This is a genomic window from Kitasatospora sp. NPDC056181 (assembly GCF_042266225.1).
In the GTDB taxonomy this organism is placed as follows: Bacteria; Actinomycetota; Actinomycetes; order Streptomycetales; family Streptomycetaceae; genus Kitasatospora.
Genome location: NZ_JBHJUK010000032.1, coordinates 1 through 54832, shown reverse-complemented (window position 1 = coordinate 54832; position 54832 = coordinate 1). Strand labels below are relative to the sequence as shown.

57 protein-coding genes, 1 tRNA gene and 1 pseudogene (1 of these 59 cut by a window edge) are annotated in these 54832 nt (G+C 72.9%); 33 read left to right on the top strand and 26 right to left on the bottom strand.

Annotated features, from left to right (window positions below):
- Both ACFC1F_RS15350 and ACFC1F_RS15345 read left to right on the top strand, forming a co-directional pair.
- Positions 1–961: the 3' portion of an MFS transporter gene (locus ACFC1F_RS15350; protein WP_376158574.1), read on the top strand. The gene continues 395 nt to the left of window position 1, outside the view; only the last 961 of its 1356 coding nucleotides appear in the window; its start codon lies off the left edge, out of view; its stop codon occupies positions 959–961.
- Positions 962–1132: 171 nt separating this feature from the next.
- Positions 1133–2011, top strand: a complete 879-nt coding sequence (locus ACFC1F_RS15345; protein ID WP_376158572.1) for a hypothetical protein — start codon at positions 1133–1135, stop codon at positions 2009–2011.
- Positions 2012–2257: 246 nt separating this feature from the next.
- Here the strand turns inward: ACFC1F_RS15345 and ACFC1F_RS15340 are convergent, their stop codons facing one another.
- From ACFC1F_RS15340 to ACFC1F_RS15330, 3 genes are all read right to left on the bottom strand, one after another.
- A complete protein-coding gene (locus ACFC1F_RS15340) occupies positions 2258–3193 on the bottom strand; it encodes an AraC family transcriptional regulator (RefSeq protein WP_209416382.1) in 936 nt (311 codons plus the stop codon).
- A 167-nt stretch (positions 3194–3360) separates the two neighbouring features.
- Positions 3361–4287, bottom strand: a complete 927-nt coding sequence (locus tag ACFC1F_RS15335; RefSeq protein ID WP_209416384.1) for an NADP-dependent oxidoreductase — start codon at positions 4285–4287, stop codon at positions 3361–3363.
- Between the two features lie 144 nt (positions 4288–4431).
- Positions 4432–5061, bottom strand: coding sequence for a TetR/AcrR family transcriptional regulator (locus ACFC1F_RS15330; RefSeq protein WP_376158570.1), 630 nt, complete (start codon positions 5059–5061; stop codon positions 4432–4434).
- Positions 5062–5248: 187 nt separating this feature from the next.
- Here ACFC1F_RS15330 and ACFC1F_RS15325 point away from each other — a divergent pair, with 187 nt between their 5' ends.
- Positions 5249–6670, top strand: coding sequence for an amidase (locus ACFC1F_RS15325; RefSeq protein ID WP_376158568.1), 1422 nt, complete (start codon positions 5249–5251; stop codon positions 6668–6670).
- A gap of 143 nt (positions 6671–6813) precedes the next feature.
- On the opposite strand, the gene ACFC1F_RS15320 is transcribed toward ACFC1F_RS15325, so the two are convergent.
- From ACFC1F_RS15320 to ACFC1F_RS15305, 4 genes are all read right to left on the bottom strand, one after another.
- Entirely contained in the window at positions 6814–7809 is a 996-nt protein-coding gene (locus tag ACFC1F_RS15320; RefSeq protein ID WP_376158566.1) for a hypothetical protein, read from the bottom strand.
- Positions 7806–8183 carry a PadR family transcriptional regulator gene (locus ACFC1F_RS15315; RefSeq protein ID WP_209416389.1) on the bottom strand — a complete coding sequence of 126 codons (378 nt, stop codon included), beginning with the start codon at positions 8181–8183 and terminating at the stop codon, positions 7806–7808. Before ACFC1F_RS15315 ends, ACFC1F_RS15320 begins: the two co-directional genes overlap by 4 nt.
- Positions 8184–8389: 206 nt before the next feature.
- Positions 8390–9178: an isocitrate lyase/phosphoenolpyruvate mutase family protein gene (locus ACFC1F_RS15310; RefSeq protein ID WP_376158564.1), complete on the bottom strand. Its 789-nt coding sequence runs from the start codon at positions 9176–9178 to the stop codon at positions 8390–8392.
- Positions 9175–10641: a hypothetical protein gene (locus tag ACFC1F_RS15305; RefSeq protein WP_376158562.1), complete on the bottom strand. Its 1467-nt coding sequence runs from the start codon at positions 10639–10641 to the stop codon at positions 9175–9177. Before ACFC1F_RS15305 ends, ACFC1F_RS15310 begins: the two co-directional genes overlap by 4 nt.
- Positions 10642–10706: 65 nt before the next feature.
- Between ACFC1F_RS15305 and ACFC1F_RS15300 the strand changes: the two genes are divergently transcribed.
- Positions 10707–11408 (top strand): helix-turn-helix transcriptional regulator, encoded by a 702-nt coding sequence (locus ACFC1F_RS15300; RefSeq protein WP_209416392.1) that lies wholly within the window; start codon positions 10707–10709, stop codon positions 11406–11408.
- 27 nt (positions 11409–11435) lie between these two features.
- On the opposite strand, the gene ACFC1F_RS15295 is transcribed toward ACFC1F_RS15300, so the two are convergent.
- From ACFC1F_RS15295 to ACFC1F_RS15270, 6 genes are all read right to left on the bottom strand, one after another.
- On the bottom strand, positions 11436–11924 hold the full coding sequence (locus tag ACFC1F_RS15295) for a DinB family protein (protein ID WP_376158560.1): 489 nt from the start codon (positions 11922–11924) through the stop codon (positions 11436–11438).
- A gap of 31 nt (positions 11925–11955) precedes the next feature.
- A complete protein-coding gene (locus tag ACFC1F_RS15290; RefSeq protein ID WP_376158558.1) occupies positions 11956–12756 on the bottom strand; it encodes a VOC family protein in 801 nt (266 codons plus the stop codon).
- 241 nt (positions 12757–12997) lie between these two features.
- Positions 12998–15535, bottom strand: a complete 2538-nt coding sequence (locus ACFC1F_RS15285; RefSeq protein WP_376158556.1) for a germacradienol/geosmin synthase — start codon at positions 15533–15535, stop codon at positions 12998–13000.
- A 371-nt stretch (positions 15536–15906) separates the two neighbouring features.
- Positions 15907–16698 (bottom strand): ABC transporter permease, encoded by a 792-nt coding sequence (locus tag ACFC1F_RS15280; protein ID WP_209416396.1) that lies wholly within the window; start codon positions 16696–16698, stop codon positions 15907–15909.
- Complete coding sequence (locus tag ACFC1F_RS15275) at positions 16695–17657, bottom strand: ATP-binding cassette domain-containing protein (protein WP_376158553.1); 963 nt, start codon at positions 17655–17657, stop codon at positions 16695–16697. The genes ACFC1F_RS15280 and ACFC1F_RS15275 overlap by 4 nt, the downstream gene beginning before the upstream one ends.
- Before the next feature lie 22 nt (positions 17658–17679).
- Positions 17680–18345 (bottom strand): DUF4097 family beta strand repeat-containing protein, encoded by a 666-nt coding sequence (locus tag ACFC1F_RS15270; RefSeq protein WP_376158551.1) that lies wholly within the window; start codon positions 18343–18345, stop codon positions 17680–17682.
- A gap of 224 nt (positions 18346–18569) precedes the next feature.
- Between ACFC1F_RS15270 and ACFC1F_RS15265 the strand changes: the two genes are divergently transcribed.
- Positions 18570–19295, top strand: coding sequence for a helix-turn-helix domain-containing protein (locus ACFC1F_RS15265; RefSeq protein WP_209416401.1), 726 nt, complete (start codon positions 18570–18572; stop codon positions 19293–19295).
- Between the two features lie 17 nt (positions 19296–19312).
- Here the strand turns inward: ACFC1F_RS15265 and ACFC1F_RS15260 are convergent, their stop codons facing one another.
- Both ACFC1F_RS15260 and ACFC1F_RS15255 read right to left on the bottom strand, forming a co-directional pair.
- A complete protein-coding gene (locus ACFC1F_RS15260) occupies positions 19313–19537 on the bottom strand; it encodes a hypothetical protein (protein ID WP_376158549.1) in 225 nt (74 codons plus the stop codon).
- Between the two features lie 30 nt (positions 19538–19567).
- Positions 19568–19894 carry a hypothetical protein gene (locus ACFC1F_RS15255; RefSeq protein ID WP_376158547.1) on the bottom strand — a complete coding sequence of 109 codons (327 nt, stop codon included), beginning with the start codon at positions 19892–19894 and terminating at the stop codon, positions 19568–19570.
- Between the two features lie 171 nt (positions 19895–20065).
- Between ACFC1F_RS15255 and ACFC1F_RS15250 the strand changes: the two genes are divergently transcribed.
- The 3 genes from ACFC1F_RS15250 to ACFC1F_RS15240 all read left to right on the top strand — a co-directional run bounded on the left by ACFC1F_RS15250 (position 20066) and on the right by ACFC1F_RS15240 (position 21698).
- The gene (locus ACFC1F_RS15250) at positions 20066–21013 is read left to right on the top strand and encodes a helix-turn-helix domain-containing protein (protein ID WP_376158545.1); all 948 of its coding nucleotides are present in this window, start codon (positions 20066–20068) and stop codon (positions 21011–21013) included.
- Positions 20976–21107, top strand: coding sequence for a DUF397 domain-containing protein (locus ACFC1F_RS15245; protein WP_307853443.1), 132 nt, complete (start codon positions 20976–20978; stop codon positions 21105–21107). The genes ACFC1F_RS15250 and ACFC1F_RS15245 overlap by 38 nt, the downstream gene beginning before the upstream one ends.
- A 159-nt stretch (positions 21108–21266) precedes the next feature.
- Entirely contained in the window at positions 21267–21698 is a 432-nt protein-coding gene (locus ACFC1F_RS15240) for a hypothetical protein (protein ID WP_376158543.1), read from the top strand.
- A 213-nt stretch (positions 21699–21911) separates the two neighbouring features.
- Here ACFC1F_RS15240 and ACFC1F_RS15235 read toward each other — a convergent pair whose 3' ends face one another.
- Entirely contained in the window at positions 21912–22838 is a 927-nt protein-coding gene (locus ACFC1F_RS15235; RefSeq protein WP_376158541.1) for a hypothetical protein, read from the bottom strand.
- Between the two features lie 386 nt (positions 22839–23224).
- Here ACFC1F_RS15235 and ACFC1F_RS15230 point away from each other — a divergent pair, with 386 nt between their 5' ends.
- Complete coding sequence (locus ACFC1F_RS15230) at positions 23225–23815, top strand: HhH-GPD-type base excision DNA repair protein (RefSeq protein WP_209416414.1); 591 nt, start codon at positions 23225–23227, stop codon at positions 23813–23815.
- 83 nt (positions 23816–23898) lie between these two features.
- Here the strand turns inward: ACFC1F_RS15230 and ACFC1F_RS15225 are convergent, their stop codons facing one another.
- Positions 23899–24240 (bottom strand): DoxX family protein, encoded by a 342-nt coding sequence (locus ACFC1F_RS15225; protein ID WP_209416415.1) that lies wholly within the window; start codon positions 24238–24240, stop codon positions 23899–23901.
- A gap of 103 nt (positions 24241–24343) precedes the next feature.
- Positions 24344–24787 carry a DUF4345 domain-containing protein gene (locus ACFC1F_RS15220; protein WP_376158539.1) on the bottom strand — a complete coding sequence of 148 codons (444 nt, stop codon included), beginning with the start codon at positions 24785–24787 and terminating at the stop codon, positions 24344–24346.
- Positions 24788–24872: 85 nt separating this feature from the next.
- On the opposite strand from ACFC1F_RS15220, the gene ACFC1F_RS15215 reads away from it, so the two are divergent.
- Positions 24873–25523, top strand: a complete 651-nt coding sequence (locus ACFC1F_RS15215) for a TetR/AcrR family transcriptional regulator (RefSeq protein WP_376158537.1) — start codon at positions 24873–24875, stop codon at positions 25521–25523.
- Positions 25524–25583: 60 nt separating this feature from the next.
- The gene (locus ACFC1F_RS15210) at positions 25584–25853 is read left to right on the top strand and encodes a DUF2087 domain-containing protein (RefSeq protein WP_376158535.1); all 270 of its coding nucleotides are present in this window, start codon (positions 25584–25586) and stop codon (positions 25851–25853) included.
- 43 nt (positions 25854–25896) lie between these two features.
- Here ACFC1F_RS15210 and ACFC1F_RS15205 read toward each other — a convergent pair whose 3' ends face one another.
- Together ACFC1F_RS15205 and ACFC1F_RS15200 are read right to left on the bottom strand one after the other, a co-directional pair.
- Complete coding sequence (locus tag ACFC1F_RS15205; protein WP_376158533.1) at positions 25897–26109, bottom strand: KTSC domain-containing protein; 213 nt, start codon at positions 26107–26109, stop codon at positions 25897–25899.
- A gap of 83 nt (positions 26110–26192) precedes the next feature.
- Positions 26193–27680 carry an MFS transporter gene (locus tag ACFC1F_RS15200; protein WP_376158531.1) on the bottom strand — a complete coding sequence of 496 codons (1488 nt, stop codon included), beginning with the start codon at positions 27678–27680 and terminating at the stop codon, positions 26193–26195.
- Positions 27681–27776: 96 nt separating this feature from the next.
- Between ACFC1F_RS15200 and ACFC1F_RS15195 the strand changes: the two genes are divergently transcribed.
- Positions 27777–28745 (top strand): helix-turn-helix transcriptional regulator, encoded by a 969-nt coding sequence (locus tag ACFC1F_RS15195; protein WP_376158529.1) that lies wholly within the window; start codon positions 27777–27779, stop codon positions 28743–28745.
- A gap of 28 nt (positions 28746–28773) precedes the next feature.
- On the opposite strand, the gene ACFC1F_RS15190 is transcribed toward ACFC1F_RS15195, so the two are convergent.
- Entirely contained in the window at positions 28774–29658 is an 885-nt protein-coding gene (locus ACFC1F_RS15190) for a hypothetical protein (protein ID WP_376158527.1), read from the bottom strand.
- Between the two features lie 12 nt (positions 29659–29670).
- Complete coding sequence (locus ACFC1F_RS15185; protein WP_376158525.1) at positions 29671–30189, bottom strand: YbhB/YbcL family Raf kinase inhibitor-like protein; 519 nt, start codon at positions 30187–30189, stop codon at positions 29671–29673.
- A 144-nt stretch (positions 30190–30333) separates the two neighbouring features.
- Here ACFC1F_RS15185 and ACFC1F_RS15180 point away from each other — a divergent pair, with 144 nt between their 5' ends.
- Both ACFC1F_RS15180 and ACFC1F_RS15175 read left to right on the top strand, forming a co-directional pair.
- Positions 30334–31008 carry a rhomboid family intramembrane serine protease gene (locus ACFC1F_RS15180; RefSeq protein ID WP_376158523.1) on the top strand — a complete coding sequence of 225 codons (675 nt, stop codon included), beginning with the start codon at positions 30334–30336 and terminating at the stop codon, positions 31006–31008.
- Positions 31009–31171: 163 nt separating this feature from the next.
- Complete coding sequence (locus tag ACFC1F_RS15175; RefSeq protein ID WP_376158521.1) at positions 31172–32338, top strand: hypothetical protein; 1167 nt, start codon at positions 31172–31174, stop codon at positions 32336–32338.
- Positions 32339–32355: 17 nt separating this feature from the next.
- On the opposite strand, the gene ACFC1F_RS15170 is transcribed toward ACFC1F_RS15175, so the two are convergent.
- Positions 32356–34020: a helicase HerA-like domain-containing protein gene (locus tag ACFC1F_RS15170; RefSeq protein ID WP_376158519.1), complete on the bottom strand. Its 1665-nt coding sequence runs from the start codon at positions 34018–34020 to the stop codon at positions 32356–32358.
- 149 nt (positions 34021–34169) lie between these two features.
- On the opposite strand from ACFC1F_RS15170, the gene ACFC1F_RS15165 reads away from it, so the two are divergent.
- Entirely contained in the window at positions 34170–34466 is a 297-nt protein-coding gene (locus ACFC1F_RS15165) for a type II toxin-antitoxin system VapB family antitoxin (protein WP_030061387.1), read from the top strand.
- A gap of 235 nt (positions 34467–34701) precedes the next feature.
- Entirely contained in the window at positions 34702–35364 is a 663-nt protein-coding gene (locus ACFC1F_RS15160) for a LytR C-terminal domain-containing protein (protein WP_376158517.1), read from the top strand.
- A 75-nt stretch (positions 35365–35439) separates the two neighbouring features.
- Here the strand turns inward: ACFC1F_RS15160 and upp are convergent, their stop codons facing one another.
- The gene (gene upp / locus ACFC1F_RS15155) at positions 35440–36075 is read right to left on the bottom strand and encodes a uracil phosphoribosyltransferase (protein ID WP_148643971.1); all 636 of its coding nucleotides are present in this window, start codon (positions 36073–36075) and stop codon (positions 35440–35442) included.
- A 150-nt stretch (positions 36076–36225) separates the two neighbouring features.
- Here upp and ACFC1F_RS15150 point away from each other — a divergent pair, with 150 nt between their 5' ends.
- The 8 genes from ACFC1F_RS15150 to ACFC1F_RS15115 all read left to right on the top strand — a co-directional run bounded on the left by ACFC1F_RS15150 (position 36226) and on the right by ACFC1F_RS15115 (position 41676).
- The gene (locus ACFC1F_RS15150) at positions 36226–36450 is read left to right on the top strand and encodes a hypothetical protein (RefSeq protein WP_209416426.1); all 225 of its coding nucleotides are present in this window, start codon (positions 36226–36228) and stop codon (positions 36448–36450) included.
- 299 nt (positions 36451–36749) lie between these two features.
- Entirely contained in the window at positions 36750–37298 is a 549-nt protein-coding gene (locus tag ACFC1F_RS15145; RefSeq protein ID WP_209416427.1) for a tRNA adenosine deaminase-associated protein, read from the top strand.
- Positions 37299–37337: 39 nt separating this feature from the next.
- Positions 37338–37928, top strand: coding sequence for a nucleoside deaminase (locus tag ACFC1F_RS15140; RefSeq protein WP_376158514.1), 591 nt, complete (start codon positions 37338–37340; stop codon positions 37926–37928).
- 128 nt (positions 37929–38056) lie between these two features.
- A tRNA-Ser gene (locus ACFC1F_RS15135) sits at positions 38057–38146 on the top strand.
- A 453-nt stretch (positions 38147–38599) separates the two neighbouring features.
- The gene (locus ACFC1F_RS15130) at positions 38600–38764 is read left to right on the top strand and encodes a hypothetical protein (protein WP_174315669.1); all 165 of its coding nucleotides are present in this window, start codon (positions 38600–38602) and stop codon (positions 38762–38764) included.
- Positions 38765–38826: 62 nt separating this feature from the next.
- A complete protein-coding gene (locus ACFC1F_RS15125; RefSeq protein ID WP_148643967.1) occupies positions 38827–39120 on the top strand; it encodes a Dabb family protein in 294 nt (97 codons plus the stop codon).
- A 616-nt stretch (positions 39121–39736) separates the two neighbouring features.
- The gene (locus tag ACFC1F_RS15120) at positions 39737–40534 is read left to right on the top strand and encodes an RNA polymerase sigma factor SigF (protein ID WP_374106170.1); all 798 of its coding nucleotides are present in this window, start codon (positions 39737–39739) and stop codon (positions 40532–40534) included.
- A gap of 188 nt (positions 40535–40722) precedes the next feature.
- Positions 40723–41676, top strand: a complete 954-nt coding sequence (locus ACFC1F_RS15115) for an RNA polymerase sigma factor SigF (protein ID WP_376158512.1) — start codon at positions 40723–40725, stop codon at positions 41674–41676.
- Positions 41677–41731: 55 nt separating this feature from the next.
- Here the strand turns inward: ACFC1F_RS15115 and ACFC1F_RS15110 are convergent, their stop codons facing one another.
- Positions 41732–42685 carry a tyrosine-protein phosphatase gene (locus tag ACFC1F_RS15110; protein WP_376158510.1) on the bottom strand — a complete coding sequence of 318 codons (954 nt, stop codon included), beginning with the start codon at positions 42683–42685 and terminating at the stop codon, positions 41732–41734.
- Positions 42686–43098: 413 nt separating this feature from the next.
- On the opposite strand from ACFC1F_RS15110, the gene ACFC1F_RS15105 reads away from it, so the two are divergent.
- The 8 genes and pseudogenes from ACFC1F_RS15105 (at position 43099) to ACFC1F_RS15070 (ending at position 53316) form a co-directional block, all read left to right on the top strand.
- A complete protein-coding gene (locus tag ACFC1F_RS15105; protein ID WP_376158508.1) occupies positions 43099–45453 on the top strand; it encodes a hypothetical protein in 2355 nt (784 codons plus the stop codon).
- Between the two features lie 106 nt (positions 45454–45559).
- Positions 45560–47065, top strand: coding sequence for a GT4 family glycosyltransferase PelF (gene pelF, locus ACFC1F_RS15100; RefSeq protein WP_209416431.1), 1506 nt, complete (start codon positions 45560–45562; stop codon positions 47063–47065).
- 34 nt (positions 47066–47099) lie between these two features.
- The gene (locus tag ACFC1F_RS15095) at positions 47100–48626 is read left to right on the top strand and encodes a hypothetical protein (protein WP_376158506.1); all 1527 of its coding nucleotides are present in this window, start codon (positions 47100–47102) and stop codon (positions 48624–48626) included.
- 99 nt (positions 48627–48725) lie between these two features.
- Positions 48726–49718 (top strand): SDR family NAD(P)-dependent oxidoreductase, encoded by a 993-nt coding sequence (locus tag ACFC1F_RS15090; protein WP_209416433.1) that lies wholly within the window; start codon positions 48726–48728, stop codon positions 49716–49718.
- A gap of 71 nt (positions 49719–49789) precedes the next feature.
- A pseudogene (locus ACFC1F_RS15085) lies at positions 49790–50491 on the top strand (NDP-sugar synthase); the annotation flags it as partial.
- A 149-nt stretch (positions 50492–50640) separates the two neighbouring features.
- Positions 50641–51546 (top strand): NAD(P)-dependent oxidoreductase, encoded by a 906-nt coding sequence (locus ACFC1F_RS15080; protein WP_209416434.1) that lies wholly within the window; start codon positions 50641–50643, stop codon positions 51544–51546.
- A complete protein-coding gene (locus ACFC1F_RS15075; RefSeq protein WP_209416435.1) occupies positions 51543–52226 on the top strand; it encodes a spherulation-specific family 4 protein in 684 nt (227 codons plus the stop codon). The genes ACFC1F_RS15080 and ACFC1F_RS15075 overlap by 4 nt, the downstream gene beginning before the upstream one ends.
- 67 nt (positions 52227–52293) lie before the next feature.
- On the top strand, positions 52294–53316 hold the full coding sequence (locus ACFC1F_RS15070; RefSeq protein ID WP_376158503.1) for an endo alpha-1,4 polygalactosaminidase: 1023 nt from the start codon (positions 52294–52296) through the stop codon (positions 53314–53316).
- A 42-nt stretch (positions 53317–53358) separates the two neighbouring features.
- On the opposite strand, the gene ACFC1F_RS15065 is transcribed toward ACFC1F_RS15070, so the two are convergent.
- The gene (locus ACFC1F_RS15065; RefSeq protein ID WP_148643958.1) at positions 53359–53559 is read right to left on the bottom strand and encodes a hypothetical protein; all 201 of its coding nucleotides are present in this window, start codon (positions 53557–53559) and stop codon (positions 53359–53361) included.
- 190 nt (positions 53560–53749) lie between these two features.
- Here ACFC1F_RS15065 and ACFC1F_RS15060 point away from each other — a divergent pair, with 190 nt between their 5' ends.
- The gene (locus ACFC1F_RS15060) at positions 53750–54715 is read left to right on the top strand and encodes an aldo/keto reductase (protein ID WP_376158500.1); all 966 of its coding nucleotides are present in this window, start codon (positions 53750–53752) and stop codon (positions 54713–54715) included.
- Positions 54716–54832 lie beyond the last annotated feature (117 nt).

Genomic DNA, 54832 nt, shown 5'->3' with positions numbered 1-54832 from the left:
CGTCCTGCTGGTGATCGCCTGCGCCGTCGGCGTCGCGTCCGTGGTCTTCGACGTGAGCTGGATGTCGTACGTGCCGGTGCTGGTCCGCGACCCCGGGCACTACGTCGAGGCGAGTGCCAGGATGGGCACCAGCTCCTCCGCCGCCGACGTGGCCGGTCCCGGGCTCGCGGGCGTCCTGGTGTCGGCGCTCACCGCCCCGGTGGCCCTGGTCGTGGACGCCTGCTCGTACGCGGTGTCCGTCGTCTCGCTGCTGCTGATCCGCACCCCCGAGCCGCGCCCCGAGCCCGTGGCCGAGCGACACCTGCTGCGCGAACTCCGGGACGGGCTGGGGTGGGTCATGGGCAGCGGGGTGCTGCGGGCCCTGGCGCTCATCGGCTTCTGCTGCAACTTCTCCATGGTCACCGTGTGGACGATGTTCCTCCTCCACGGCACCAGCGACCTCCACCTCACCTCGACCACGCTCGGGGCGGTCTTCGCGACCGCCTCGGTCGGCGGGTTGATCGGCGCGCTGGTCTCCCGCAGGGTCATCGCGCGGTTCCCGACCGGCCGCGTCTACCTGGTGGCCCAGTCGGCGCTGCTGCTCGGGCCCACCCTCATCACCCTGGCCGCCGGGCCCCGGCCGGTGATGGTCTCGATGTTCGTGCTGTCCTTCTTCACCACCTACCTGGGCCTCGGCGTGGCGGGCGTGGTCATCGTCAGTCTGCGCCAGGCGCTGACCCCGCAGTCGATGATGGGGCGGATGACGGCGGCCTTCCGGACGCTGCTGTTCGGCGGCGGCGCCCTCGGCGGGCTCTTTGCCGGCCTGCTCGCCGGCCGGATCGGCGCCGAAGGCGCACTGAGGGTGGCGGCGGCCGGCTCCGCCCTCGTCGTGATCGGACTGGTCGTCTCCCCGGTGAGCCGGCTGAGGAGCATGCCCCTGGCCCCGCCCGAGGAGCCCCGGGCCGCCGACGCCGGCCGGTGACCGCGGGCGGCGCACACCGCCGTCCGCGGGGTACCGCAGGACCGCCGGAGTCGCCGAGCGCCGCCGGGCGTCGTCGGGCCCGGCGCACACCGCCGCCCGCGGTACGGCGGGCACCTGCGGCGACGCGGCGTCCGTTGCGTAGGCTGGCGGCGAGCCCCGAGGAGATGCGCCATGCCCGTCCGCCCCAGCCTCCTGTTCGTGACCGATCTCGGCTACCAGGCCCGGGGGCGGCGCTACTGCGACGAGGACGTCTTCCTGACCTCCCGGCTGCGCGAGGACTTCGACCTCGCGCTGTGCCACCCGCTGGACGCCGCCGCGCTGATGGACGGCTTCGACGCGGTCGTGGTCCGCAACAGCGGCCCGGTGCTGCACTACCAGCGGGAGTACGACGCCTTCCACGACCGGGCCGTGGCCCGCGGCACCCGGGTCTACAACCCGCTCTCGGGCCGCGGCGACATGGCCGGCAAGCAGTACCTGCTGGACCTGACCGCCGCCGGGTACCCGGTCATACCCACCGTCGACCGGCCGCAGGACGTGCACCTGCTGCCCGAGGCCGCCGAGTACGTGGTCAAGCCCAGGACGGGCGCGGACTCCATCGGCCTCGCCTTCGTGCCCCGGAGCGCGCTGGACGACCTGGTCGACGACGGCGGCCTCGGGCACGACGACGTCCTCGGGCACGACGGCGCCCTCGCCCACGAAGGCATCCTCGTCCAGCCTCGGATCGACTTCCGGTACGAGGTGTCGTTCTACTACGTCGACGACTCCTTCCAGTACGCCCTCCACGCCCCCGACCCCGCCCGGCGCTGGGTCCTCGAACCCTACGAGCCGAGCGGGGACGACCTGGCCTTCGCCCGCCGCTTCATCGACTGGAACACGCTCGACCACGGCATCCAGCGCGTGGACGCCTGCCGGACGCGGGAGGGCGGGCTGCTCCTGGTCGAGCTGGAGGACCTCAACCCCTACCTGTCGCTGGACCTCGTCCCCGAGCCCACCCGCGACGCCTTCGTGGCCGCCATGACGGACTCGCTCCGCCGCTTCCTGGCCGGCTGACCCGCCGTCCGGCCGGACGTCAGGCGTCTCGGAGTCCGCCGCCTCCGAGGCCTTCAGCCGCCTGCCGAGGAGGATGAGCAGCTGGACGAGGCTCGGACCTGTGCCGGGGATCAAGGTAGGGGCGAACGCCCTTCCTGGACAGAGCAATTGGAGGATCCGATTCGACCGCCCCGACACGGCGGGAGAAGCCGGCCCGGGTGGGCCCGAGCGGCTCAGCCGGCCCGGCGGCCAGGCGGCCCGAGCGGCTCAGGCGGCGCGGGTGTCGCGTCGGTAGCCGCCGGGGGCCTGGCCGAACTCGCGCTTGAAGGCCTTGGCGAAGGCGTACTCGGAGCCGTAGCCGGCCCGGGTGGCGATGGTGGTGAGCGGCGCCTCGGACTCGCGGAGCAGCCGGGCGGCGGTGGTCAGGCGCCAGCGGGTGAGGTAGGCCATGGGCGGCTCCCCGACGAGGGCGGTGAAGCGGCGGGCGAAGGCGGCCCGGGAGAGGCCGACCCGGCTCGCCAGCGACTCGACGGTCCACGGGGTCGAGGGGGTCTCGTGGATGGCGGCGAGGGCCGGGGCGACGGCGCAGTCGCTGAGGGCGGCGGCCCAGCCGGCCGCGGCCACGGCGGGCTGGTCCTCGAACCAGGCCCGCAGGATGTACAGGAGCAGTGAGTCGATCAGGGCGGGGACGATGCCCGTCGAGCCGAGCCGGGGGTTCTCCAGTTCGGCGCCGAGGAGTTGGACGGCCGCGGTGAGCTCGGGGTGCCGGCCCTGGCCGGTGGACAGGTGGACGACCTCGGGCAGTTGGCGGAGCATCGGGTGCGGGCGGCCCTGGTCCAGGTGGTAGTTGCCGCAGAGGAGGCTGGTCCGGGGGCCGTCGCCGCCGAGGGTGACCGTGCCGATCGGCGTGCTCGGCCGGTACTGGTCGGGCCGTTCCGGTGCGGCCGGGGTGCTGGGGTGGTCGGCGAGGATGTGGCCGCGGCCGTCGCGCAGGAAGACGACGTCGCCGGGGCTGAGGGCGATCGGCTCGTCGTTGCCGGCGCACTCCAGCGGGATCAGCCAGCAGGTGCCGTGCAGCACCACGTGGAAGCCGGCGCCGGCGACCGGGGGCAGGCGCAGGCCCCAGGGGGCGCGCCCCTCGGTGCGGACGGACGTGGGGTTCCCGGTCCGCATCGAGCCCAGTGCCTCGGTCAGGATGTCCATGGTCCGCCCCCGTTCGCCGTGTTCCGTCCCCACCCTAAGGTCCGTCTTTGAAGACGGACCTTGGGGCCGGGCCTCGCATGTCCGCCCGCGTGGTCCGGTGCCGGAAGGGCCCACCCCCGTCGGGCCCCTCCGGCACCTCCCCCCTCCCCCGTCCGTCACCGTCCCGCTCAGGCAACGGTGAGGACGACCTTGCCCTGGACCCGGCCGGAGCCGACCAGCTCGTGGGCCTTGCCCGCGTCGGCGAGCGGGAAGGTCTCGGCGACGTGCGGGCGGATCCGGCCGGCGTCGACGAGGGCGGCGATCGCCTCCAGCGACGCGTAGTCGGGCTCGACCGAGACGCCCGCGAACCGCCGCCCGGCCGCCTCGATCCGGGCCGCCAGCTCCTGGTTCCAGTGCTCCATGATGCTGACCAGGGTGCCGCCGGGCCGCAGCACCGACAGCGCACGGGTGCCCTCGGAGGACGAGTCGAAGACGACGTCGACGTCGCGCACCACCTCGGTGTAGTCGGTGGTCCGGTAGTCGATGACCTCGTCGGCGCCGAGGCCGCGCACGAACTCGTGCTTGGGCTCGCTGGCGAGGGCGATCACGTGGGCGCCGCGGGCCTTCGCGATCTGGACCGCGTAGTGGCCGACGCCGCCGGCCGCGCGGTGCACCAGCACCCGCTGCCCCTCGGACAGTTGCGCCGCGTCGACCAGGCCCTGCCAGGCGGTGAGGGCGGAGAGCGGAAGGGCGGCGGCCTGCACGTGGTCGAGCGTGGCGGGCTTGCGGGCCACCTGCCGGGACGGCACCGCGACGTAGTCGGCGTAGCCGGTGGCGGCCCGCGGGAAGAACGGCATGCCGAACACCTCGTCGCCGACCTTGAACCTGGCCCCCGGGCCGGCCTCCTCGACCACGCCGGAGATGTCCCAGCCGACCCCGTAGGGCGGCTCGCCGAGCAGCGGGTAGGCGCCCGAACGGACTGCCACGTCAACCGGGTTGACCCCACTGGCGTGCACGCGGACGAGGACCTCTCCACCGAGGGGGGCGGGACGCTCGGTCTCGACGACCTCAAGGACCTCGGGGCCGCCGAAGGACTTCTGGATGACTGCACGCATGGGGGGGTCTTCCTTCCGGCTCGTCCGCCCGGCTGCCGGGCGGCTTGTGATGTCCTCAACTCTAGGAAGGCCGGACGAGCCGCTGAATATCCTTCAGTCTTCGAAAGATGTCCGATCGTCTTCCCCGACGAGCGCCTCGGACGGTCACGCCGGCGGGGGCTGCCGCCCCGCCCAGAGACGGGCCAGCTGGACGTGGAGGATGTCGCCGGCCTCCTGCGGCGTGAGGTGGCCGGCGAGGACGTGCACGGTGAGGCCGTCGGCGAGGGCGAGGACCGTACGGGCCTCCCGCCGCGCGTCCAGGGGTGCGTCCTCCCCGGCGGGTTCGCCGGTGCCCCGGGCCGCGCCCTCCTCGATCAGGCGGGCGAACGCGTCCTCCAGCGGTGCGTAGCCGGCCCGCAGGGTCTCGGCGAGCGGTGCGCTGACGACGGCCTGGGCGACGAAGGCGAGCCAGACCCGGGCCTCGGCGCGGTGCTGCTCGTCGAGCAGGGCGACCTCGGAGGCCGCGTGGCCGAGGGCGGTCGCGGCGGACTGCGCCGGGGTGCGGACCAGACGGGCCCGGACCCGTTCGGCGATGCGCTCGCCGACGTGGGCGAGCGCGAAGACGAGCATCTCCTCCTTGGTGCGGAAGCAGCGCTGGACGGCGCCCATCGAGATCTGCGCGCGGTCGGCGACGTCGCGCACGGTGACGCCCTCCAGCCCGCGCTCGTCGGCGAGGGCGCAGACCGCCTCGGCGATGACGCGGCGCCGTTCCTCGTGGTCCACCTGCCGGGGCATCGGCCGCCTCCTTATTCGATGCGCTCGTATCGGTTCACAGGCTACAGTGGGCGCGTTCCGATACGAGCGCATCGGTACGTGCCCGCGTACGGCAGCACGTGCCCGAGTGCGGCAGACCGGTACGCACCGGCGTACGGCGACACGCGACCGCGTACGGCAAGAGGACGACGAGAGGACGGCAGGGGCGATGCAGGACACCATCTGGACGATGACGGCCGCCGAGCAGGCGGCGGCGGTGCGCAGCGGCGAGGTCTCCGCCGTCGAAGTGGTCGACAGCCACCTGGCCCGCATCGCCGAGGTCAACCCGCAGGTGAACGCGGTCACCCAGCTCCTCGCCGACCGCGCCCGCGAGGCCGCGGCGGCGACGGACCGGCGCCGCGCGGCGGGCGGACAGCTGGGGCCGCTCGCGGGCGTGCCGTTCACGGTGAAGGAGAGCACCCCCGTCGAGGGCGTGCCGACCACCTTCGGCGTCAGGCGCTTCCGCGACCTGGTGGCACCGGCCGACGCGCTCCCGGTGGCCCGGCTCCGTGCGGCCGGGGCGATCCCGATCGGGCACAGCAACATGCCCACCCTGGTCCTGGCCGGGATGCACACCCGCAGCGAGCTGTTCGGCGACACCGCCAACCCGTGGGACGCCGGCCGCACCCCGGGCGGGTCGAGCGGTGGCGACGCGGTGGCCGTCGCCACCGGTATGGCCGCGCTCGGGCTGGGCAACGACTCCGGCGGATCGGTCCGCATCCCGGCCCAGTTCTGCGGCGTGACGGCGCTGAAGCCGTCCACCGGGCGGTTCCCGGCCGATCGCCGCGTCATCGGCCCGGACGACCCCGGGCCGGCCACCCAGTTCCTGGTCACCGACGGCCCGTTGGCCCGGAGCGTGGACGATCTGCGGCTCGCCTACGAGGTGCTGGCGGGCAGCGATCCGCGTGACCCGTGGGCCGTCCCGGTGCCCGTCCGCGGCGCACGGCTCCCCGGGCCGGTGAAGGTCGCGGTGGTCGCCGACCCCGGCGGCCACGGCGTCCACCCGGCGGTCCGCGCCGCCGTCGGGACCGCCGCCGAGGCGCTGCGCGACGCGGGCTACGACGTGCGCGAGGTGCCGGACGTGCCGCGGCTGGACGAGGCGCTGGAGGCGTACGACCGGATCACCGTCACCGAGTTCGCACCGAACTGGCCGGCCGTACGCGGGCTGCTCGGCGAGGGCGGGGACCGCTTCATCGGGATGGTGATGGAGCGGGTGCGGCCGGCCACCTCCGACGAGCTCGTGAGGCTGATGGGGACGTGGCTGGACATCCGCCGTTCCTGGGCCGAATTCCTGGAGGAGTACCCGCTGTTGCTCGCTCCGGTGTTCACCGAGCCGCCCGTCGAGCCCGGCCTGGAGTCGCGCGACCGGGCCGGCCGGGACCGGGTCGCCGCGGCGATGCGCCTCTGCTCGGTGACCAGCTTCGTCGGCGTCCCCGGCGTGGCCGTCCCGACCGGGGTGGCCGACGGGCTGCCGGTCGGCGTCCAACTCGTCGGGCGCCCGTTCCGCGAGGACCTCTGCCTCGACGCGGCCCGGGCCGTCGAGGACCGGCTCGGCGTGTTCACCCCGATCGACCCGCGCACGGCCGCCTGACGCCGGGGGGCTCAGCCGCGCGGGCGGCGCGGGCATGACGGGCGGCGCGGGCGGCCCGGGCGCGACGGTCAGGGCGCGCCTCCAGGTCAGGGCGCGCCCCCGGCCCGGGCCTGCGCTCCGGGCCGGCGGGCGCGCCGCCGGGCTCAGGCCGGTTCGACCGGCTCCACCGAGGGGCGGACCCGGTGGCGGGTGGCCGCCACGGTGGCGGTGAAGGCCAGCAGCGCGAGCACGACGAGCAGGTTGCGCAGCAGGTCGTGCCCGTTGAACGGCGGCCGCCAGTAGTACGGCGGGGCCAGCATGACCGTCCAGGGCAGGACGGCCAGCGCGACCCCGGCGGCGCGGACGCGGTCGGTGCCCCGGCGGGCGAGGTTGAGCAGCAGCGCGATGCTCATCACGACGGCCGGCCAGGCGGTGGAGACGTCCAGCAGGGTGCGGTTGGCGTCCGAGAAGACGTGGTCCTCGGCCACGCCCTCGTCCGGCCAGGGCCAGAGGAAGGCGAGCGCGCCCATGGGCAGGGCGAGGGCGAGCGCGGTGGCCACCGTCTCGGTGCGGGCACGCAGGGAGAGGTCGACGCCGTCCGGCGGGGCGAGGAGCAGGACGCTGAGGAGGAGCCAGAAGCCGGCCAGGGGGAGGTACTGGAACAGCGCCAGGCTCTCGTGGGCGAAGAAGGCCGCGGCGGCCGCCGTCCGCACCAGGGTGCCCGCCAGGACCAGGAGCCGGGCCGCCCCCCAGCGGCCGCCGGCCGCGCAGAGCAGGGCGAGGATCCACGGGACGGTCTGCACCGCGCCCACGGCGACCCGCAGGGCGGGGTGGCCCTCGTCGCCGAACTTGTCGGGCAGGAAGAGCCCGAGCAGCAGGTGGACCACGGCCAGGCCCGCCCCGCCGGCCAGCAGGTACGGCGCGGCACCGGCGAGGAAGCGGCCCGCCGGGTCGCTGGAGCTGAGCCGGGTGCGCAGCCGGACGGCGTGCGCGGCGACGGTGGCCCACTCGCGCAGCACGGTGCGGCGGTCGGCGCCCTCAAGGCTCTCGGAGAGGACGGCGGCGATCTCCGCGCCGTTCGCGGCCCGGTACTTGGCGGGGTAGAGGCCGAGCAGCGGGAGGCGGGTGGGCAGGCCGAACTGCGGGGAGGACGCGCTCATGCCGCACCCCCGGCCGGCGCGAGCCGCACGAAGCCCGCCTGGAGGCCGGGCCGGCGGCCGAGGGCGAGCCTGCGCTCCGCCTCGACGACCCCGGCGCGCAGGCGCTCCGTCTCCTCGGCCAGGACGCCGCGGCCGTCCTCGGTGAGGGCGAAGGTGCGGCGCAGCCGTCCGCCCACGACCTCCTCGTGGTCGATCCGGATCAGGCCCTGCTGGAGGAGGCGGTCCAGCGCCGTGTAGAGGGTGCCGGTGAGGAGCTTGGTCCGGCCGCCGGAGATGGCCAGGACCTCCTGGACGATCGCGTAGCCGTGCCGCGGGGCGTCGGCCAGCGCGGTGAGCACGAGCCTGGTCGGCTCCTGTAGTTGACGGTTTCCCATGATCGGGAGCATAGGTCAACCATTGGGATATGTCGATGGTTTAGCTATCGGCTCTTCCGCCGGCTGCCTGCCCGTCAGGCGCGGCCCCCTGCGCCCGCTTCGATGCCACCCGCCGGGAAACGCGCCCCGGGCCCCGTCCTGACACGGCCCCGCCGGGAAACGCACCCGGGCCCCGTCCCGGCACGGCCCCGCCGGGGGTGGCGCCCTTACACCCCGTCCCGGTGCAGCCCCGCGACCTCCCCGTACGCGGGCACCGCACCCGCCATCGGCCCGGCCGCGCCATCCCGGACGGCGACCGCCGTCTGCACGGCCGCCGCCAGCGCCGCCCGGTAGAGCAGCGAGCCGAGGCTGACCCGGGCGACGCCGAGGTCCGCGAGCCGCGCCGGCGGCGGGCCCGCCGGGTTGTACAGGATGTTGAGCGGGACGGCGAGCCGCCCGGCCAGGGCCTCGATGGCCGCCGGATCGGCGAGTCCGGGGACGAACACGCCGTCCGCGCCCGCCTGTTGGTAGGCGGCGAGGCGCCGATCGGTCTCCGGGCCGGGATCGGTGACCCCCAGCCAGTGGGTGTCGGTCCGGGCGTTGACGAAGAGGTCGGGGACGGCCGCCTTCACCGCCGCGATCTTCGCGGCGTGCACGGCGACGGGCGCGAGCGTATCGTCCGCGCGGCCGTCCTCCAGGTTGATGCCGACCGCGCCAAGACTCGCCAACTCGACGGCCAGATCGGCCACTTCGGACGGATCGTCGGAGAACCCGGACTCGACGTCGACCGAGAGCAGGAACCGCCCCCGCCCGAGCCGGCGGGCGAGCCGGAGGGTCTCCCCGCGGGTGGCGGCGACGCCGTCGGGCAGACCGGCGGCCGCGGCGACGCCGAGACTGGTGGTGCCGATCGCGGCGAAGCCCTGCCCGGCGAGGGCTGCGGCGGAGGCGTGGTCCCAGGCGTTGGGGAGCAGCAGCGGCTCGCCGGGCCGGTGGTGGAGTGCGGCGAACGCAGTCACGACGCGGCCCCTTCCGCACCGGCGCGCAGGTCGCCCACCGCGTCCGCGTAGTACGCCGACTCGGCGACGTGGAAAGCGAGTTGCCGGAACGTCCAGCCCGTACCGGGTGAGTGGTCGAGCTGCTCAGGGGTGAGGGCGGCGAGGCGCCTGGCCCAGATCCGGGCGAGCCGGGTGAGGCGGCTGCGGGCCTCGTCCAGGTCGGCCGGGGTGAACGGCGCGAGATCGGCCGGGGTGGTGGCGGCGGAGGCGTGCCAGTGGTCGGGTTCGGTGGCCTCGCCGGCCAGCCGGGCCTCCAACTCGGCGAGGTGGTCGAGGAGATGGTCGGCCACCCGGCGGACCGCCTTGTGCGGGGTGTACGTCCGGCCGTCGGCGGCCACCGGGCGCCCGTCCCACTCCGTCCACGTCGCGGCGAGGGCCAGCACGTGCTCCACCGTCGCGGACACCACCGCCCCCGGGTCTCGTCCGTCGGTCACGGGGGTGTCGGCGGCCGTCGGGCCCGCCGGGTCGGAGGCGCCGTGCAGGATCCCGGCGGCGAGGGCGAGCGCGTGGGTGCGGCCGGGGCAGATCCGCGGCGGCCCCCCGAAGGTGAGCGGCGGCCGGCCGGGGGCGCCCTGCTGGGCGGCGGCGACGTCCAGAACGACCCGTGTGCCGGCCGGCAGTCGGACCGTGCCCACCACGGCGTCGCGCACGGCCAGCCGCCGCATCACCGGCACCGGCGGGTCGTGACGCAGCGTCCGGTCGAGCAGGCCCTCGCCGCCCGGCGCCTCACCCGCCGCACCGCGGCAGCCGGCCCGGCGGGCGTTCCCGACCAGTGTGGCGGTGGCGTCGCAGGCCTGGACGAGCAGCCCGATCCGGTTGGCCGCGAGCTCCTCCGGGGCCGGGCCCCCGACGTCCGCCCCGTCCACCACCGGGGCGCTCGCCCCGTCCACCACCGCGCCACCCACGGCCATCCGCGGCAGCAGCCAGGCCACCGCCGCGTCCGCCTCGGCGTCGTCCGGCGCCTCCGCGAAGTACGCCCGCGCCACCACGGAGACCGCCCGCGCGACGGCGTCCGGCTCCGCCAGCCCGAGGCCCTGCGCGAGGGCGCGGACGGCCCGCAGCCGCGCGTCCGGCTCGAACCCGGCCGCGGCGGCCACCCGCAGGGCGGCCGGGTCGAGCCGGGCGAGGTCCGCCTCGACCAGGGCGCGCCGGGCCGCGTGCTCCTCCCCCGCGCTGAACCGGGCGACGGCCGCCCGCAGCCACGCCACGCCCCCGGCGGGCCCGGAGGCGGCGGGCAGCGGCACCAGGTCGGGGTGGGCGAGGGCGTCCACGACATCGTCGTACCACGCGAAGGACGGCTCGAACGACCGCTCGGAGGACGGCTCGGAGGACGGCTCGGAGGACGGCTCGAACGACCGCTCCGGGGAAGGCTCCTGGGACCGCTCGGACGTCCCGGAGGTGCTCAAGGTGCTCGGGGTGCTCATGCCCGTCACGCTAGGCGCGGAACGTTTCGGCCCCGGCCGAACCGTGCCCGGGGCACCATGGACCCATGCCACTCGCCCAGCTCGCCGCCCTGCTCGCCGACCCGACCCGCGCCGCGTTCTGCACCGCCCTGCTGGACGGCCGGGCCTGGACCGGCGGCGAGCTGGCCCGCCACGCCGGCGTCGCGCCGTCCACGGCCAGCGAGCACCTGTCCCGGCTGATCGCCGGGGGTCTGCTGGCCGAGGAGCGGCAAGGGCGGCACCGGTACGTCCGGCTGGCGGGCCCGGAGGCGGCGGCGCTGATCGAGGACCTCACCTCCTTCGCGGAGTCGGCGCCCGCGAAGGCGCCCGCCAAGGCCCCCCGCACTCTGCGCGAGTCCACCCGGCTGAGCGCCGAGGCCCGCGCCCGCACCTGCTACGACCACCTGGCCGGCCGCCTCGGCGTGGCGGTCACCGATGCCGTGCTGGCCCGCGGCCTGGTGGCGGACGACGCCGGGCTCGCCGTCACCGGGAGCGGGCGGGAGTGGCTGGCCGCCGCCGGCATTGAGCTCCCGGCCCGGGCGGGGCGCGGCGGCGGCCGGCCGCTGGTCCGCGGCTGCCTGGACTGGACGGAGCGCCGCACCCATCTGGGCGGGGTGCTGGGCGCCGCCCTCTGCCGGACGGCGCTGGACCGGGCCTGGGTGGAGCGGATCGGCTCCGGCCGGGCCCTGCGGGTGACGCCCGACGGCGACCGGGCCCTGAGCGAGCTGCTCGGCCTCCGACTCGCCTGAGCGCGCCCCTCATCCCCATCGTCTTCGTCATCCCATCGTCTTCGCCCCGTCCAGGGACTCCCGGATGATGTCCGCGTGCCCGGCGTGCTGCGCGGTCTCCGCGATGATGTGCAGCAGCACCCGCCGCACCGACCAGCTGGCGCCCGGTTCGAACCACGGCGCCTGCGGCAGCGGGTGGGCGCGGTCCAGGTCGGGCAGGGTCGAGACCAGCTCGTCGGTCTCGTGCGCCACCCGCTCGTACGCGGCCAGCAGCGACTCCAGCGTCTCGCCGTCCGCCATCCGGAACTGGCCCTCCCAGTCGACCGGCTCGCTGTTCATCGCGTCCGCGCCGCCGACCGCGAACCGCATCCACCGCGTCTCGACACCCATGACGTGCTTGATCAGGCCGCCCAGGCACAGCTCGCTCACGGTGGTGCGCCGGGCGGCCTGTTCGTCGGTGAGGTCGCGGACGGTGTAGCGCAGGAAGCCGCGGTGCTTGTCCAGCGTCTGCAGCAGGTCGGCGCGCTCGCTGCTCACCGGGGCACCCCGTCCGTCAGGTGTCCGCCCATCACGCGTCCGCCATCACGGGCATCTCCCCCGCCGTCTTCCCGAGGTCGATGATGCCGAAGGCCGCGCCCTGCGGGTCGCCGACCGCCGCGAACCGGCCGAACGGGGTGTCCATCGGCCCGGCGTACAGCTTCCCGCCGCGCTCGGTGATCCTGGCGATGGCCACGTCGCAGTCGTTCACGGCGAAGTACACGCTGATGTAGGACGGTGCCTCGGGCGGGAGGTCCTCCGGGCCCATCTTCATCCGGCCGAGGACGGGTTGGCCCTCGACGTGGAAGATCTTGTAGTCCATCTCCCCGCTCTCCATCTTCTTGGTGGTGAACGGGAAGACCGCGGGGAAGAACCCGTCCGCCTTGCCGGCCTCGCGGGTGAGCACCTCGGCCCAGGCGTACGCGCCGGGCGCGCCCTGCTTCTCGAAGCCCTTGTGGCTGTCGGCCTGCCAGACGCCGAACGCGACGCCGCCCGGGTCCTTGGCGATCACCATCGTGCCGAAGTCGCCGACCTGCATCGGGCCCATCAGCACCTCGCCGCCGTTGGCGCGGATGCCCTCCGCGGTGGCGCCGGCGTCCGGCGAGGCGAAGTACAGGCACCAGGCGGACGGCGGCGAGTCCTCTCCCGGCATCGGCGGCACGATGGCGGCGACCGCCTTGCCGTCGGAGTACGCCGTCGTGTAGTTGCCGAACTCCGACGAGCTCTCGCCGAAGGTCCAGCCGAGCACGTCGCCGTAGAACGCCTTCGCCCCCTCCAGGTCGGCGAACATCGCGTCGGCCCAACAGGGTGTGCCCTCGGGTAGCACGGCCATGTGTCTGCCCTCTTCCAGTGACAGGTGACAAGTGACAGGTGGGACATCTGTGACGTTTTGCCCCGATTCGCCACAGTAGCCAGTCCCCCGCCCGGCCGCGCCCCGAGCCACCCGGGCAAGCCCGGCCACCCCGGCCACCCGTCCCCGCCCACTGCCCGTCCACCGCCCGTCCACCGCCCGAACGCCGACGGCCCGCCGGTGCACCCACCCGGCGGACCGTCCCGACAACGGCGGCGTGCCGCTAACCGGCCACGTCCACCGCACCCACCGGAGCGGTCAGCGCCGCGCCGAACGGTGCCCGCGCCCCCGCCGTCCCGAAGCCGGCCGGCCCGGACGGCACCAGCCCCGGGCGCGGCGCCCCCTCCGCCGCACCGGCGGCCGCACCCGCCGGCGCCGCCGCCACCACGAACCGCGCCGCCGACGTCCCCAGCCCCTTCGGCCCCAGCGCCACGCCCTCCACCGCGGCGGGCGCCGCCGGGAGCTCCTCCCGCCCGAAGTGCCGCTTCAGGTCGTCCTCCGTGTACCGCTTGCAGCCCCGGTGCCAGATCAGGATGCCCGCGAGCCAGTTCTCCAGCTCCTTGACGTACCCGTCGAGCACCGCCCGGCTCTCCGGCCCCAGGTCGAAGTCGTCGTAGAGCACCGGGAACTCGTTCCGCGCCACGTGCTGGAACTGCTCCACCCGCGAGTGCATCAGGTCGTCGACGATGCGGACGGCGGCCGGGTAGTCGCAGTTGAAGAAGTTCTGCACCACCAGCACCGCGTTGTGCACCTCGCCCTCGTACTCCACCTCCTTCTGGTACGAGAACAGGTCGTTCATCATGCACGCGTAGTCGGCGGCCGCGTTCTCCAGCGAGCGCATCGGCCCGCTCTCGTAGACCCCGGACGGCACGGACTGCCCGTGGGCCAGCCGGCAGAGGCTCATGGTGAGGTCGGAACCGAAGGTCCTGCGCCGCATCTCGATGTAGTCGACGGGGTCGGGGATCCGGTTCTGCGCCTGGTTGTTGAGCTCCCAGACCCAGCTCTCCACCATGGACTCGACGGCCGTGCGGAACTTCCGCCGGGCGTCGGCGGTCATCGGCCCGGCGGTCCGCTCCCAGAGGTCGGCGAGGCCGCGCTCCAGGGCGTTCACCGGCTCGGGCACCGGGCCGCCGTCGAGGGGCATGAACGCGGAGAAGCGCGCGGTCAGCAACTTGGCGCCGGCCAGGTCGCGGGTCCGCCCGAACACCGCCGGGTAGTAGTCGTCCCCGTAGGTGCCCCAGGTCAACCAGGCCGACGTGAGGTCGAGTTGCTCGGCCGTGGCGTCCGGGTGGATGCCGGCCGAGCAGAGCGGGAAGTCGTAGTCGGCGACCTTCTCCGCCGTCCAGACGTCCGAACCGGGCACGCCGGGCTGCGCCTCCAGCATGCCCATCCGGTCGGCCCACTCGACGGTGTGGCGCCGCGAGGTGTCCAGGTGCTTGTTCAGGTCGACACTGAACGGCAGCTTGAAATCGGGCAGTTGGGACGGGCCCACGTGCTGGAACGGCACGTGGGCGTGCGAACGCGCGCGCCGCACCGCCGGGTCGACGCCGCCCGGCGACCCGGGTGTGCCTTCCAGCGTGTTGATCCCGGGCGCGTTGATCCCCAGCGCGCCGCTCAGCGAGCCCAACTCGCCCAGCCCGCCGGGCAGTGCGCGCCCCGGGCCGGTCCTCAGCACGTCCAGTGCGGACGTGCCGATCCCGCCGATCGCGTACTGGTCCCACCAGTTGTCCCCGGCCGAACCCGCCGAACCCGCCGAACCGGCCGCCGCGCCGCCGCCGTTCATGTACCGACTGGACCGCATGTGCCACTCGTGACCGCCGGACTGCCAGTCCTGGAGGCCCTTGACGTACGCCAGCACCTTGGCGCAGCCCACCGGGTCCAGCCCGGTTTCGGCGAACAGCGACGGGAGTTCGGTGAACACGGTGTTCTCGAACTGCTGGAGCCGCGAGGTGAGCAGGTCGTTGACGGCCTCCGCGGCCTCCTGCGTCGAGCAGCCCAGGAAGGTCTCCAGCACGAGGATGCCGTTGCTCAGCTCGCCCTCGTCCTCGACCTCGCGCTGGTAGGAGAAGATGTCGTTGCGCAGGTGGACCCCGTCCGAGAAGGCGTCCATCAGCACCCGCAGCGGCCGCGATCCAGAAACCTCCTGCGGCACCTCGGCGTTGGCCGCGTACTCGATCAGCCCGGCGGACCAGGGCGCGCCGCCGACCTTGCGGCGCATCTCGATGTACTCGACCGGGTTGGAGATCCGGCCCGCGTTGATGTTGGCGAGCTCCCAGAGCGACTCGTTGAGCAGGTTCCGGGTGCTCTCGGCGAACCGGATCCGCCAGTCCTCGCCCATCGTCGGCACGGTGCGCCGCCAGAGGTCGGCCAGGCCCGCCTCGACCGGGTTGGTGGGCTCGGGCATCGGCGTGGACGGGTCGGCCGGCATGAACAGCGGCAGCCGGTCCAGGTAGGCCTTGCCGCCCTCGCGGTCGTTGGTGCGCTTGAAGACCTCCAGGAAGTGGTCGTCGAAGAAGAACACCCACACGTACCAGTCGGTGACCAGCGACAGCGCCTCGGCGGAGGCGTCCGGGTGCGTGTAGGCGCAGAGCAGGCCGTAGTCGTGCGCCTCCAGGTCGGCCTGGTCCCAGATCCCCGAACCCTCCAGCATCCCCATCTCCCGCGCCCACGCGGTGGAGTGGGTGCGGGCCTCTTCCAGATGGGGGTTGAGGCGCGCCGGGTGCGGCACGTAGAAGGAGGGCAGTTCGAACGGCTGAGTCACCGGGCGAGCCTTTCTGGACGTGTCAAGGAGGCCGACCGGCACAACGAGGCGGGCCTGCGTCCTGCACCACCCGTCACCCGGTCGGCTCAGCATTACCCCCTGCCGGAACGCCACACCGGAGAACAGGAACAGTCATATGAAATAGGCCCATTGACTCGAACACCTGCCGCAGGAAACCCGCCGCACTGGATCACCTGTACGGCCGGTCCCCCTCGTCCCACCGGCCCCCGCACAGCCCGAGGGGCGAGCGACGGCCGGGAACGCCGACGGGGCGGCGTGCACCGACGTGGTGTCGGAGTACGCCGCCCCGGGCGGGACGAGCTGCGGAAGGCTGGAAGATCTGCGGGATGCGGCCAGTGCCGTCACGCCGGCTACTTCGGGTCGCGGTTGAAGGTCGAGGTCGACCAGAAGTACCCGAGGACCGCGAGGCCCACGCACCAGGCGACGGCGAGCCAGCCGTTGTGGCCGATCTCGCTGCCGAGCAGCAGGCCCCGGAGGGTCTCGATGGCGGGCGTGAAGGGCTGGTACTCGGCGATCGGCTGGAACCAGCCGGGCATGGAGTGGACCGGGGTGAAGGCGCTGGACAGGAGCGGCAGCAGGATCAGCGGCATCGCGTTGTTGCTGGCGGCCTCGGCGTTCGGGCTGACCAGGCCCATGCCGACCGCGATCCAGGTGAGCGCCGTGGCGAAGAGCACCAGCAGCCCGAACGCCGCCAGCCACTCCAGGACGGTCGCGTCCGTGGACCGGAAGCCGATGGCCACGCCGACGGCGCCCACGAGGACCACGCTCATGACCGACTGCAGCACGCTGCCGACGACGTGCCCGACGAGCACCGAGGGGCGGTGGATCGCCATCGTGCGGAAGCGGGCGATGATGCCCTCGCTCATGTCGTTGGAGACGGACACCGCCGTCCCGATCACGGTGCTGCCGATGGTCATCAGCAGCAGACCCGGGACGACGTAGGCGATGTACGCGGAGCGGTCGGCGTGGCCGCCGCCGATGCCCGCGCTCATCGTGTCGCCGAAGATGTAGACGAAGAGCAGCAGCAGCATCACCGGGGTGAGCAGCAGGTTCAGGGTGAGGGACGGGTAGCGCCGGGCGTGCAGGAGGTTGCGGCGCAGCATGGTGGACGAGTCGCGCAGGGCGAGGGAGAGGGAGCTCATCGGACGGTCTCCTTGGTCTGGCTGGGGATGCGGGCGCCGCCGGTGAGGGCGAAGAACACGTCGTCGAGGTCGGGGGTGTGCACGGTCAGTTCGTCCGCCTCGACGCCGGCGGAGTCCAGCCGGTCGAGGATGGAGCGCAGCTCGCGCTGGCTGCCGTCGCTGGGGGCCTGGAGCGACAGCGTCTCGTCGTTGCGGGTGGCCCCGGCCAGGGCGAGGGCGGCGCGCTGGTAGGCGGCCGGGTCGGTGAAGCGGAGCCGGACGTGTCCGCCGGGGACGAGCCGCTTCAGTTCCTCGGCGGTGCCCTCGGCGGCGATCCTGCCGTCGTTCAGCACCGCGATGCGGTCGGCGAGTTCGTCGGCCTCCTCCAGGTACTGGGTGGTGAGGAAGACGGTGACGCCGTCGGAGACGAGCTCGCGGATGATCTGCCACATGTTGTGGCGGCTGCGCGGGTCGAGGCCGGTGGTCGGCTCGTCGAGGAAGATGATCCGCGGGCCGCCGACCAGCGTCATGGCGATGTCCAGGCGGCGCTTCATGCCGCCTGAGTAGGTGGAGGCGGGCTTCTTCGCGGCCTCGACGAGGTCGAAGCGCTCCAGCAGGGCGGCGGTGGTGCGGCGGCCCTCGCTGCGGGAGAGGTGGTGCAGGTCCGCCATGAGGAGCATGTTCTCCTCGCCGGTGATCAGACCGTCGACGGCCGAGAACTGGCCGGTGACGCCGATCGCGGCGCGGACCGCCTGGGGGTTGGTGGCCACGTTGTGGCCGCCGATGTGGATGTCACCGGAGCCGGGGCCGGCCGAGATGAGGGTGGAGAGGATCTTCACGGCGGTGGTCTTGCCGGCGCCGTTCGGGCCGAGCAGGGAGAAGATCGTCCCTTCGGGGACGGCGAGGTCGACGCCGTCGAGCACGGTCTTGTCGCCGTAGGACTTGCGCAGTCCGTTCGCCGCGATGGCCAGGTTGGTCATGATCGGTGCTCCTTCGGGGAGTTCAGAGGCTGCGGGCGTCGATGTCGCCGTAGGACGTGGTGGCGCGGATCTCCAGGCCGGGGGTGCCGTCGTTCTTGAGGGCGTTGGTGATGCGGCCGTAGCCGGTGCCCGCGTCCAGGGAGGCGGAGACGCCGGCGGCGGCTCCGACCGAGATGTCGCCGGACTGGGTGCTGAGCACGACCGTCCCGCCCGCGGCCTCCGCGATCCGGATGCCGCCCCTCGCGGTGGTGATCTCGGCGGGACCGCCCAGCCGGCCGACCTCGACGTCGCCGTCGACCGCGGTGAGGCGGAGGCCGGCGGCCTGGTCGATCTTGATCTGGCGGTACGCGCCTTCGAAGTCGACGTCGCCGAGCCGTCCGACGGCGCGGAACTCGGTGCAGGCCGTCTTCGCCTCGATGCGGGAGCCGGCGGGGAGCTTGACGGTGACCTCCAGCGATCCGGAGGGGCCGAGGAGCTGGTTCTTGGCCGGCGGGGTGAGGATCCGCAGGACGCCGTCGGCGTAGGCCACGGTGGTCTGCTCGGCGGCCTGGACATCACGGTTCTTGGAGGAGTTGGCCGGCAGGATCTCGACGATGGCGTCGGCCCGCTCGGCGGCGATGACCTGGATGCGTCCCGCGGGGATGTCGAGGACGGCGGTGATCGGGGCGGGGGTCTGGAACTTCTGCATCGTGCTCTCCTGCACTCGTTGTTTCCGACTTCGCAAAAGCTACGTTGCGTTCAAGGATCACGCAATCACTTCGTTGCACAGAATCAGCATCGGTGCAGGTCGGAGCAGGAATTTCGTTGCAACAGTCCTGAATCTAACGCAACGCCAGTTGTCCAATTCGTTGCATTGGACCCACAGTGAACGCTATGCTGAGGCGCATCAGGCAAGCTCGAAGGGAGATCGCGATGCCGGGAGGCAGGCTCACCCAGCAGGAACGCCAGCAGATCGCGCTGGGGGTGGGCGACGGGCTCGCCTACGCGGAGATCGCCAGGCGTCTCGACCGCCCCACCTCGACCATCACGCGCGAGGTGATGCGCAACGGCGGCCCCACCGGCTACCGCGCCGACCTGGCCCACCGCGCCACCGAACGCCGCGCCCACCAGCGCAGGCAGGCCGCCCCCCGGCAGCCGCAGGCACCCGAACTGGCCCACGGACGCGACCCCGAGGCGGTGCGGGAGTTCGAGGAGACCTTCACCACCGTCTTCATGGCGTCGGGCACGCCCAAGATGATGGCCCGGGTGCTGGCCGCCCTCTGCACCAACGACGCGGGCAGCCTCACCGCGTCAGAACTGGCCCAGCGCCTCCAGGTCAGCCCGGCGTCCATCTCCAAGGCCGTCGCGTTCCTTGAGGAACAGGGCCTCGTGCGCCGGGAACGCGACGAACGCCGCCGCGAGCGCTACGTCGTCGACGACGACGTCTGGTACCAGTCGATGATGGCCAGCGTCCGCGGCACCATCCTGGTCGCCGAGACCGCGCGGCAGGGCGTCAAGGTCCTCGGACCCGACACCCCGGCCGCAAACCGCCTGGAGAACGTCGCCCGCTTCCTCGACTTCGTCAGCGAGAGCATCGCCCGCGCCGCGGACCAGGCCCGCGAGGTCCTCCACCTGAAGCCCGAAGAGGACCGCGGATAGCAGCCGTCACGCGGGGCTCACCGGCCAAGTCCCCTGCGGACGAGGTCGGTGAGCCGCTCGACGACGTCCGCCCGGACGGCGCCCAGGTCGATCAGCACGACCCCGGTGGTCTGCGCCGACCGCCAGTCCACGCCCGCCGAGGGGAGGGTGAGGCCGGCGGCGGCGAGGGTGGCCTGGAAGTCGTCGAAGGCGTCGGCGGCGCGACGGCGGTCGTCGGCCGTCATCCTGCCCAGGATGCTCATGGTGGTTCCTCGGGTGGGGAGTCGGCCGGTTCAGGAGACGACGGAGGACTTCGGCGGCTTGTGCTGCGAGAGCCACCGGGGGTCGGTGTCCCACTCGACGCCACCGCCGAAGGGGCGGAGGAACACCACGCCGTGGTGGACGGCCATGAAGGCACCCCAGCGGCCGCTGCGGACATCAAAGACGGCCTCGCCCCGGCGGACGGGGAGATACGGCAGGACGGGCGGAACCGCACCCGGGACGGCCGCGGGCGCGGCCGGGGCGAGGTCGTCGCCGGTGAGACCAACCTCGGGGACGGCGTCGTTGCAGTGCGCGCAGAGGCAGGGCGGGAAGTTCCGCTCGATGATGGGGTTCGTCATATCCGTTCCACTGTTCGAGGGCGATCCGGGGCGGAGGCAATGCAGGCGGACCGCGAGAGCCGTCGCGTTTTCGCGATTCCCTTGCGGAGGAAGTGTCGGTCTGTGACCGTGGGATCACCAAGGGTTTCCACAAGACACTTCAGGCGCTCTTACAGCGGGGGGTGAGCCGGCATGGCTCGCAGGAAGGTGGATCCGGGCGATCGGCCGCGGACCTGGGGCGACGAGCTGGCGCACTGGCGGCAGGCGGCCGGCCTGCGACAGGACGAGGTCGCCGGGCTGGTGAACATCCATCAGACCCGCGTGTCACAGTTCGAGTTGAGCAAGGCACCGCCGACGCTCAAGGACGCGGAGATGTTCGACCGGGCGCTCGGAACGGGCGGACAGCTGGTGCGGAGCTACGAGCTGATCGCGCCGTACCTGCACGACTACCACCCGGACTGGTTCCAGGAGTTCGCGAGGTCGGAGGCGAAAGCCGTGGTGATCCGGCAACTCCAGACCGGCCGAATCTCAGGCCTGCTGCAAACCGAACGCTATATGCGCGCACTGTTCGTCGAAGAGAACGAAGGCCTCGCCCCCAACGAGATCGACGACATGGTCACTGGCCGAATGGAACGGCAGCGGCTCCTTCTCCTGCCGGATGAGGCCCCCCTGATCATCTCGATTCTCGAACAGGCGACCCTCGAAAGAGTCATTGGCGAACCGGACGTCATGGCGGAGCAACTGCAACACCTGGTCGACATGATGAGCCGCCCCAACGTGATCATCCAGGTGCTGCCCTACAGGGCGGCAGCTCGTGCCTGGATGCCGGGAATGGTTCTCCTGGAGATGCCGAACGGCCGACGTCGCGTCTACTCGGAGAGCCTGAACCGAGGCCACTTCATCGATGATGCGGCGGAGGTCCGGCGCTGGGCCGCTCACTATGATCGGGCCAGGGCAGCAGCTCTGTCCGACTCGGAGTCCCTGCAGCTGATCCACCGCATCATGAGAGGACTGAGCAACAGTGTCCCAAGCCCTCGATCTGACGAACGCGACGTGGTGCAAGAGCAGCTACTCCGGCGGCAACGGCGGCGAGTGCATCGAGGTGGCCCCCGGATTCCCCGGCCTCGTCCCGGTGCGTGACAGCAAGGACCCGAGCGGCCCCGCCCTCACGTTCACCTCCACCGCCTGGACCGCTTTCCTCACCGCCGTCCACACCGGCGAGTTCGACGCCTGACAGCCGCCTCGCGCCCGCCCGTCCCCGTTCCACGTCACCCGATCTGACGACCGCTGGGCGAGTCCACCACGCGCAGCACAGTCTCACGGCAAGGATCGTGTGTGCGCGCTCCGGCTGGAGCACCGCACCGACGCTTCCCCTCCCGAGGAGACAACTGCCATGGCTCCGATCCCCAACGGCCCCTACGGAATCGCCAAGCGCGGCGAGCAGTGCCTGACGCTCCAGGAGGAGAAGGCCCCTGTGGTCGTCCTGCCGCCGACCGGTCAGCCCGGTGAGCAGGAGTGGAACGTCGTGCGCCTCTCCAACGGCAATGTCACCATCAAGAACCTGCGGCACGGAACGTACCTCAGCTTCGACGGTGTTCCGGAGATCAACAAGATGCTCCGCGGCTCCTCGCAGGCCACCGAATGGCAGCTCCGGCAGTCCGCCGAGCGGCTCATGTTCCATATTGTCGTCCCCGGCGGCCCGGTCGACGGCGTCGAACTGGTGGCGGACCTCAGCCTGCTCCGGATCTTCCCCCCGATGACGGCGCTGCGTCCGCTGGAGTCGGACAACCTCGACCAGGCCTGGATGTTCGATTTCGACGAGTAGGCCTCACCCGTCGGCCGCCGCCGCCCTGCCCCGCTCGTGGAAGGGGTGACGGCGGCCCGGACTCGTCACGCCGCCATGACCTGCGGACTCACGTGCAGCGCCCGAACCACGTCCGCGAGCAGTTCGTCATCCAGATCGATCACTGTCCGGCTCACGAGCCCACCTCCTCGATCAGGCATTGCCCATCCCTGCCGATACGGCCCCCGCACCTGTTCAACCGGCCGCCGCAAGCCCCGGCGGCCGGGGGCCTGCCAGGGCGGCCTTGCCGGCCAGCAGGATCGCCCGGGCCCGGGCCACGCCGCCTGACGTGACCGCCGCTCCTCCGGCGGCGGGTACCGGGCGTCGCTCAACTCCCGCGCAGGCGCCGCAGATGCCCGGTTGCGGCACCGGATCGCGGCACTCGGCGCACTCCGCGAGCCGCGCCGCCGGGGGCGGGCCCGCACCGGGGACGGGCGGCATCTTCTGCATCAGCCGGTACCGCAGCACCCCGGCCGCCGAGTGCATCGGGACCGGCAGGGCGGGCAACAGGGCCCGGGCCAGGTCCGCCGCCGTACTGCCCCGCTCCAGCCACTGTGCGACGAGCGGCGCCAGCGCCACGGCCTCGGGCTCGCCCAGCCGTAACCGGGGCTCCGGGCGGATCACCCGGAACAGCACGGCCACCGCCTCCCGGGTCCGCTCGTCCGGTTCTCCGACCTCCCCGACCTCCCCGAGCGCCCCGACCTCGCCGACGTCGTCGGCCAACTCCGCGGGGAGGGTGGGTTCTTGCTTCCGGTTCTTTACTACAGGGAGGCCTGCAGAGCCGGCCCCCGCCCCACCGGCCGCCGGACGGGTGGCACCCGGTAGCGCCCGTTGCGGGGTGTCGTAGACGTGGGCCTCGCTGCGGATCCTCCCGTCCGGCATCCGGATCTTCTCGACCCGGTAGTACCCGGCCTCGGTCAGTTCCTTCAGCGCCCGGCGGACGGGCCCGCGCCCCTGCGGGCTGGTGTCGGCCATGTGCCGCCCGTCCTCCCGCCAGCCGTCGGGGCGGGAGAGGAGGTCGGCGAGCAGTCCGCGGGCGGTGTAGCTGAGCCGCCGGTCCTGCAACAGGCCGTTGGGAAGCACGGTGAAGTGGCGTGCCTGTTCGGTACGATGGATGTGCATCGGGAGTTGCTTCTCCTGGTGCCTGGCCCCGGGGTGTTGGTAGCACCGCCGGGGTCGACTATTTTTCTATTAGGCCACGGAACGTACCACAACAACCGCGCACAGAAAGCCCGTTGGCATTTCCGCCGTCAATCGACCATTCCCGCCCGCACTTGATCAAGCCGACCAGGCCGAGTAAGTCGATCCGGACACGATTGATCACGCCCCTGCCGGGAAAGGCAGACGAATACCCCCGCGCAATGTGCGACGACGCAACAACTCTGCCAACGAACCAACCAGTAACTCCAAGGAATCATCACCACCTGGCGTGTTGACCCCGCCCCCTCCTGCCCCGTCCACCAGACTGGGCCGCGACCCGAGTCTCCACATTCGAGGAGGGCTTTCCCATGAACGTCACCGTTCGGCTCGCACAGCAGCCCGAGGCCGACGCGCTGCTCGGGCGCAGCGCGCTCGCCGCGCTCGTCGGGATGTTGCTCGATCAGCAGGTACCCATGGAATGGGCGTTCACCGGTCCGCTCACCATCGCGCAGCGGCTCGGGCGCGACGACCTCGACGCGCACGAGATCGCCGTGTACAGCCCGGAGGAGTTCGTCGCACTGCTCTCCGACAAGCCGGCCGTCCACCGCTACCCGGCCGCGATGGCCAAACGGGTGCAGCAGCTCTGCCAGTTCCTCGTCGCCCAGTACGACGGCGACGCGGCCGGGATCTGGCGGGACGTCAAGTCCGGCCGGGAGCTGCTCAGTCGCCTCAACGCCCTCCCCGGGTTCGGGAAGCAGAAGTCGCAAATCTTCCTCGCCCTCCTCGGCAAGCAGTACGGCGTGCAGCCCGAGGGCTGGCGCGAGGCGGCGGGCACGTACGGCGAGGAGGGGTCGTACCACTCGGTCGCGGACATCACCGGCCCGGAGTCCCTGGAGAAGGTCCGCGCCCACAAGCAGGAGGTCAAGCGCGCCGCCAAGGAGGCCAAGGCCAAGGTCTGATCACGCCGCAGCCCGCCCGTGCCCGGCGCTCGCGAGGAGTGCCGGGCACGGGCGGGCTGCGGTGAGTCTGCGGTGACTTCCCGTCAGGCGCCCAGCACCAGCGAGGCGGCGGCCGGCGCCAGGTAGATCAGCGGGAAGGGGATGTGCCCGTACGAGCGGGCCCGGGCCACGGTGATGGCCGCGCCCGCGAAGTACAGCACCAGGCCGATCCCGGCGAGCACCCCGATCACCGGCACGAAGAGGCCGACCAGCAGGCCCACGGCCCCCGCGGCCTTCGCCGCACCGAGCCAGTTCCACCACGACTGCGGGACGCCGTAGTCGGCCAGCGGCTGCACCACGTACGCGGCGCGGGCGAAGATCGACCCGCCCGAGAAGCCCGCCATCACAGCGGCCAGGACGGTGACGACAACGTAGGCGACGGACATCGGATTCTCCTCAGCAGGCGGGTCTCTCGCGCTCTTCCACCCCTCTGACCCGCCGCACGGCCCGCGTGTGACACGCCTGCCGAAGAATTTTCCGGATGCTCCGTCAGGCCGGTTCGGCCGCCTTCTCGGCCGCCTTCTCGTCCGCCTTCTCGTCCGCGTCGGCGGCCGCCTTCTCGTCGGCGTCGGCGAGCCAGAAGTACAGGGCCGACAGGGCGAATTCGAGCACCATCAGCCCCGTCTGGAACCCGTGCGGCCACCCCTCCACCGCGATCGAGAGCACCCGCCCGAGCGCGCCGAGCAGGAAGACGCCGGTCAGCAGCCGGACCGTCGCCGCAGGGATCGGCTTCTGCCGGGCGGCCCAGATCCAGGCGAGCCCGTACCCGACGAAGATCGCGCCGAAGAACCGGCCCATGCTGTCGACCGTCGGGCCGGCGTCCGTCGCACCCGGGATCGCGGCGTTGCCGCCGAGGACGTGGAAGAGCCCGATCGCCACGTCCACCACCCCCATCGCCCACGCGAGCGCCCACAGCGTCTTGGCTCTGGTCATGACCGACTCACCTCTCGGAGCTGGTTGACACACGTCTACTTAAGTAGGCGCCCGTTAGTAGACACGTGTCAAGTAGGCTTCCCTCGTGTCTTCCCCCGCGCCTTCCCCCGTGCCGTCCCACCAACAGGGCCCTCGCCGCCGACGGCTCAGCCCCGCCGACCGCCGCGCCCAGCTCCTCGCCGTCGGCGCGCGGCTCTTCGCCGCCCACCCGTACGAGGACGTGCTGATGGAGGACGTCGCCGCGGAGGCCGGCGTCTCGCGCGCGCTGCTCTACCGGCACTTCCCCGGCAAGCAGGAGCTCTTCGCGGCGGTCTACCAGCAGGCGGCCGACCAACTGCTCGCCGGGACGCGGTTCGACCCCGCCGACACGCTGGTCGAGCAGCTGATCCAGGGCATGGACACCCACCTCGACTACTTCGTCGCCAACCGCAACGCCGTCCTCGCCGCCAACCGGGTGCTCGCCGGCGACCCGGTGATCCAGACGATCATGACCAACGAGCTGGACGCCCTCCGCGCCCGGCTGCTGGGCGTCCTCCCGCTCGCCGACGACGGCGCCCGCGAGGCCGTGTCCGGGGTCCTGAAGAGCTGGCTGGTCTTCGTCCAGGTGCTCTGCGTGGACTGGCTCACCAAGGAGACCTGCACCCGCACCGAACTGCGGGACGTCTGCATCGGCGCCGTCCTGGGGGCCCTCCGCCCGCTCCTCGCCACCGACCCCGCCCCGGACTGGCCGCGGTAGCGGTAGCGGACGGGCGAAAACGGGTTGCCCGCCCACCACCCGCCGGGCGACGCTCGACGGATGACCGATGCCCCCGCCCCCGGCGTGTCCGCCCTCTTCTCCGCCGACGGCCGCCTGCCCGCGATCCCGCGCAAGGCGGCCCGCCGTCAGCAGCTGCTCACGCACCTCACCGGCACCCTGTTCGAGCCGGACCGCACCTACACCGAACGCGAGGTCAACGACGTGCTGCGGACGGTCCACGACGACTACCCGGCCCTGCGCCGCTTCCTGGTCGAGGGCGGCCACCTCACCCGCCCCACGGACGGCAGCACCTACCAGCGGGTGGCGTAGCAACGGGTGGCCCTACCGGGGGCGGGTGGCACAGCGCCGGGCCTCAGACCAGGCGCCGGTACGCGTAGCGCCCCCGAACCTCCCGGACGAAGTACCGCCCGTGGCTCTGCGCCGCCATCAACTCCCGGTGCACCCGCCCGGGCACGGCCTCGTACACGTAGACGCGCCCGCCGGTGAACTCCAGCTCCAGCACGAGCAGCGCCGCGTCGTACCCGACCGAGCGCAGCGCCGACGAGTCCACCGCCTGCCGCTCCATTGCCCTTCCAGTGTGCGCACGACGGCGCTGAGCGCACGAGGGCCCCGGCCGCGCCGCGACCGGGGCCCCTCACACACCGGCCGTCAGACCAGGACGGGCACCTGGTCCTCCGCCGCGACGGCGTCCGCAGCTGCCGCCGCCTTCCGCCGCGGCAGCGCGCACATCAGCAGGAACACGGCCGCCATCACCCCCACGACCCACCACATCGCGTGGACGAACGCCCCGTTGAACGCGGTGCCCACCGCCTCCGGCGCGATCACGTCGTCGATCTGGCCGAAGAACGCCACCGACACCAGGCCCAGCCCCAGCGCGTTCCCCATCTGGTTCACCGTGTTGATCAGCCCGGACGCCGAGCCGGCGTGCTCGCGCGGCACCTCCGCCAGGACGGCGTCCGTGATCGGCGCGACGATCAGGCCCATCCCGAGGCCCATCACCACCAGCGGCAGCGCCATCTGCCACGGCGCGATGGCCGTCCCGTACCGATCGGCCTCCCAGATGTACGTGACCACGCCCACCGCCATCACCAGCGCGCCCGCCTGGAGCACCTTGCGCCCGAAGCGCGGCACCAGCTTCTGCACCGAGATCCCGGCGGCCACCGAGACGGCGATCGAGAACGGGATGCCGGTCGTCCCGGCCTTCAGCGGGCTCCAGCCCAGGCCCAGCTGCATGTAGAGCGTCCAGACCAGGAAGAAGATGCCGGTGGCGACACCGAAGGTCAGCTGCACGCCGATGCCGGCCGCGAAGCTCTTCACCCGGAACAGCGACAGCTCCACCAGCGGCGAGCCGTCCTTGCGCGTCTTGACCCGCTCGTAGGCGACGAACAGCGCGAACACCGGCAGCGAACCGGCCATCGACAGGTAGCCCCAGAGCGGCCAGCCGGCCTCCCGGCCGTGGGTGAGCGGGTAGATCAGCATCAGCAGGCCGACACTGACCAGCAGCACGCCCACCAGGTCCAGCTTCAGCGCCTTCTCCGCCCGCGACTCCCCGATGAACGCGCGGCCGAGCAGCAGGCCGGCGATGCCGACCGGCAGGTTGATCAGGAAGATCGGCCGCCAGGCCAGGCCGAAGAGGTCCCACTCGGTGAGCAGCGCGCCGATCAGCGGGCCGGAGACGGCGCCGAGGCCGACCACCGCGCCGAACAGGCCGAACACCTTGCCGCGCTCCTCCGCCGGGAAGGTCGCGTGGATGATCGACAGCACCTGCGGGACCATCAGCGCGGCCGTCCCGCCCTGCACCACCCGCATCGCGACCAGCATCTCGGCGCCGCTCGCCAGGCCGCACAGTGCGGAGGCGACGGTGAACCCGCCGATGCCGATCAGGAAGAGCCGCTTGCGGCCGTAGATGTCGCCCAGCCGCCCGCCGGTGATCAGCCCGATCGCGAACGCCAGCGCGTAGCCGCCGGTCACCCACTGGACGGCGCTGAACGAGGCACCGGTGTCCGCCTGGATGCTCGGGACGGCGATGTTCACGATGGTGACGTCCACCAGGTCCATGAACGAGGCCGTCATCACGATCGCCAGTGCTATCCACCTCCGCCGGTCGGACACCACCCCCGGTTCCACTACAGCCATCACGCTCTCCTCCGCTACCTCGCTCTTCGGCACGTCGTCGACGATAGGGGGGATGTAGGTCAGATCCTGTCCGCGTTGTCCGGCATCCTGGAGGCCATGACGGACACCCCGGCACGGCTGCTGAACCTGCTCTCCCTCCTCCAGACCCCGCGCGAGTGGCCCGGCAGCGAGCTGGCCGAGCGCCTCCAGGTCAGCCCGCGGACGATCCGGCGCGACATCGACCGGCTGCGCGAGCTGGGCTACCCGGTGCAGGCGACGATGGGCGCGATCGGCGGCTACCGGCTGGTTGCGGGGACGGCCATGCCGCCGCTGCTGCTGGACGACGAGGAGGCGGTGGCCATCGCGGTCGGCCTCCGGGCGGCGGCCGGGCACGCCGTGGTCGGCATCGAGGAGGCGTCCGTCCGCGCGCTCGGCAAACTGCTCCAGGTGCTGCCGGGCCGCCTGCGCCACCGGGTCGGCACGCTGAACGCGGCCACCGTCCCGCTGCTCACCGGCGACGGGGCGACCGTCGACCCCGAGGACCTCACCGTGCTCGCGGGCGCCGTCGCCGCCCGCGAGCGGCTCCGCTTCGGCTACCGGGCCGCCGACGGCGCCGAGACCCGCCGCCAGGTCGAGCCCGACCGCCTGGTCTCCGCCGGGCGGCGCTGGTACCTGGTCGGGTTCGACCTCGACCGCGACGACTGGCGGCTCTTCCGGGTGGACCGGATCAGCGAGCCGTTCGCCACCGGAGCCCGCTTCACCCCGCGCGAACTCCCCGCCGAGGACGCGGCCGCGTACGTGGCGAGCAAGCTCCGCCGGCCGGCGGCCGTCCACACCCTGGTGGCGACCCTGCACATGCCCGCCTCCGAGGTCGAGCGCTGGATCAGCCACGCCAACGACACCACGGTCGAACCGCTCGACGACAAGAGCTGCCGCCTCCGCTCCCGGGCCGACTCGCTGGACTACCTGGCGATGCGCCTGCTCATGCTGGGCTGCGAGTTCGAGGTGCACGACCCCCCGGAGATGCACGCTCACCTGCGCGCCCTCGCCGCCCGCGCCAACCGGGCGGCGGACAACGGCGGCTAGGGATGCGAGGACGGGCCCCGGGGCCCGGTCAGGCCGCCACCCGGTACCAGCCGTTCCCCGACCGGAACCACAGCTCCCCGTTGCGCCCGTACGCCCGCTGCCGGTCGAGCTCGCCCGGCAGGCCGAGCGGCGCGCGCCGGAGCTCCTTCCAGCCCGCTCCGACACGTTCGGCCCAGAGCAGCCCGGACCGGTGGTCCAGGAAGACCGCCCGGTCGCCGCGGACGGCGAACCCGACCGGCTCGCGCACCGGGAGCGGCAGCGACGACGAAGGCCCGCCCGCGGGATCGACCCGGGTGAGGAAGCTCCCCTTGGTGTCCGGGTACCAGGCCAGCCAGACGGCCCGGCCCTCGGTGGCGGCGGCGAGCCCCTCCAGCGGGTACCCGGGCAGCTCGCCCCGCTCCGGGCTCCACACCGTGCGGCCGGCCGTGTCCATCCCGTGCAGCCCGGTCTGCGAGGCGGGGTGGTCGCCGTGGACGCCCTCGTCGCCGTAGGCCATCCAGATCCGGCCGTCGCGGTCGGTCACCAGCGCCTGGATGCAGTGTCCGAGCGTCAGCTCCCGGGCGGGCAGGCCGTCGGGCCCGTGCACGACGGCGTTGCGCTCCCACCCGTCCGCCAGCTCGTCGGCGCCGGCGCACACCACCAGGGTCCGGCCGCCGGGCAGCATCGCCAGGTGGTCCGGGTGGACGGTGACGCCGCGCAACTGCATCCGCCACTCGCCCTCGGGCGTCACCGTGACCAACTCGGCGTCGCAGGGCAGTTCGAGGCGCACCCAGCCGTAGGCGTTCGACAGCTGTTCCTCGGACACCACCAGCACGACCAGCTCGCCGGCCGGCCCCACCGTCCAGGCGAAGGCCCGGCGGCCCGCCTTGAACTCCTGCTCGGGCAGCCGCCAGACCTCAACCGGATCGTTCATCCGAGAAGACTCTCAGACGCCGAACTCGGCGGTGATCACCGCGCGCGCCAGCGTGTGGAAGGTGATGTGGAAGCCGACCTGGGCCGGCGGCGTGTCGGCGGTGACGTCCAGCGCGTCCACGTCCAGCGCGTGCACGGCGAACGCGTACCGGTGCGGGGCGCCGGGCGGCGGGGCGGCACCGTCGTACTTGTTGCCGGGGAAGTCGTTGCGGGCGTGGAAGGACGCCTCGCCGGGCAGGTCGGCGTCGGACGAACCGGCGCCGCGCGCCAGGGCCGCCGTGCCGGCGGGCAGGTTGAGGGCGAGCCAGTGCCACCAGCCGGAACCGGTCGGGGCGTCCGGGTCGTAGCAGGTGACGGCGATGGACCGGGTGCCCTCCGGCAGGCCGGACCAGGCCAGCTGCGGCGAGAGGTTGCCGCCGGAGTAGATGAACTCCTTGGCCAGCGTGCCGCCTTCGGTGATGTCCTCGCTGGTCAGCGGGAAGGAGGGCACCTGCGGCAGGAACTCGTACGGCAGCGGCGGACGGACACTCATGAATGGTCACCTCTCGACAAGCCGGGAACGGCCGCGGACGGCCAAGGTCAGCCGGGGGAGCCGGAAACGGCTCGGACCGGGCTGAATGACGCGATTCACTTTAGTGGGGTGCCACCACGGCCCGCCCCGTCCTAGAGTCGGGACATGGCCTCCAAACTCGCCCGCCTGCTCACCGACTCCCGCCGCGCGCTCTTCACCATGCTCGGCGTCCTGGCCGTCATCTGGCTGGTGCAGCTGGTGAACTGGACGGACGACTACGGGCTCTCCCGCGAGTGGGGCCTGCGCTCGCAGCGCCTGGACGAACTTCCCGACATGTTCACCATGCCGCTGCTGCACGGAAGTTGGGAGCACATCGAGGCCAACTCCTGGCCCCTCTTCGCCTTCGGCTTCCTCGCCGCCTACCGCGGCATGCAGAAGTTCCTCTGGGTCTCCCTGGTCATCGTCCTCACCGGCGGCCTGACGATCTGGCTGTTCGAGCGGCCCGAGGGGGTGACGGTCGGCGCGAGCGGCATGGTCTACGGCTACTTCGGCTACGTGGTGCTGCGCGGCCTCCTCGACCGCAACCCGCTGGACGCGGTCGTCGGCGTCGTCATCGCGGCGGTGTACGCGTACGTCCTGCTCGGCGTCCTGCCCGGCGACCCGGGGATCAGCTGGCTGGGCCACCTCGGCGGGCTGATCGGCGGCGTCGCCGGCGCCTGGCTCCTCCGCAACCGGACCCCGCGCGCGTCCGCCGCCCCGCGACCGGCCGCCGCGACCGCACCCACCGCCTCCGGCCCCCGGGCGGCCCTGCACAAGGAGCTGGACGACCTGGGCCTCTGAGCCACCCCGAGGGCCTGCGGGGGCGAGCCGGGGGCGCCGGGGACGAGCCGCCGGACGGGCCGGCAGACGTGCCGGGGGCGCGCCAGGCCGGCCAGGTCTAGACCAGCCCACCCCCTCCGGCTAGCGTGGGAGGGCACCCGCCCCCCTGCTCCGGAGCCGCACCGTGGAGTCGTCCGTCCTCGCCTTCGCCACCGACCTGCTCGACGAAGGCGCCGACACCTTCTTCGGCAACCTCACCGACCGGGCGGGCGTCGGCGGCGTCACCCTCGCCTCGGTCTACCACGAGGCCCGGGACGTCTTCCCGCACAACCCGCACCGGGTGATCCGCTACCTGGAGCCCGGCGCCGCCTACTTCCGGCCCGACCCCGCCCGCTGGGCCGGCCGGCGGCTGCGGCCCGCCCCCTCCACCGCGATCGGCGACCGCGACCCCTTCGCCGAGGCCGCCGCCGAGGCCGGGCGCCGCGGGCTGAGGCTGCACGCCTGGACGGTCTTCTGCCACAACGACCGGCTCGGCTTCGAGCACCCGGACTGCGCGCCCGCCAACGCCTTCGGCGACCGTCACCTGACGGAGCTCTGCCCGGCCAACCCGGAGGTCCGCGAGTACGCGGTGACCCTGGTCGGCGAGCTGGCCCGGTACGGGGTGGACGCGATCCGGGCCGAGTCGCTGCACTTCCACGGCCTGCGCCACGGCTACCACCACGAGCGCTACTTCGAGGAGCTGGGCCCGGTCGCCGAGGCCCTGCTCGGGATCTGCTTCTGCGACCACTGCCGCGCCGCCGCCACCCGCGCCGGCGTGCCGGCCGACGAGGTGGCCGCGGCCGTCCGCGCCGAACTGCGCCGCCGGCTGGCCGACGACGCGGCCGCCGCCGCACCGGGCGCCCTGGACGAACTGGCCGGCGGCGCGTTCGCCGCCTACGTGGACGCCTCCGCCGCGACGGTGACCTCGCTGGCCGCCGAGGTGGCCGCGGAGGCGCGGCGGCACGGCATGCGGCTGAGCTTCATGGACGGCGGCGGCCCGGGGAAGGGCTGGCTCTCCGGCATCGACCTGCCCGCGCTCACCAAGGCCGCCGACCAGATCGAGACCCTCGGCTACGCGAGGACCCCGGAGGCCGTCCGCGAGAAGGTCGCCGCCTTCGCCCTGCACGGCGTCCGCCCGCAGGGGATGGCGGTCATCCTGCGTCCGATGGCCTCGGACTGCGACGGCCCGGCCAACCTCGCCGCCAAGATCGCCACCCTGCGCGAGCTGGGCGTGCCGGAGGTCGAGTTCTACAACTACGGCCTGATGCGGCTCTCCTCGATGGACCGGATCGGCGCCGCCCTCTCCGGGTAGGCCCCCGGAGCGCGGCCTCAGCGCCGCCGCCGGGACGTCCCGAACAGGCTGCGCGAGATCTCCCGGCCGAGCTGCGTCCCGGCCGAGCGGGCGAAGGACTTCAGCGCCGCGTTGCTCATCAGCGCCCCGAGCAGCCCGCCACCGTCCTTCTCCTCCCGCTCCTCCCGCTCGTCCCGCCCGCCCCCCGAGGACGCGCGCCCCGCCGGGGGCGCGGGCTCCGTCACCGGGGCGGCCTCCGGTCGCGCCGCCCGCGCCGCCAGCTTCTCGTACGCCGACTCACGGTCGACCGCGTCCCGGTACCGGGCCGTCAGGGCGGACGCGTCCACCGCCGCCCGCAACGCCCCCGCCTCGACCGGCCCCATCAGCGACTGCGGCGCCCGCAGCCTGGTCGCCGCCACCGGCGTCGGGGCGCCCCGCTCCGAGAGCACCGTCACCACCGCCTCACCGGTGCCGAGCGAGGTCAGCAGCTCCCCCAGGTCGTACACGGAGGACTTGGGGAAGGTCGAGACCGTCGCCCTGAGCGCCTTGGCGTCGTCCGGGGTGAAGGCCCGCAGCGCGTGCTGCACCCGGTTGCCCAGCTGGGCCAGCACGTCCGACGGGACGTCCTTCGGCGTCTGGGTGACGAAGAAGATCCCGACGCCCTTGGACCGGATCAGCCGGACGGTCTGGGTGATCGCCTCCAGGAAGGCCTTGGACGCGCCGTTGAACAGCAGGTGCGCCTCGTCGAAGAAGAAGACCAGCTTGGGCTTCTCCAGGTCCCCCACCTCGGGCAGCTCCTGGTAGAGGTCGGCCAGCAGCCACATAAGGAAGGTGGAGAAGAGCCGCGGCCGGTCCTGCACCGCGGGCAGCTCCAGCACCGAGACGACGCCCCGCCCTCCCCCGCCCTCCGAGCCGGCGGTGCCCCCGCCCGTCGTCCGCAGCAGCTCCGCGGTGTCGAACTCCGGCTCGCCGAAGAACGCCCCCGCGCCCTCGTTCTCCAGCAGGGTCAGCGAACGCAGGATCACCCCGGCGGTGGCGGCGGAGAGGCCGCCGATGCCCTTCAGCTCCTCCTTGCCCTCCGGCGAGGTGAGGAAGGTGATGACGGCGGTGAGGTCCTTGAGGTCGTACAGCTCCAGGCCGCTGCGGTCGGCGTAGTGGAAGACCAGCCCGAGCGAGGACTCCTGGGTCTCGTTCAGGTCCAGCACCTTGGAGAGCAGCAGCGGGCCGAAGCTGGTGACGGTGGCCCGGACCGGGATCCCGGTGCCGAGGCCGCCGAGTGCGTAGAACTCGGCCGGGCAGCCCTGCGGCGACCAGCTCTGACCGACCTCGGCGGCGCGGGCGGTGGTCCGCTCGCTCGGCGTGCCGGGTGCGGAGACGCCGGAGACGTCGCCCTTGACGTCGGCCAGGAACACCGGCACGCCCTGCGCGGAGAGCTGTTCGGCGATCAGCTGGAGGGTCTTGGTCTTGCCGGTGCCCGTGGCGCCCGCCACCAGCCCGTGACGGTTGAGCACCCCGAGCGGCACCCGCACCTGGGCGCCGGCGTGGGCGGTGCCGTCCAGCAGCACCGCGCCGAGGTCGAGGGCCGGCCCGGTGAAGGCGTATCCGTCGGCGATCTCCCGCACCCGGGCGGGCAGGCCGGCGGCGGACGGCGGCTCGACGGGGGACGGCTGCCCGGCGGGGCTCGACGGCTCGGCGGGGGGCATCGGATCACACTCCAGAGGCAGAGCTGAGGAACGACGTTCGCGACATTTCCCATGAAACAGCCGCAATCGTCCACCCGCAGCTCGCGTTGGAGCGCGTGGCGGCGACGCGGCTGCTGGGCCATCCGCCGCCCAAACGGTAGGCTTTCCGTGTGATCTTCAAGCGCATCGGCAATGGGCGGCCGTACCCGGATCACGGCCGGACCAGCACCCGCCAGTGGGCGGACGTCGCCCCGCGTCCGGTGCGGCTGGACCAGCTGGTGACCACCAAGGGCCAACTCGACCTGGAGACCCTCCTCGCGGAGGACTCCACCTTCTACGGCGACCTCTTCGCCCACGTCGTGAAATGGCACGGCGACCTCTACCTGGAGGACGGGCTGCACCGGGCCGTGCGCGCCGCGCTGCAACAGCGCCAGGTGCTGCACGCCCGTGTCCTCGAAATGGAGTGACGGGCCGCTCCCGCGTGCACCCGCACCGCCTTCCGGCCTCCCGCCGGAGGGCGGTCGGTTCGTACCCGGATACCCCCGTTCGGGTACCGGCGTACTCCAGATGATGATCATTTAGTACCTTCGCAGCCGTCCGGCACTAGTCTGCTGACTACGGCCGCGACCACGGCGAACGCCAACCCCGGCCGACCCGTCACCCGATCCCCGCCCTGGCACGAGGGGGAGACAAACCGTGAGCATGTTGACTCCCCAAGGCCTGAAGGGGAAGCAGTACCGCGTCACCGGCAACAGCTATCCACGGCTGGGCCGGCCGCCCCGGAAGAGCCGCAAGGTCATGGCCCTGATCGGCTCGCTGCTCGCGCTGGCGCTCATCGCGCTCGGCGGCGTCCAGCTCTACGACATCTTCACCGGCAAGGGCAAGAACGCCTCCGCCCAGGCCTGCGCGTCGCCGTCCGGCAAGGCGCTGGCCGCGCCCACCCCCACCCCGGACGCGTCCCCCGGCGCCCCCGGCGGCGACCCGCACGCCATCCCGCAACCGACCGGCTTCAAGCTGAACGTCTTCAACGCCACCACCAAGTCCGGCCTGGCCGGGCGGACCGCCGACGAGTTCACGAAGCGCGGCTTCACCGTGGACAAGAAGGGCAACGCCCCGGCCGAGCTCGACAAGAAGGTGCCCGGCACCGCCGTGGTGATCGCCGGCCCGGCCGGCGCCGGAGCCGCCACCCTGATCAGCTCGCAGATCGCCGGCGCCACCATCAGCACCGACGCCCGCACCGACAACAGCGTGGACGTCGTCGTCGGCGACAGCTACAACGCCCTGCTGGACGAGACCCAGGCCGCCGCGGCACTGGCCCTGGCGACCAAGCCCTCCCCGACCCCGAGCGCCACCGGCAGCTGCTGAGCGGCCCGGCCCCGGACGTACGAGAGCCCCCCGGCACGGTGCCGGGGGGCTCTCAGCTGCTCGGGGGGAGGGTGCTCAGCCCGCGGTGCCGTAGAGGCGGTCGCCCGCGTCGCCCAGGCCGGGGACGATGTAGCCGTTCTCGTTCAGCCGCTCGTCGACCGCGGCGGTGACGACGGTGACCGGAAGGCCGGTCAGCTCCTTCTCCATCACCGCGACGCCCTCGGGCGCGGCCAGCAGCACCACGGCGGTGACGTCGGTGGCGCCCCGCTCGATCAGCATGCGGATCGCCGCGACCAGCGTGCCGCCGGTCGCCAGCATCGGGTCGAGCACGTAGACCTGGCGGCCGGAGAGGTCGTCCGGCATCCGGGTGGCGTAGGTGGAGGCCTCCAGGGTCTCCTCGTTGCGCACCATGCCGAGGAAGCCGACCTCGGCGGTCGGCAGCAGCCGGGTCATCCCGTCCAGCATGCCGAGGCCGGCCCGGAGGATCGGCACCACCAGCGGGCGCGGGTAGCTCAGCCGCGTGCCGGTGGTGACCGCCACCGGGGTGGTGATCTCCACCTCCTCGGTGCGGACGTCCCGGGTGGCCTCGTAGGCGAGGAGGGTCACCAGCTCGTCGGTCAGGCGACGGAAGGTCGGCGAGTCGGTGCGCTCGTCGCGCAGGGTGGAGAGCTTGTGGGCGACCAGGGGGTGGTCGACGACGTGGATCCGCATGCATCGAGGTTAGCCCGGCCCGGACGCCCGTACGACACGTCGCGGCCTGCCGTGTTCACTCTGCAGTGACACGCCGTGACGCACCGCGAATCTCAGGACGGAACGGCCTCCTGTGGTATCAACCGGACCGATCTGGGAAAGTCACGTCGTATGACGAGCAACCCGAGGACCGGGGACGGCTCGGCGGACGGGCTCCCGGGCCCGTCGGGCGGGCGCCCGGACCATCCGGAGACCGAGGCGGAACGCCGCAAGCGGCGGGCCGTCTTCCTGCGCGAGCTCGCCGAGGCGCGCGAACTGCGTGAGCGGGTGCAGCCCCGCCGGACCAAGGAACGGCGGATGCGCGAAGCCCTGCGGATGCGAACCTTCCGGATCTGAAGGGTCTCCCGTCCCCTCCGGATCACTCCCCCGCCCCTCCCGGGCCCCCTTCCGGCCACCGCGCGACCGCCGTTCGAGCGGTCTCGGCGCGCCCCGGCGGGCGTACACCGGCCCCCGGCCAGTCCTTCCGACACGACCTGCAAAGACGCGCTGCCGAACACCCCCCGCAACGGCGGGCTTTCTGTCACGATTCCGATGGGACGGTCCGAACAGCGGACCGCCTCTGGCGCGGGGGCGGCCAGGTTCCGCGTTGCCCGAGCGCGCCGACAGCCGAGACCGAGATCTTGGGAGTGTCCCTGGTGGCGTACTTCGCTGCAGTGCTTGCTCGCACCGAGGACGGGTGGGATGTGAGCGAGACGGAACTCGACGACGTCGAAACCCTGGCCGATCTGGCCGATGTGGCCCGCGAGGCCGCCCAGGACGACGACAGCGTCCTGGTCTTCATCGAGCAGGAGGACGCCTGGTTCGCCGTCGTCCGGGTCGACGGTGAGGAGGACCCGCGCATCTTCGTGTCGGACGGCGCCGCCGCCGCGCGCAGCTCGTACGGCTCCGTCCTCACCGACGAGCTGGTCGACCAGGCCGGCGAGAGCGAGTTCGGCGACCTCGACAACCTGGTCGCCGAGCTGGAGGACGAGGAGGTGGCGCAGGAGCAGGAGGAGGACGACGACGCGGGCACCCGCGGCGGCGTCCCGGTCGGCCCGCTGGGCGACTCCCACCTGCTCTCCGAGTTCGGGCTGCCCTCCGAGGAGCTGCTCGCCCTCAGCGGCGAGGGCGCCGTTCCGGGCGACGCCCTGGAGGAGATCGCCGAGGCCCTCGGCTGCGGCGAGGTCCTGGAGGCGGTCCGGTAGCGACCGGTGCCCGTCACCGGATGCCGGACACTGGATGCCATGCAGTCCGCGTCCGCCCGCCAGACAGTCCTACCGGCTGTCCCGCAGATAGCCCCGCTCCCCGCCCCCGTCCGCCCCGACCCGGTCCGCGACCGCTGGGCGGCGCCGATGCGCCTCGCCATCGCCGAGGCCGCACTGGCGCCGGCCACCGGGGACGTCCCGGTCGGGGCGCTCGTCCTGGGCCCGGACGGCGAGGTGATCGGACGCGGCCACAACGAGCGCGAGGCGGTCGGCGACCCGACCGCCCACGCCGAGGTCGTCGCCATCCGCGAGGCGGCCGCCAATTTGGGAGCGGCCGCGCGAAGCGCTCCGAACGGGGGTGGTGGCGGGCGACGGGAGGGCGAGTGGCGCCTCAGCGGCTGCACCCTCGTGGTCACCCTGGAGCCCTGCACCATGTGCGCGGGCGCCATCGTCCTCTCCCGGATCGACCGGGTGGTCTACGGCGCCCTCGACGAGAAGGCCGGCGCCGCCGGCTCCCTCTTCGACGTGATGCGCGACCGCCGGCTCAACCACCGCCCCGAGGTCGTCCCGGGCGTCCTGGCCGACGACTGCGCCGAACAGCTCCGCGCCTTCTTCGGCACCCACCGCTGAACACCCACCGCTGAACACCCCGCCGAACACCCCGCCGAACCCCGCCGCGCACCCCCGCAGGCGACCCGCAGGACCCCCTCCCGATACGGATTTCGTGACGGAGCCACCCGTCCGGTAGAGTTCCCCTCGGTAGCGTGTCCGAGCGGCCAAAGGAGCACGCCTCGAAAGCGTGTGTGGGGGCAACTCCACCGTGGGTTCGAATCCCACCGCTACCGCCAGCAACACGAGGGCCCCGTCCGCACCGGACGGGGCCCTCGTCGTTCCCGCGCACCCTCATACGCGGAAAGGGCTCCGCGCCCTGGGCCGATGACCACCAACGCCCTTCGAGCACGGAGCCTGGAGGGGGGAGCGGCCCAGGGGGGAACAACCGCTCCCCCGGGCGGAGTCCCACAACCGGGGCCGCGTCGGGGGAAGTCGCGGTGCCCGGTCCCACAGCGGGGAGCTCCGGATCCACACACCGGGGATTCCTGCCAGATCCTCGGCACATCAACCATCCTGCTCGACGCATCGCGCCGGGGCACCCGGAGAAAGGCCCCACCCAAGGGGACCTTCGTCCCGCCGGGCGAACGCGTCGCACACTTGATAGGCCGTCCGGTGGATAAGCTGCCCAATGCAGAGGGACGCTCGGGGACCGAATGGCGGCGGCCCACAGCAGGGAGGAAGGCCACCGGATGGCGCAGGCGAAGAAGATCGGCATGGTTCTCCTGCTCGTCTTCGTGCTCTACACGATCATCACCTCGCCGGCCCGCGCCGCCGAGCTCGTCCAACTGGGCTTCGAGGGCATCTCGAACGCCGCCAAGGCGATCGGCACCTTCATGACCGGGCTGGTGAAGTAGCCGCTCCGGCACCGGCTACGGTGGGCGCGTCCCTCAACCCCCCGTCCGCGAGGAGCGGCATCGTGATCCGGCACCTGGTCCTGTTCAAGCTCAATGAAGGCGTCAGCAAGGACGACGAGCGCGCGCTCGCCGGCGCCAAGGCCTTCGAGGCCCTCGGCCCGGTCATCCCCGAGCTGCGCGAGTGGGAGTGCGGCTGGAACACCACCGAGCGCGACATCGCCCACGACTACGCGATCAACAGCCTGGTCGAGGACCGCGAGGCGCTCCAGGCCTACCTCACCCACCCGGCCCACCAGGCCGCGGCCGGCCAGTGGCGCGAGTTCGCCACCTGGGTGATCGCCGACATCGAGGTCTGATCCCGGGACATCCCCCGGACGGACCGCGGCGCCCCTCCCGAGACCCGGGCGGGGCGCCTTGCTCTGTCCCGGAACGATCCTCCGGAGGCCCCGCCGGATGACCCGGTGAAGCACCCCCGCACCACCAACACACCTCTACGCGGTGCTTGCCCGACCTGCGCCCGCCTTGTGATGCTATGACCGGTTTTGCCGGACATGGCGAGGTGGTGAACCCAGACGCGACGCCCGATCCGCAAGTCCCACCATTGTCGACTTTGGGAGGGGTGACGTGTCCGTGCGGACACCAGGGAGCGCGCCGGGAACCGATACCGGGCCGGCCACTGCACAGACCAGTACGGGGGCCGCCGCACCGGCGCCGGCCCCGCCCGCACAGGGCCAGGCGCAACCCCCGGCCCAGCCCCCGCCGCAGACCCCGCCCCAGGCCCAGGCCCAGAGCTCCGTTCAGACCCAGACCCCGTCCCAGAGCTCCGTTCAGACCCAGACCCCGTCCCAGAGCTCCGTTCAGACCCAGGCCACCGTTCAGGCCCAGGCCTCCGTTCAAGCCCAGGCCCAGCCCCCCGTCCAGGCCGTGCCGCCCGAGGAGGTGCTGGCCGCCGTCATCGGCCCGGCCGGCGAACTGCGCCCGGACGGTCTGCGCGGCCCCGGCGGGCGCCCCGTGGTGGACGTCCGGACGCTGACCCGGGTGCTCTTCGAGCGGCTCGCCGAGCTGCCCCCGGACACCCCCGAGCGGGAGCGGGTCCGGGCCGCCCTGATCGAGGTCAACATCCCGCTGGTCCGCTACGCGGCGACCCGGTTCCGCAGCCGCAGCGAGCCGATGGAGGACGTCGTCCAGGTCGGCACGATCGGCCTGATCAACGCGATCGACCGGTTCGACCCCACCCGCGGCGTCCAGTTCCCGACCTACGCCCTGCCGACCATCCTCGGCGAGATCAAGCGGTACTTCCGGGACAACGTCCGCACCATGCACGTGCCGCGCCGGCTCCAGGAGCTCTGGGTGCAGGTCAGCGGCGCGATGGAGGAGCTGACGGTGACCCACGGCCGGGCCCCCAAGGTGCCGGAGATCGCCGCCAGCCTGCGCATCCCCGAGGAGGACGTCCGGGCCTGCCTGGACGCCGGGCGGGCCTACAACGCGGCCTCCCTGGAGGCGGCGCAGGAGCACGAGGGCGGGCTCGCCCTGCTGGACCGGCTCGGCTACGAGGACTCGGCGCTGGCCGAGGTCGAGCACCGGGACATGGTCCGCCACCTGCTGGTGCAGCTGCCGGAGCGGGAGCGGCGGATCGTCATGCTGCGGTTCTTCGCCAACCTGACGCAGTCGCAGATCAGCACCGAGCTGGGGATGTCCCAGATGCACGTCTCACGCCTTCTGTCCCGGATCCTGGCCAGGCTTCGGACCGGCAACTCCTGGGAAGACTGAGCATCACAATCCCCTCAGAGCACGGCAAAAGGGCACCCGGAACGGGATTGCTGCGCGTTACCGACGCGTGACGTCTTGCGACCTTCGGGTTTGCCGGGGACCGTGTTCCGGTATGGAGGGGGAGGGCGTCGCCGGGAACCTCAGTGCGACAGCCTCCGTTCAACTGTCAGTCACAAGGGGGTGGGTGCATGTCCGGAGATCTGGGCGCTGCGGAGATCCACGGTGGTCGGGCCAGTGGCACAACGGTCGCCGTCGACCTGATCCCGGTGCAGCGCGGCCCGGCCGCAGCCCCGCCCGCCCCCGGGGCCCCGCCGGGGGCCGTCGGACGGACGGTGCCCGGGGCGTCCGCCCACGCGCCCGCGGAGGCGCCGTCCGGTGCCGCGCTGGACACCCGGACGCTCTCCCGCTCGCTCTTCCTGCGCCTGGCCGCCCTGGAGGCCGGCAGCGCCGAGCACACGTACGTCCGCGACACCCTGATCGAGCTCAACCTGCCGCTGGTCCGGTACGCCTCGGCCCGGTTCCGCAGCCGCAACGAGCCGATGGAGGACATCGTCCAGGTCGGCACGATCGGCCTGATCAAGGCGATCGACCGGTTCGACCCGGAGCGCGGGGTGGAGTTCCCCACCTTCGCGATGCCGACCGTCGTCGGCGAGATCAAGCGCTTCTTCCGGGACACCAGCTGGTCGGTCCGGGTGCCCCGGCGGCTCCAGGAGCTGCGGCTGGCGCTCACCAAGGCCGGCGACGAGCTGGCCCAGCGGCTCGACCGCTCCCCCACCGTCGCCGAGCTGGCCGCCTGCCTGGGCGTCAGCGAGGAGGACGTGGTCGAGGGCCTGGCGGTGGGCAACGCGTACACCGCCAGCTCGCTGGACTCCAGCCCCGGCGAGGAGGACGGTGACGGCCCGCTGGCCGAGCGGCTCGGCTACGAGGACCTCGCGCTGGAGGGCGTGGAGTACCGCGAGTCGCTCAAGCCGCTGCTGGCCAAACTGCCGCCGCGCGAGCGCCGGATCATCATGCTGCGGTTCTTCGCCAACCTCACCCAGTCGCAGATCGGCGAGGAGATCGGCATCTCCCAGATGCACGTCTCCCGACTGCTGACCAGGACCCTCACCCAACTGCGCGAGGGCCTGATCAGCGAGGGCTGACGGCACGCCCGGGACCGAGTGCCACCCGGCGTCCTGACGCGCCCCTGAGGGGCGCTCAGGGCGCCGTGAGCAGGTTGGCCCGCAGGCCCTCCAGCACCTCGTCGTCCAGCCCGAGTCCGTCCCGCCAGAACCCCTGGAAGGTGCCCCAGCCGGTCGCGACCTCCTCGAAGGCCGCCTCCAGGTAGGAGCGCTCCGCCCGGAAGACCGGGAGCAGCAGCTCCGGCTCCTGCATCAGGCCGCGGGTGAAGAAGCTGTCGACGATGTTCTCGACGATCCCGGCGGAGCGCTCGTTGGTGAGCAGGTAGTCGGCGAAGACCGTCTCGCGGTCCACGCCGAGGGCGGTCAGCAGGATCGCGGCCGTCCAGCCGGTGCGGTCCTTGCCGGCCGAGCAGTGGAAGAGCAGCGGCGGGCCGTCCGGCGCGGCCAGCAGGCGCAGCACCACGGCGAAGCGCTCGCGGGCCACCTGGTCGGTGACGAACCAGCGGTAGAGGCCGGTCATCATCGCGGCGGCCCTGCCGTCGCCGAGCAGGGCGCGCTGCTTCTCCGGGCTGCGGTCCGCCAGCGCGTCACGCAGCGTCACGTAGATGTCGAAGTCGGCGGCGAAGACCGGCACGTGGTGCAGGGTCACGCCGTCCGGCGTGGCGGGCTCCACGGTGATCGGGGTGGCCGACATCTCGGCGGCCGCGATCGCGGCGACCGGCAGGCCGGGGACCCGGTCGGGGCCGGCCTCGCGGACCTCGTCGAGGCTGCGCAGGTCGACCACCTGGCGCAGGCCGAGTGAGCCGAGCAGGCCGAGATCCGCGTCGGTGAGCCGGTTGAGGCCGTCGCTGCGCAGCGCGACGCCGTGCCGCAGCACCGTGCCGCCGGCCGCCCGGTAGCCGCCGAGATCGCGGGCGTTGACGGCGCCCTGCAGGCCGAGGCTCCGGGCCGGCAGGTCCGCGTCCGGGGCGCCCTGCGCCGCTTTCCGGGTGGCCTCGATAACGGCGGTCTCGGTCTGCTGCTCGGTCACGCGGCGGCCTCCATTGGATATTCGGACTGTGACATGGCACAACCCTGCGCGATATTGCATGAACCTGCCCGACGGAACGGGAGGATGTGCCAGAGTGTCATGCGCAACGCCGCCAGTGTAGGGCGCGCCACAGCCAGCCCCAGCGCACGGTGGGTGACCAGCGGTAACGCTCAGGCTTCGGGTTTTAATTTTCAATTCATTATTTGCGCAGCGGGTGCAGTTCCGGCCACAATCAGCGCCTTCATGGCATCGCCATGAACGTTGGTAACAGATTCGCTGCACTCCCGCCCATTTGGTCCCAATCGGTGCGGAGTCTCCACCAGGATGGGCGCCGGGCAGCCTGCTGCCCGCGAACAGCGACAGGGCAGGCGAGCGCCGAGCAGCGGAGCGCCCTGCCCAGGGGAGGAACACACATGGGTCGAGCGACCCGAAGAGTTGCCGCATGCGCGGCAGCAGTCCTGCTGGCCGGCGGCCTGCAGTCGTCCCTCGCACACGGTGCCAGCACGGCTCCCAGGATCGACCTCACGGTCCTGGTGATCAGTGACGGCGGGCCCGCGACGGCGGCCGTCGCCGCCGAGCTGAAGAGCCAGGGCACCCCGTACAAGGTCGTCGACCTCAACGACGCCAACCGCCCGGTCATCGATGCCGCCTTCCTCAGCGACACGGTCAACGGGCAGCCTCGCGGCAAGTACCAGGGCATCGTCATGCCCAACAACAACCCGTTCGCGGCGGGCTCCGCCGAGATGACGGCCCTCGCCACCTACGAGGCCGCCTTCGGCGTGCGCCAGGTCGACGCGTACACCTACGCCCAGCCGGACGTCGGCCTGAACTGGGCGGCGAACCCGGGCTACATGGGCAAGCTGGACGGTGTCCAGGGCCAGGTCACCACGGCCGGCCTGGCCGGCCCGTTCGGTTACCTCAAGGGCGCCGTGCCCTTCGAGGACAACGACCCGTCGGTGGACGAGAGCTACGGCTACCTGGCCACCCCGCTGGCCTCGCTGCCGGCCGGCGCCTCGTTCACGCCGCTGGTGGACGCCCCGATCCCGGGCTCCACCGCGCGCGGCTCGCTGGTCGGCGAGTACAGCCACGACGGCCGCAAGGAACTGGTCGTCACCTTCGTCTACAACCAGTACCAGCAGCAGTACCGGCTGCTGGCGCGCGGCATAGTCGACTGGATAACCCAGGGCGTCCACCTCGGCTACGACCGCAACTACTTCGCGGCCCACGTGGACGACGTCTTCCTGGCCGACGACCGCTGGGACACCGCGCTGAAGTGCACCCCCGGCGACGTCACCTGCCCGCCCGGCACCCCCGAGACGGCCAACCCGATCCGGATGACGGTCGCCGACGCGCAGTACGCCAAGCAGTGGCAGACCGCCAACAACTTCACCATGGACATGGTGTTCAACGGCGGCGGCAGCGAGGACTGGAAGGCCGACCACGAGACCACCACCGACCCGGTGGTGGACCAGATGATCGCCGACCAGACCAGCTACCGGTGGATCAACCACACCTACACGCACCCGTACCTGGGCTGTCTCCAGGACGTCTCGGTGGTGCCGTGGAAGTGCACGAAGGACGCCTCCGGCAACACGGTCTGGGTCGACCAGGCCACCATCACCTCCCAGATCAAGAACAACCTCGACTGGGCCACGGCGCGCAACCTGCACCTGGACAAGACCGAGCTGGTCACCGGTGAGCACTCCGGTCTGCTGACCGCCCCGCAGGAGACCAGCGACAACCCGTACCTGGCCCCCTCGCTGGTCGCCAACGGCGTCAAGTGGACGGCCAGCGACGCCTCCCGCGAGCCCGCCCAGCGGGCCGTCGGCTCGTCCACGCTGACCGTGCCGCGGTACCCGATGAACGTCTTCTACAACGCCGGCACGGCGAAGGAGGAGACCGACGAGTACAACTGGATCTACACCAGCGCGGCCAAGGGCGGCAGCGGCGTCTGCGAGAACAACGCCAACTCCACCTGCCTGCCGGCACCGCTGGACGTCAACACCGGCTACCAGTCGTACATCGTTCCGCTGGAGGCCCGGATCGACCTCGGCCACGTGCTGAGCAACGACCCGCGGCCGCACTTCATCCACCAGTCGAACCTGTCCGAGGACCGGATCGTCTACCCGGTGCTGGAGAAGGTCCTCTCGACCTACCGCTCGCTGCACGCCGACAACGCCCCGATCGTGAACCTGGCGCAGAAGGACATCGGCGCCGAGTTCCAGCGGCGCGCGGCCTGGAACGCGGCCCTCGCCTCCGGCCAGGTCACCGCGTACCGGGTCGGCGACACCGTGACGGTGTCCGCCCCGGCCGGCGTCCAGATCCAGGCCACCATGCCCACCGGCACCACGCAGAAGCTGTCCATCGGCACCACGCCGTTCGGCACCGCGTACGCCGGTACGCTGTCCGGCTGGGTGAAGCCCGCTCTGCTGCAGAGCGCCGTGACGCTGAAGCTGGCCGCAGCCCCGGCGGCGGCCCCGGCCGTCACGCCGAACGTCGCCGCCCAGTCGGTGACCGCACCGGCGCCGGCCGACAAGAAGGTCGTGCCGCAGGGCACCGCCGACGCCGTCCCGGCCGGCCCCGGCGACACCGTCCGGACCGACGCGCCGGTGCTGATCCCCGGTAGCGGGGCACCGGTCGCGGGCAAGGGCGCCACCACCGGTTCCGCCGGCAAGGGCACCGCCCAGGGCAGCAGCAAGACCGGCAAGGCCTCCGGGGGGAAGGCCGACCCGGCCAAGAAGACCGCCGGGACGACCGGCACCCGCTAAGAGGTGATACCGGTGGTGGGGCCGGGCCGTCCCCCGGCCCCACCACCGGCACCCGACCGGCCCTTCGGGCCGGACGCTTGACGCAAGGACAGGAGGGGGGAAAGCCATGCGCGTCACCCTGCTCACCGAGGGGACGTACCCGCACCAGCACGGCGGTGTGAGCGTCTGGTGCGACCAGCTCGTCCAGGGCATGCCGGACGTCGACTTCGACATCATCGCCGTCACGGGCACCGGCCACGAACCGCTGGCCTGGGAGCTGCCCGCCAACGTGCGGTCCGTCACGACCGCGCCGCTCTGGGGCCCGGCCACCGAGGGCAGAGCCCCGCGGGGCAAGGAGATGCGCCGCTTCCTCAACGCGTACGAACGCTTCCTGCACTCCATCCTCGACCCGGTCTACACCACCCACTTCGGCACCGAGCTGTACGGCTTCGCCGACCTCGCCCGCCGCGGGCTGCTCAGCCCGGCACTGCGGAGCGAGCGCGCCCTGCGCACCCTGCAGCACGTGTGGACCCGCGACTACCTCTCCACCGCCGTCTCCAGGCCCACCCTGCACGACGCGCTCAACGCCACCGACCTGCTGGAGCACGCGCTGCGCCCGCTGTCGGCCGAGCCGCCCAAGGAGGGCGTCGCGCACGCCGCCAGCGGCGGCCTGGCCACCCTGCCGGGGCTGATCGCCTCACAGCAGTACGGCGTACCGTTTCTCCTCACCGAGCACGGCATCTACCTGCGCGAGCGCTACCTCGGCTACCGCACAGGCCCGTACCGCTGGCCGGTCAAGGCACTGCTGCTCGGCTTCTACCGGATGCTCGCCGAGGAGAGCTACCGGCGGGCCGCGCTGGTCACCCCCGGCAACCGGTACAACCGGCGCTGGGAGGAGCGCGGCGGCACGCCGTCCGCGCACATCCGCACCGTCTACAACGGCGTGGACCCGGCGGCCTTCCCGCCCGCCGGACCCGAGCCGCAGACGCCCACGCTCAGCTGGGCCGGCCGGGTCGACCCGATCAAGGACCTGGAGACGCTGATCCGGGCCTTCGCGATCGTCCAGCGCGAGATACCCGAGGCCCGGCTGCGGCTGTTCGGCGGCACGCCCAAGGGTGGCGAGGCGTACCGCGACGGCTGCATAGCCCTGGCCGCCGAGCTCGGCATCGCCGACTCGGTGGCCTTCGAGGGCCGCGTCGCCGACATCACCGACGCGTACGCGGCGGGGAACGTGGTGATGCTCTCCAGCATCAGCGAGGGCTTCCCGTTCACCCTGATCGAGGCGATGTCCTGCGGCCGCTCCACCGTCTCGACCGACGTGGGCGGCGTGCGCGAGGCCGTCGGCGACACCGGCCTGGTCGTCCCCCCGCGCGAACCCGAACCCATGGCCGCCGCCGCCATCGAGCTGCTGCGCGACCCCGAGCGCCGCGCCCGGCTGGGCGAGCAGGCCCGGCTGCGGGTGATCGAGCAGTTCACGCTCCGCCAGAACATCGACGGCTTCCGCGGCATCTACACCGAGCTGCTGGGCACCTCCCGCTGGCTGCCGAACGGCGTGGTCGCGGTCCAGGACGGCGCCCCGGCCGGCTGGGACGAGCCCGTGGCCCTGGGCGAGCGCGACGAGGTGACGGCGTGAACGAGCGAACCATGGAGTACAGCGAGGTGGCGGCGTGAGTGGACCCCTCCGTCTCGTCCCCGACGAGGCCGGCCCGGACTGGGCCGAACAGACCGTGCAGCTGCGCACCCTCCCGCGCAAGCGCCGCCGGCAGGCGGTGCCCGCGCAGCCGGTCGAGCCGCAGGAGCAGCTCGACCTCTCCCCCGACCCGCTGGACGAGCTGGCCGAACGGCTCGCCGACGTCTGCGCGGACGCCGTCCACCCCTACGAGATCGCGGCCTTCCTGGAGTCCGACGGCCTCTCCGACGAGCAGGCCGGGCTGCTGTACGGCCGCCCCGACGCGTTCACCGTCGCCGAGGAGCTGTTCGAGAAGGTCGAGCGCCGCTACCCCGGCCCGAGCGCCGAGTTCGCCAACCCCTGGCGGGCCGACCCCTGGCGCTGCGTGGTCCGCGGACTGGTCTTCGCCCTGCCCGGACTCGGCTACCTGCTCGGCGCCAACCTGTTCGCGGCCACCCGGATGCGATTCGGCCTCCCCTCGGGGATGCTCGCGCTCTCGGTGGCCACCCTGGTCAGCTGGTCCTGGAACCAGGCGCTGGCGCACCGCTCGTACGCCTGGCTCGGCCGCGGCCGGCGCCGGGCGGCCGGGCTCTGCCTGGCCGTCGGAGCTCCGCTGGGCGCGCTGGTCGCGGCCACCGCCGGGTACGTGATCGGCGGCCCGCTCGGGGCGCTCTGCTTCGCCGCCGGGCAGTCCGGCTACCTGGCGGCGGCCACCGTGCTGCTGGTACTCGGCCGGGAGAAGTTCCTGCTGGTCGCGCTGGCGCCGTCCGCGGTCGGCGCGGGCGTGGTGCTCGCCGTCGACGTGCCGCAACTGGTCCGCACGGTCGTCCTGCTGTCCTCGCTCGGGCTGGCGGTGGGGCTGGCCGCCCGGGAGATCGTCCGCTGCCTGCGCAGCGAGCAGGACTCCACGGCCCTGAGGCTCCCGCTCCTGCACGAGCTGCCGCACCTGCTGTTCGGGCTGGCGGTCGGCACGCTCACCCTGATCGCCGGCCTCGGCGCCACCGTCCACCAGGCGGTCCGCACCGGCGCCGCCGAAGGCGCGTCAGCCAGCCCGACGGGGCCGGCGATGATCGCGCTGACGCTCAGCCTCGGGCTCGCCGAGTGGCTGCTCTTCCGCTACCGGGCGATGGCCGTCGCCGCGCTGCGGACCAGCCACACCCCGGCCGCGTTCGTCCGCCGCACCGGCGGCGTGCTGCTCGGCTGCCTGTTCATCTACCTCACCACCGTGGCCGCGCTGGACGCCGCCGCCACCGTGCTCTGGCCCGGCGCCCCGGCGCTCGGCGTCCCGGAGCTCGGTGCGCTGCTGCTGCTGGGCGGCTCGCTCTGGCTGGCGCTGCTGCTGAACGCCTTCGGGCTCAGCTGGAGCACGGCCCTGATCTGTCTGGCAGCCGCGGGCGCCGAGTGCACCGCGCTGCTGACCGGGGTGGACCCGACCGTCCTGCAGCTGATCGGCTGCGGGGCCGCGGCGGCCGTCCTCACCGCAATCGCCGGGCCCGTGCTCGGCCGCACCACCAAGCACCGCTGAACCGTCCGACACCACCGACCACCGGCCACGGCCGGTGCACGCCGGGCCACCACTGACGTCCCGCCCGGCCGTCCCCGAGGAACAGAAAGCGAATCACGCATGAGCAGCGTCGCCGTCACCGGAGCCGAGGGCTTCATCGGCTCCCACCTCGTCGAGACCCTGGTCGCCGACGGACACCAGGTCCGCGCCATGGTCCAGTACAACTCCTTCTCCTCCTTCGGCTGGCTGGAGACCCTGTCCAAGGAGGTGCTGGAGTCGGTCGAGATCGTCCTCGGCGACGTCCGCGACCCGGGCTCCGTCAACGGCCTGGTCAAGGGCACCGAGGCGGTCTACCACCTGGCCGCACTGATCGCGATCCCGTACTCGTACCGGGCCCCGCACTCGTACGTCGACACCAACGTCACCGGCACCCTCAACGTGCTGGAGGCCGTGCGCCACCTGGAGATCCCCCGCCTGGTGCACACCTCCACCAGCGAGACCTACGGCACCGCGCAGACCGTGCCGATCACCGAGGACCACCCGATCAACACCCAGTCCCCGTACGCCGCCTCCAAGGCCGGCGGGGACCGGCTGGCCGACAGCTACCACGCCAGCTTCGAGACCCCGGTCGTCACGCTGCGCCCGTTCAACACCTTCGGCCCGCGCCAGTCGATGCGCGCCGTCATCCCGACCGTGATCGCCCAGGTCGCGGCCGGCGAGACCGAGATCACCCTCGGCGACCTGCGCCCCACCCGCGACTTCACCTTCGTCAAGGACACCGCCAACGCCTTCCGCACGGTCGGCACCGCCCCGGCCGAGACCGTGGTCGGCAAGACCTTCAACGCCGGCACCGGCGGCGAGATCTCGGTCGGCGACCTGGTCACCCTGGTCGGCAAGCTGATGGGCGTCGACCTCCTGGTGAAGGAGGACGAGCAGCGCATCCGCCCGGCCAACTCCGAGGTCATGCGGCTCGTCGCGGACGCCACCCGGCTGCGCACCGCCACCGGCTGGGCACCCGCCTTCTCGCTGGAGGAGGGCCTGGAGCAGACCATCGAGTTCTTCCGCGACCCGGCCAACCTGGCCCGCTACAAGACCGACATCTACAACGTCTGACGCCGCCGCACCACCTGCCAGAACTCGCTAACCAAGGCTCCTGTCGCACTAAATTCCGTGGGGGAAACACCATGCATGCAGTGATCCTGGCCGGCGGTAAGGGCGTCCGTCTCCGCCCCTACACCACCGCGCTCCCCAAGCCGCTCGTCCCGATCGGCGACCAGCACGCGATCCTGGAGATCGTGATGCGCCAGCTCGCCGCCGCGGGCTTCAAGACCGTCACCCTGGCCATCGGCCACCTCGGCCACATCATCCGCGCGTACGTCGGCAACGGCTCCCAGTGGGGCCTGCGGGTCGGCTACGCCGTCGAGGACAGCCCGCTCGGCACCATGGGCCCGTTGCTCACCATGCAGGACCGGCTGCCCGAGAACTTCCTGGTGATGAACGGCGACATCCTCACCGACCTGGACTTCGCCGGGGTGCTCAAGCACCACGAGGCCTCCGGGGCGCCGCTCACCATCGCCACCTACGCCCGCCAGGTCAAGATCGACTTCGGCGTGCTGACCACCGACTCCGGATCCATCACCGGCTTCCAGGAGAAGCCGAGCATCGACTACCGGGTCTCGATGGGCGTCTACGGCGTCTCCCGCTCGGCGCTCGCCAAGTACACGCCCGGCCTGCCGCTCGGCTTCGACGAGCTCGTGCTGGACCTGCTCGCCGCCCAGACCCCGCCGTCCGCCTACGAGTTCGGCGGCTACTGGCTGGACATCGGCCGCCCCGACGACTACGACCGGGCCAACGCCGAGTTCTCGCTCATCCGCTCGCAGCTGATGCCGGCCGAGTCCGAGGGCCTGTACGCCGTCCCGGGCGGGCAGGAGCAGCCGGTCCCGGCCGCCCGCACCGCACCGGACGCCGGTCTCGCCGCCGCACCCGACCAGCCCGCCACGGCCGCCGCCGGCCCCGAGAAGGACGGACGGGCCGCGTGAGGATCCTGCTGCTCGGCGCGGACGGCTTCCTCGGCCGGCACGCCGCCACCGTCCTGCGGTCGCTGCCCGGCGCCACCGTGCTGACCGCCGGGCGCCGGCCCGACCACGACCTGCGCCTCGACCTGGCCACCGCCCAGGCCGGCCCGCTCGGCGAGGAGCTGGCCGCGCTCGCCCCCGACGCGGTGGTCAACTTCGCCGGCGCGGTGGCCGGCAGCGCGGTCACGCTCGCCGAGGTCAACGCCCGTGGCCCGGCCGTGCTCTGCGAGGCGCTCCGGGAGGGCGCCCCGAAGGCCCGGCTGGTGCACATCGGCTCGGCCGGCGAGTACGGCGTCTGCGCCCCCGGCAGCTCGCTCGCCGAGGACGCCGACGCCCGCCCGGTCGGCGTCTACGGCGCCACCAAGCTCGCCGGCTCCCTCGCGGTGGCCGGCTCGCCGCTGGACGCCGTCGTGCTGCGGGTCTTCAACCCGGTCGGCCCGGGCGCCCCGGCCGGCTCGCTGCCCGGCCGGCTCGCCGCCGAGCTGCGCCGGGCCGCCCCGGAAGGTGCCGACGGCGTGGTGAAGGTCGGGGACCTCTCGGCCCACCGCGACTTCGTCGACGCCCGGGACGTCGCCCGCGCGGTCGGCCTGGCCGTCGCCGCCGAGCGCCCGCTGCCCCGGGTGCTCAACCTGGCCTCCGGCCGGGCACAGCCGGTCCGGGCGATCGCCGACGGCCTGGTCGCGGCGGCCGGCTTCACCGGCCGGATCGACGAGAGCGGTGCCGGCTCCGAGCGCTCGGCCGCCGTCTCCTGGCAGCAGGCCGACGTCTCGGCCGCCGCCCGGGAGCTCGGCTGGCACCCGGAGACCGGCCTCGCCGACACCCTGCGCGACCTCTGGCTCAGCACCGGCCCACTGGTCGCCGCATGACCGGCGCAAGCCCGAACGACGGCCGCCTGCTGGTGCCGCTGTACGTCCACCCCGCGGTGGACCCGGCGGCCTGGCAGGCGGTCGCCGCCGCCGACCCGGGCCGGATCGCCGCCGTCGTGCTCAACCTCGCCGACGGCCCCGGCGACACCCCCGACAACGTCTTCGCCGAGGCCGCCGACGAGCTGCACAAGGCCGGCCTCCCGCTGCTCGGCTACGCCGACACCGACTACGGCCGACGGCCGCACGCCGCCGTGGTGAACGACATCCTGACCTACCGTCAACGCCACGGCATCACCGGCGTCTACCTCGACCAGGTCGCCACCCATCCGGGCGCGCTGGCGCACTACCGACGGCTCGCCACCGCGGCCCGCGCCGCCGGCTGCGCCACCGTGGTGTTCGGCCACGGCGACCACCCCGACCCCGGATACGCCGAGGTCGGCCTCGCCGACCTGCTGGTCACCTTCGAGGGCGACTGGACGGCCTACCGGGAGATGACCCTGCCGCTCTGGACCGGACGGCACGCCGCCGCACGGTTCTGCCACCTCGTGTACGACGTCCCCGCCGACCAGGCCCGGGACGCCGTCGCCCTGATCGCCGCACGCCGGGCCGGTGTCGGCTGCGCCGTCCCGGGCGCCGGGGAGAACCCCTGGAGCACCCTTCCGCACGGCCTGGCCGTCTGACCGACCACCCGACCTTCCCGCCGCACCGTCGCCGAACCGACCTGATCCGACTCGGAGTTCGACCACCGTGACACGCCGCACCCGGCCCCTGCTGGCCGCCCTCGCCCTGACCACCGCCCTGCTGGCGACCTCGTGCAGCAGCTCGGGTTCGGAGGACGGGGACGACTCCTCGGCCGACGCCACCGGCACCCAGCCGCCCGCGGCCACCGCCACCACCGAGCCGGGCACCCCGTCGGCACCCACGACGGCCACTCCCGGAACTCCCGGGACCCCCGCGACTCCCGGCACGCCCAGCACCCCGGGCACCCCCGGAGCCACCCCGGCGACCCCGGGCACCCCCGGCAGTCCGTCGGCCCCCGGCACGCCCGGCACGCCGCCGCAGCCCGCAGGCTCCCGTTGGCAGCCCACCCCCGGCCTCGCCTGGCAGTGGCAACTCGGCGGCGGCGTCGACCAGTCGGTGGACGTCCCGGTCTACGACATCGACGGCTTCGAGACCGACGCCGCGACCGTCGCCGCCCTGCACGCCAAGGGCCGCAAGGTGATCTGCTACATCAACGCCGGGTCCTGGGAGGACTTCCGCCCCGACTCCACCGCCTTCGCCAAGGCCCTCCAGGGGGACGGCAACGGCTGGAAGGGCGAGAAGTGGTTCGACATCCGCAAGATCGACCAGCTGAAGCCCCTGATGGCCTCCCGCTTCGACATGTGCAGGAGCAAGGGGTTCGACGCCGTCGAACCGGACACCATCGAGGCCTACAACCAGAACAGCGGCTTCCCGCTGACCGCCGACGACCAGCTCCGGTACAACCGCATGCTGGCCGGGCTCGCGCACGAACGCGGCATGGCGATCGGCCTGAAGAACGACCTGGAGCAGATCCCCGCCCTGCTGCCCGACTTCGACTTCGCCGTGAACGAGGAGTGCGCCCAGTTCAACGAGTGCGCCCGGCTCTCGCCGTTCGTGCAGGCGGGCAAGGCGGTCTTCCACGTCGAGTACAAGCTCGGCACGGAGAAGTTCTGCGAGAAGACCAAGTCCCTCGGCTTCAGCTCGATGCAGAAGAAGCTCGAACTGGACGCCTGGCGGAAGCCCTGCTGACCCGACAGGGCGGGCAGTCCGCCAGGCACTCCGTCCAGCGGGTTACTTGACCGCCAACCAGATGACGGCACCCAGAACGGCCAGCGCGACGACGGCGATCACCGCGATCAGGCCGGTCCGGCTGCCGTTGCTGGTGCTGCCGTAGGTGGAGACGGAGCCCGGCGCCTGGGGTGCCGGGCTCTCGTCGACGAACGCCCGGAACATCTGGGTGCTGCCGGCGGGGTCGTAGTCGTTGTCAGCCATGGCACGGACTCTAACGAATCCGTGGACCCCGCCGACACCCCGGACCCTCCTCCGGCACGCTCCCCCCACGTCTCCCCCCTCCTGTCCTCCCAGGGTTCGTCCCCGCTCCCTTGCGACAGGGGTGCGACAAGCGTGTGAAGTCCGCCCGGATCATGGAATGCCCACCCGCCCGATCCGGTTGACTCCGCTCATGACCGGAAACCACAGTGACGCCCCCGGCCGGGTCCGGCTGGGCACCTCCGACCTCGCCGTGTACCCGCTCTCCCTCGGCGGCAACGTCTTCGGCTGGACGGCCGACGAGGAGCAGTCCTTCGCCGTCCTCGACGCCTACGCAGCCGCCGGCGGCAACTTCGTCGACACCGCCGACACCTACTCCTCCTGGGTGCCCGGCAACGTCGGCGGCGAGTCCGAGACCATCATCGGCAACTGGATCCGCAGCCGGGGCAACCGCGACGACCTGGTGATCGCCACCAAGGTCGGCCTGCACCCCGAGGCCCGCGGCCTGAGTGCGGCCAACATCAAGTCCTCGGTCGAGGGCTCGCTGCGCCGCCTCGGCACCGACCGCATCGACCTCTACTACACCCACCAGGACGACGACACCCCGGTCGAGGAGTTCGTCACCGCGCTGAACGAGCTGGTGAAGGAGGGCAAGATCCGCGAGGTCGCCGCCTCCAACATCAGCGCCGAGCGGCTCGCCGAGGCGCTGGCCTTCGCCGCGAGCGAGGGCCTGGCCAAGTACGTCGCCGTCCAGCCGCACTACAACCTGGTCTCCCGCGCCACCTTCGAGGGCCCGCTGGCCGACGTGGTCGCCGACCACGGCCTGGCCACCGTCCCGTACTACGCGCTCGCCTCCGGCTTCCTCACCGGCAAGTACCGCCCCGGCGGCGGCGAGGTCGCGAGCGCCCGCTCCGAGGGCGCCTCCCGCTACCTGGCCGACCCGCGCGGCCCCAAGGTCCTGGAGGCGCTGGACACCGTCGCCGCCGAGCACGGGGCCGAGCCCGCCACGGTCGCCCTGGCCTGGCTCAACGCCCGCCCGACGGTCGCCGCCCCGATCGCCAGCGCCCGCACGGTCGAGCAACTCCCCCCGCTGCTGGCCGCCGCCTCCCTGCGCCTCACCCCGGAACAGCTCACCCTGCTGAACACCGCCTCCGCGTGAGCGGAGCCCCCCTCCGGGCGGGCACGGCAGCGGCCCGGGCGGTACGGCAGCGGGCCCCCACGGGACGGGTCCCGGCGGGGGCGCCCCCCGGCCGCCGCCGGGCCGGCGCCCGGGCCG

Coding starts and splice junctions, on each gene's coding strand:
- ACFC1F_RS15210 (WP_376158535.1), top strand. CDS start 25,584: ATGACCGATGCCCCCGCCCCCGGCGTGTCCGCCCTCTTCTCCGCCGAC.
- ACFC1F_RS15335 (WP_209416384.1), bottom strand. CDS start 4,287: ATGCGTGCAGTCATCCAGAAGTCCTTCGGCGGCCCCGAGGTCCTTGAG.
- ACFC1F_RS15255 (WP_376158547.1), bottom strand. CDS start 19,894: ATGACGAACCCCATCATCGAGCGGAACTTCCCGCCCTGCCTCTGCGCG.
- ACFC1F_RS15130 (WP_174315669.1), top strand. CDS start 38,600: ATGGCGCAGGCGAAGAAGATCGGCATGGTTCTCCTGCTCGTCTTCGTG.
- ACFC1F_RS15185 (WP_376158525.1), bottom strand. CDS start 30,189: ATGAGTGTCCGTCCGCCGCTGCCGTACGAGTTCCTGCCGCAGGTGCCC.
- ACFC1F_RS15265 (WP_209416401.1), top strand. CDS start 18,570: ATGCCGGGAGGCAGGCTCACCCAGCAGGAACGCCAGCAGATCGCGCTG.
- ACFC1F_RS15140 (WP_376158514.1), top strand. CDS start 37,338: ATGCAGTCCGCGTCCGCCCGCCAGACAGTCCTACCGGCTGTCCCGCAG.
- ACFC1F_RS15205 (WP_376158533.1), bottom strand. CDS start 26,109: ATGGAGCGGCAGGCGGTGGACTCGTCGGCGCTGCGCTCGGTCGGGTAC.
- ACFC1F_RS15235 (WP_376158541.1), bottom strand. CDS start 22,838: ATGCACATCCATCGTACCGAACAGGCACGCCACTTCACCGTGCTTCCC.
- ACFC1F_RS15340 (WP_209416382.1), bottom strand. CDS start 3,193: ATGGACATCCTGACCGAGGCACTGGGCTCGATGCGGACCGGGAACCCC.
- ACFC1F_RS15200 (WP_376158531.1), bottom strand. CDS start 27,680: ATGGCTGTAGTGGAACCGGGGGTGGTGTCCGACCGGCGGAGGTGGATA.
- ACFC1F_RS15195 (WP_376158529.1), top strand. CDS start 27,777: ATGACGGACACCCCGGCACGGCTGCTGAACCTGCTCTCCCTCCTCCAG.
- ACFC1F_RS15220 (WP_376158539.1), bottom strand. CDS start 24,787: ATGACCAGAGCCAAGACGCTGTGGGCGCTCGCGTGGGCGATGGGGGTG.
- ACFC1F_RS15170 (WP_376158519.1), bottom strand. CDS start 34,020: ATGCCCCCCGCCGAGCCGTCGAGCCCCGCCGGGCAGCCGTCCCCCGTC.
- ACFC1F_RS15075 (WP_209416435.1), top strand. CDS start 51,543: ATGACCGGCGCAAGCCCGAACGACGGCCGCCTGCTGGTGCCGCTGTAC.
- ACFC1F_RS15105 (WP_376158508.1), top strand. CDS start 43,099: ATGGGTCGAGCGACCCGAAGAGTTGCCGCATGCGCGGCAGCAGTCCTG.
- ACFC1F_RS15330 (WP_376158570.1), bottom strand. CDS start 5,061: ATGCCCCGGCAGGTGGACCACGAGGAACGGCGCCGCGTCATCGCCGAG.
- upp (WP_148643971.1), bottom strand. CDS start 36,075: ATGCGGATCCACGTCGTCGACCACCCCCTGGTCGCCCACAAGCTCTCC.
- pelF (WP_209416431.1), top strand. CDS start 45,560: ATGCGCGTCACCCTGCTCACCGAGGGGACGTACCCGCACCAGCACGGC.
- ACFC1F_RS15115 (WP_376158512.1), top strand. CDS start 40,723: ATGTCCGGAGATCTGGGCGCTGCGGAGATCCACGGTGGTCGGGCCAGT.
- ACFC1F_RS15290 (WP_376158558.1), bottom strand. CDS start 12,756: ATGGCCGTGCTACCCGAGGGCACACCCTGTTGGGCCGACGCGATGTTC.
- ACFC1F_RS15180 (WP_376158523.1), top strand. CDS start 30,334: ATGGCCTCCAAACTCGCCCGCCTGCTCACCGACTCCCGCCGCGCGCTC.
- ACFC1F_RS15065 (WP_148643958.1), bottom strand. CDS start 53,559: ATGGCTGACAACGACTACGACCCCGCCGGCAGCACCCAGATGTTCCGG.
- ACFC1F_RS15325 (WP_376158568.1), top strand. CDS start 5,249: ATGCAGGACACCATCTGGACGATGACGGCCGCCGAGCAGGCGGCGGCG.
- ACFC1F_RS15190 (WP_376158527.1), bottom strand. CDS start 29,658: ATGAACGATCCGGTTGAGGTCTGGCGGCTGCCCGAGCAGGAGTTCAAG.
- ACFC1F_RS15305 (WP_376158562.1), bottom strand. CDS start 10,641: ATGAGCACCCCGAGCACCTTGAGCACCTCCGGGACGTCCGAGCGGTCC.
- ACFC1F_RS15275 (WP_376158553.1), bottom strand. CDS start 17,657: ATGACCAACCTGGCCATCGCGGCGAACGGACTGCGCAAGTCCTACGGC.
- ACFC1F_RS15230 (WP_209416414.1), top strand. CDS start 23,225: ATGAACGTCACCGTTCGGCTCGCACAGCAGCCCGAGGCCGACGCGCTG.
- ACFC1F_RS15270 (WP_376158551.1), bottom strand. CDS start 18,345: ATGCAGAAGTTCCAGACCCCCGCCCCGATCACCGCCGTCCTCGACATC.
- ACFC1F_RS15060 (WP_376158500.1), top strand. CDS start 53,750: ATGACCGGAAACCACAGTGACGCCCCCGGCCGGGTCCGGCTGGGCACC.
- ACFC1F_RS15260 (WP_376158549.1), bottom strand. CDS start 19,537: ATGAGCATCCTGGGCAGGATGACGGCCGACGACCGCCGTCGCGCCGCC.
- ACFC1F_RS15345 (WP_376158572.1), top strand. CDS start 1,133: ATGCCCGTCCGCCCCAGCCTCCTGTTCGTGACCGATCTCGGCTACCAG.
- ACFC1F_RS15225 (WP_209416415.1), bottom strand. CDS start 24,240: ATGTCCGTCGCCTACGTTGTCGTCACCGTCCTGGCCGCTGTGATGGCG.
- ACFC1F_RS15150 (WP_209416426.1), top strand. CDS start 36,226: ATGACGAGCAACCCGAGGACCGGGGACGGCTCGGCGGACGGGCTCCCG.
- ACFC1F_RS15250 (WP_376158545.1), top strand. CDS start 20,066: ATGGCTCGCAGGAAGGTGGATCCGGGCGATCGGCCGCGGACCTGGGGC.
- ACFC1F_RS15280 (WP_209416396.1), bottom strand. CDS start 16,698: ATGAGCTCCCTCTCCCTCGCCCTGCGCGACTCGTCCACCATGCTGCGC.
- ACFC1F_RS15160 (WP_376158517.1), top strand. CDS start 34,702: ATGTTGACTCCCCAAGGCCTGAAGGGGAAGCAGTACCGCGTCACCGGC.
- ACFC1F_RS15300 (WP_209416392.1), top strand. CDS start 10,707: ATGCCACTCGCCCAGCTCGCCGCCCTGCTCGCCGACCCGACCCGCGCC.
- ACFC1F_RS15315 (WP_209416389.1), bottom strand. CDS start 8,183: ATGGGAAACCGTCAACTACAGGAGCCGACCAGGCTCGTGCTCACCGCG.
- ACFC1F_RS15240 (WP_376158543.1), top strand. CDS start 21,267: ATGGCTCCGATCCCCAACGGCCCCTACGGAATCGCCAAGCGCGGCGAG.
- ACFC1F_RS15320 (WP_376158566.1), bottom strand. CDS start 7,809: ATGAGCGCGTCCTCCCCGCAGTTCGGCCTGCCCACCCGCCTCCCGCTG.
- ACFC1F_RS15090 (WP_209416433.1), top strand. CDS start 48,726: ATGAGCAGCGTCGCCGTCACCGGAGCCGAGGGCTTCATCGGCTCCCAC.